The 57,671-nt window shown below is 37.8% G+C and carries 40 protein-coding genes, 2 other RNA genes and 1 pseudogene; 12 read left to right on the top strand and 31 right to left on the bottom strand.

The features are described from left to right. Positions 1–1,108 precede the first annotated feature (1,108 nt). From WCP78_RS05705 to ilvC, 3 genes are all read left to right on the top strand, one after another. Positions 1,109–2,230 (top strand): ATP-dependent DNA helicase, encoded by a 1,122-nt coding sequence (locus WCP78_RS05705; RefSeq protein WP_336279542.1) that lies wholly within the window; start codon positions 1,109–1,111, stop codon positions 2,228–2,230. An 87-nt stretch (positions 2,231–2,317) separates the two neighbouring features. Beyond that, positions 2,318–3,052 carry a pyridoxine 5'-phosphate synthase gene (locus WCP78_RS05700; protein WP_336279541.1) on the top strand — a complete coding sequence of 245 codons (735 nt, stop codon included), beginning with the start codon at positions 2,318–2,320 and terminating at the stop codon, positions 3,050–3,052. A 604-nt stretch (positions 3,053–3,656) separates the two neighbouring features. Next, positions 3,657–4,676 (top strand): ketol-acid reductoisomerase, encoded by a 1,020-nt coding sequence (gene ilvC / locus WCP78_RS05695; RefSeq protein ID WP_336279540.1) that lies wholly within the window; start codon positions 3,657–3,659, stop codon positions 4,674–4,676. An 82-nt stretch (positions 4,677–4,758) separates the two neighbouring features. On the opposite strand, the gene WCP78_RS05690 is transcribed toward ilvC, so the two are convergent. From WCP78_RS05690 to WCP78_RS05655, 8 genes are all read right to left on the bottom strand, one after another. Continuing rightward, positions 4,759–6,159, bottom strand: a complete 1,401-nt coding sequence (locus tag WCP78_RS05690) for an amino acid permease (RefSeq protein WP_336279539.1) — start codon at positions 6,157–6,159, stop codon at positions 4,759–4,761. Between the two features lie 1,377 nt (positions 6,160–7,536). Continuing rightward, positions 7,537–9,339 (bottom strand): acetolactate synthase 3 large subunit, encoded by a 1,803-nt coding sequence (locus WCP78_RS05685; RefSeq protein WP_336279538.1) that lies wholly within the window; start codon positions 9,337–9,339, stop codon positions 7,537–7,539. Positions 9,340–9,582: 243 nt separating this feature from the next. Further along, positions 9,583–10,470, bottom strand: coding sequence for a tRNA (adenosine(37)-N6)-dimethylallyltransferase MiaA (gene miaA / locus WCP78_RS05680; protein WP_336279537.1), 888 nt, complete (start codon positions 10,468–10,470; stop codon positions 9,583–9,585). A 609-nt stretch (positions 10,471–11,079) separates the two neighbouring features. Further along, positions 11,080–12,600 carry a Do family serine endopeptidase gene (locus WCP78_RS05675; protein ID WP_336279536.1) on the bottom strand — a complete coding sequence of 507 codons (1,521 nt, stop codon included), beginning with the start codon at positions 12,598–12,600 and terminating at the stop codon, positions 11,080–11,082. 138 nt (positions 12,601–12,738) lie between these two features. Continuing rightward, on the bottom strand, positions 12,739–13,674 hold the full coding sequence (gene hflC / locus WCP78_RS05670) for a protease modulator HflC (RefSeq protein WP_336279535.1): 936 nt from the start codon (positions 13,672–13,674) through the stop codon (positions 12,739–12,741). A gap of 2 nt (positions 13,675–13,676) precedes the next feature. Then, a complete protein-coding gene (hflK, locus tag WCP78_RS05665; protein WP_336279574.1) occupies positions 13,677–14,819 on the bottom strand; it encodes an FtsH protease activity modulator HflK in 1,143 nt (380 codons plus the stop codon). 101 nt (positions 14,820–14,920) lie between these two features. After that, positions 14,921–15,439, bottom strand: a complete 519-nt coding sequence (locus WCP78_RS05660) for a dihydrofolate reductase (protein ID WP_336279534.1) — start codon at positions 15,437–15,439, stop codon at positions 14,921–14,923. Next, complete coding sequence (locus tag WCP78_RS05655; RefSeq protein ID WP_336279533.1) at positions 15,436–16,230, bottom strand: thymidylate synthase; 795 nt, start codon at positions 16,228–16,230, stop codon at positions 15,436–15,438. Before WCP78_RS05655 ends, WCP78_RS05660 begins: the two co-directional genes overlap by 4 nt. A gap of 174 nt (positions 16,231–16,404) precedes the next feature. On the opposite strand from WCP78_RS05655, the pseudogene WCP78_RS05650 reads away from it, so the two are divergent. The 9 genes and pseudogenes from WCP78_RS05650 (at position 16,405) to WCP78_RS05610 (ending at position 26,197) form a co-directional block, all read left to right on the top strand. Next, positions 16,405–17,707: pseudogene (locus tag WCP78_RS05650) on the top strand (MFS transporter). 431 nt (positions 17,708–18,138) lie between these two features. Continuing rightward, positions 18,139–18,494: a transfer-messenger RNA gene (gene ssrA, locus WCP78_RS05645) on the top strand. A 165-nt stretch (positions 18,495–18,659) separates the two neighbouring features. Beyond that, on the top strand, positions 18,660–19,208 hold the full coding sequence (locus WCP78_RS05640; RefSeq protein ID WP_336279532.1) for an SspB family protein: 549 nt from the start codon (positions 18,660–18,662) through the stop codon (positions 19,206–19,208). A gap of 8 nt (positions 19,209–19,216) precedes the next feature. Beyond that, positions 19,217–19,399, top strand: coding sequence for a DUF4169 family protein (locus WCP78_RS05635; RefSeq protein ID WP_336279531.1), 183 nt, complete (start codon positions 19,217–19,219; stop codon positions 19,397–19,399). A gap of 12 nt (positions 19,400–19,411) precedes the next feature. Beyond that, positions 19,412–19,663: a ribbon-helix-helix domain-containing protein gene (locus WCP78_RS05630; protein WP_336279530.1), complete on the top strand. Its 252-nt coding sequence runs from the start codon at positions 19,412–19,414 to the stop codon at positions 19,661–19,663. Between the two features lie 126 nt (positions 19,664–19,789). Continuing rightward, the gene (locus WCP78_RS05625; RefSeq protein ID WP_336279529.1) at positions 19,790–22,120 is read left to right on the top strand and encodes an ATP-dependent helicase; all 2,331 of its coding nucleotides are present in this window, start codon (positions 19,790–19,792) and stop codon (positions 22,118–22,120) included. Between the two features lie 751 nt (positions 22,121–22,871). Next, the gene (locus WCP78_RS05620) at positions 22,872–23,453 is read left to right on the top strand and encodes an SCO family protein (protein ID WP_336279528.1); all 582 of its coding nucleotides are present in this window, start codon (positions 22,872–22,874) and stop codon (positions 23,451–23,453) included. Between the two features lie 30 nt (positions 23,454–23,483). After that, positions 23,484–24,353: a 50S ribosomal protein L11 methyltransferase gene (locus WCP78_RS05615; protein WP_336279527.1), complete on the top strand. Its 870-nt coding sequence runs from the start codon at positions 23,484–23,486 to the stop codon at positions 24,351–24,353. Positions 24,354–24,370: 17 nt separating this feature from the next. Next, positions 24,371–26,197 carry an aminopeptidase P family protein gene (locus WCP78_RS05610; RefSeq protein WP_336279526.1) on the top strand — a complete coding sequence of 609 codons (1,827 nt, stop codon included), beginning with the start codon at positions 24,371–24,373 and terminating at the stop codon, positions 26,195–26,197. Positions 26,198–26,449: 252 nt separating this feature from the next. Here WCP78_RS05610 and ligA read toward each other — a convergent pair whose 3' ends face one another. The 23 genes from ligA to ettA all read right to left on the bottom strand — a co-directional run bounded on the left by ligA (position 26,450) and on the right by ettA (position 57,558). Next, complete coding sequence (ligA, locus tag WCP78_RS05605; protein ID WP_336279525.1) at positions 26,450–28,609, bottom strand: NAD-dependent DNA ligase LigA; 2,160 nt, start codon at positions 28,607–28,609, stop codon at positions 26,450–26,452. Between the two features lie 102 nt (positions 28,610–28,711). Continuing rightward, the gene (gene recN / locus WCP78_RS05600; RefSeq protein ID WP_336279524.1) at positions 28,712–30,379 is read right to left on the bottom strand and encodes a DNA repair protein RecN; all 1,668 of its coding nucleotides are present in this window, start codon (positions 30,377–30,379) and stop codon (positions 28,712–28,714) included. 6 nt (positions 30,380–30,385) lie between these two features. Further along, positions 30,386–31,285 (bottom strand): outer membrane protein assembly factor BamD, encoded by a 900-nt coding sequence (locus tag WCP78_RS05595; protein WP_336279523.1) that lies wholly within the window; start codon positions 31,283–31,285, stop codon positions 30,386–30,388. A 169-nt stretch (positions 31,286–31,454) separates the two neighbouring features. Further along, the gene (gene lpxC / locus WCP78_RS05590; protein WP_336279522.1) at positions 31,455–32,327 is read right to left on the bottom strand and encodes a UDP-3-O-acyl-N-acetylglucosamine deacetylase; all 873 of its coding nucleotides are present in this window, start codon (positions 32,325–32,327) and stop codon (positions 31,455–31,457) included. A gap of 218 nt (positions 32,328–32,545) precedes the next feature. Further along, positions 32,546–34,291 carry a cell division protein FtsZ gene (ftsZ, locus tag WCP78_RS05585; protein ID WP_336279521.1) on the bottom strand — a complete coding sequence of 582 codons (1,746 nt, stop codon included), beginning with the start codon at positions 34,289–34,291 and terminating at the stop codon, positions 32,546–32,548. Between the two features lie 70 nt (positions 34,292–34,361). Next, positions 34,362–35,660 carry a cell division protein FtsA gene (ftsA, locus tag WCP78_RS05580; RefSeq protein ID WP_336279520.1) on the bottom strand — a complete coding sequence of 433 codons (1,299 nt, stop codon included), beginning with the start codon at positions 35,658–35,660 and terminating at the stop codon, positions 34,362–34,364. Next, entirely contained in the window at positions 35,660–36,568 is a 909-nt protein-coding gene (locus tag WCP78_RS05575) for a cell division protein FtsQ/DivIB (protein ID WP_336279573.1), read from the bottom strand. Before WCP78_RS05575 ends, ftsA begins: the two co-directional genes overlap by 1 nt. Beyond that, the gene (locus WCP78_RS05570) at positions 36,556–37,476 is read right to left on the bottom strand and encodes a D-alanine--D-alanine ligase (RefSeq protein ID WP_336279519.1); all 921 of its coding nucleotides are present in this window, start codon (positions 37,474–37,476) and stop codon (positions 36,556–36,558) included. Before WCP78_RS05570 ends, WCP78_RS05575 begins: the two co-directional genes overlap by 13 nt. 238 nt (positions 37,477–37,714) lie before the next feature. Then, on the bottom strand, positions 37,715–38,689 hold the full coding sequence (gene murB, locus WCP78_RS05565) for a UDP-N-acetylmuramate dehydrogenase (RefSeq protein WP_336279518.1): 975 nt from the start codon (positions 38,687–38,689) through the stop codon (positions 37,715–37,717). Next, positions 38,686–40,098 (bottom strand): UDP-N-acetylmuramate--L-alanine ligase, encoded by a 1,413-nt coding sequence (murC, locus tag WCP78_RS05560; protein ID WP_336279517.1) that lies wholly within the window; start codon positions 40,096–40,098, stop codon positions 38,686–38,688. The genes murB and murC overlap by 4 nt, the downstream gene beginning before the upstream one ends. Continuing rightward, a complete protein-coding gene (locus WCP78_RS05555) occupies positions 40,082–41,218 on the bottom strand; it encodes a UDP-N-acetylglucosamine--N-acetylmuramyl-(pentapeptide) pyrophosphoryl-undecaprenol N-acetylglucosamine transferase (RefSeq protein ID WP_336279516.1) in 1,137 nt (378 codons plus the stop codon). Before WCP78_RS05555 ends, murC begins: the two co-directional genes overlap by 17 nt. Next, positions 41,208–42,365, bottom strand: a complete 1,158-nt coding sequence (locus WCP78_RS05550) for an FtsW/RodA/SpoVE family cell cycle protein (protein WP_336279572.1) — start codon at positions 42,363–42,365, stop codon at positions 41,208–41,210. Before WCP78_RS05550 ends, WCP78_RS05555 begins: the two co-directional genes overlap by 11 nt. A 119-nt stretch (positions 42,366–42,484) precedes the next feature. Beyond that, positions 42,485–43,900 (bottom strand): UDP-N-acetylmuramoyl-L-alanine--D-glutamate ligase, encoded by a 1,416-nt coding sequence (gene murD / locus WCP78_RS05545; RefSeq protein ID WP_336279515.1) that lies wholly within the window; start codon positions 43,898–43,900, stop codon positions 42,485–42,487. 4 nt (positions 43,901–43,904) lie between these two features. Then, positions 43,905–44,975: a phospho-N-acetylmuramoyl-pentapeptide-transferase gene (gene mraY / locus WCP78_RS05540; protein WP_336279514.1), complete on the bottom strand. Its 1,071-nt coding sequence runs from the start codon at positions 44,973–44,975 to the stop codon at positions 43,905–43,907. 20 nt (positions 44,976–44,995) lie between these two features. Further along, positions 44,996–46,414, bottom strand: coding sequence for a UDP-N-acetylmuramoylalanyl-D-glutamyl-2,6-diaminopimelate--D-alanyl-D-alanine ligase (locus WCP78_RS05535; RefSeq protein ID WP_336279513.1), 1,419 nt, complete (start codon positions 46,412–46,414; stop codon positions 44,996–44,998). Beyond that, positions 46,411–47,862: a UDP-N-acetylmuramoyl-L-alanyl-D-glutamate--2,6-diaminopimelate ligase gene (locus WCP78_RS05530; RefSeq protein WP_336279512.1), complete on the bottom strand. Its 1,452-nt coding sequence runs from the start codon at positions 47,860–47,862 to the stop codon at positions 46,411–46,413. The genes WCP78_RS05535 and WCP78_RS05530 overlap by 4 nt, the downstream gene beginning before the upstream one ends. 28 nt (positions 47,863–47,890) lie before the next feature. After that, entirely contained in the window at positions 47,891–49,633 is a 1,743-nt protein-coding gene (locus WCP78_RS05525; protein WP_442895302.1) for a peptidoglycan D,D-transpeptidase FtsI family protein, read from the bottom strand. Further along, positions 49,633–50,037, bottom strand: a complete 405-nt coding sequence (gene ftsL / locus WCP78_RS05520; RefSeq protein ID WP_336279510.1) for a cell division protein FtsL — start codon at positions 50,035–50,037, stop codon at positions 49,633–49,635. The genes WCP78_RS05525 and ftsL overlap by 1 nt, the downstream gene beginning before the upstream one ends. After that, entirely contained in the window at positions 50,034–51,032 is a 999-nt protein-coding gene (rsmH, locus tag WCP78_RS05515; RefSeq protein ID WP_336279571.1) for a 16S rRNA (cytosine(1402)-N(4))-methyltransferase RsmH, read from the bottom strand. Before rsmH ends, ftsL begins: the two co-directional genes overlap by 4 nt. A 261-nt stretch (positions 51,033–51,293) precedes the next feature. Next, positions 51,294–51,684: RNase P RNA component class A (gene rnpB, locus WCP78_RS05510), an RNA gene on the bottom strand. 98 nt (positions 51,685–51,782) lie between these two features. Further along, positions 51,783–52,292, bottom strand: a complete 510-nt coding sequence (locus tag WCP78_RS05505) for a lytic transglycosylase domain-containing protein (protein ID WP_336279509.1) — start codon at positions 52,290–52,292, stop codon at positions 51,783–51,785. A gap of 849 nt (positions 52,293–53,141) precedes the next feature. Then, positions 53,142–53,549, bottom strand: a complete 408-nt coding sequence (locus tag WCP78_RS05500) for a hypothetical protein (protein ID WP_336279508.1) — start codon at positions 53,547–53,549, stop codon at positions 53,142–53,144. A gap of 2,359 nt (positions 53,550–55,908) precedes the next feature. Continuing rightward, on the bottom strand, positions 55,909–57,558 hold the full coding sequence (ettA, locus tag WCP78_RS05495; RefSeq protein WP_336279507.1) for an energy-dependent translational throttle protein EttA: 1,650 nt from the start codon (positions 57,556–57,558) through the stop codon (positions 55,909–55,911). Positions 57,559–57,671: the final 113 nt, after the last annotated feature.

The raw sequence follows: 57,671 nt of genomic DNA, 5'->3' as shown, positions 1-57,671 counted from the left end.
ACTTAAATTATCTAAAGCTAAAAGAAAATGAACAGATCTTCGATACACAAGTGAAAAATAAATGGTTCTTCGAGTTTTCTACTTGTTGCAAAACTTTATCTATACCGCATCAAAATATGTTTTTCTATTTATGAAAATTTAAAAACACTAAATTGATAATTAACCGCCTCTATTATGATACGATGTCAATAGCTTAAACCCACTTGCCTTTTACACTAATAGATAATTCCTAGAGAATGAGCATCACAGTAAAGTAGAAATGTAAAATTAATATCATTTTTATTGAGACATAATTATAAAAATGCAACTATGAAAACCTTTAAGCTCATGGATATCTAACTGATTTTATATGGTACGGATGTACAATAAAAAATATTAGCGTCAAGATAGCATTATGCATAACTGTCTAATTGTTAGAATAAAAACCCTCTTAACCTATGTTAATGATAGGCTTAAGCAAATCTTCGCGGTAACCACTCTCAATATATTTAACTTCAACTGCTGTTAAATTTTTATATACACAACAATATAATCTCATGAAAAACAATTTGTTTCCTATAATCACCACCATGCAAAGTAACATCGATATTTTTAAGCATATTTCCCTCCCAACTCTGTTATTTAACTTAGTCCATTTCCAAAGTTCATAAAGTAATGTGCTTTTCTAATATAAATTATAAAACTCCAAATACAGCATGCAGCCAATAAAACCGAACACCACAGGGAATATGTCCAATATATTTTCCTAATAATAATTGCTGCACTAAATGCAGCACTCACTAATTGCAAAGCTCCCATAACACCGATGCCTCCCCAACAGCTTGCGGATACAATGAAATAGCCAATGCACCCCATAACGGCAACAAAAAACCATTGCAAAAGTGAAGATAGAAATAGTATTAAACTCGTTATAAGTGGCCATGGACTTGCATACATTTGTAGAGCAAATACTATCTCCTATAACAAAAATAACATACCCACGCCGGACAGAACGCTCCACGAACTCTCATTTAATTTAAGAAATCTGCGTTCTACTAAAATTTTTTATCACAGAGATTTTATTTCCAAAGTTCTTGCTCTTTTTATACGAATCTTATTTTGATAAACTATGCAGTTTTCACCAGAACAGGATAATGCATTAAAGGCTGTTGCTGCGTGGTTGAAAGATGGGCGTTCCCCTATTTTTCGCCTATTTGGCTACGCAGGAACAGGGAAAACGACACTTGCCCGCTATTTTGCGGAAACAATTGATGGTCCTGTTCAGTTTGCTGCATTTACAGGTAAGGCAGCACAGGTTTTACGCTCTAAAGGTGCAAGCAATGCTTGCACTATCCATTCTTTAATTTATTGCCCACGTGGTGAAGAAGAAATTTCCGATGAGATTACGGGGAAAAAATCTATCGCACCAACATTTTCATTAAATCGTAGAAGTGCGGCTGCACAGGCTAAGCTTATCATTATAGATGAGTGTTCAATGGTGGATGAACAATTAGCGCGTGATTTAATGAGTTTTCGAACACCTATTCTCGTTCTTGGTGATCCAGGACAATTACCCCCTATATCAGGAGGTGGTTTTTTTTCCAATGGTGATCCAGATTTTCTTCTTTCAGAAATTCATCGGCAAGCGCGTGATAATCCTATTGTTCGTTTAGCTATGGATGTTCGTGAAGGACGTGATATTGCTTATGGCTATTATGGGGAATGCTGCGTTATTACACGTAAAGAAGTAGATCAAAAAATGGTCTTGGATGCTAATCAGATCCTGGTTGGGATTAATCGGACACGTCACCTTTATAACAAACGTTTACGTGAATTGAAGGGATTTACAGCAGATTATCCACAAGCGGGAGACAAGCTTGTGTGCTTGCGTAATGATCCTGCTAAGAGCTTATTAAATGGTTCTTTATGGAAAGTTATGACTTCACAGAAAGAAACTGTTAAACCTGGTATTAATCTTCTTGTTAAGCCAGAAGAGAGTGAGCGTGGGGTGACGAAGATTAAACTTTTAAAAGCAGTATTCGAGAATCTTGGGGTTGAAGTTTCGTGGCAATTAAAAAAAAGATATGATGATTTTGATTACGGATATGCATTAACTGTTCATAAAGCACAAGGGTCTCAATGGGATAATGTGGTTTTATTTGACGAAAGTTTTGCATTTCGTGATATGTATACGCGCTGGCTTTATACTGGTATTACGCGTGCGGCCGAGCGTTTGACGATTGTTAGATAAGAGAAAAATGACGCTATTTTCTATAATTATACTAGGGAATAGATCTCTTTTCTATCTTTTATAATTATATGTGAAATAGGAGTATGCATGGCAGTAAAACTTTCGGTAAACCTTAATGCTGTTGCAGTTTTACGCAATAGAAGAGATCTTCCATGGCCAGATATTAAAACTATTGGGCATATAGCGCTTACAGCTGGTGCAGCGGGTTTGACTGTTCATCCACGACCAGATCAAAGACATATTCGCTTTTCTGATTTACCAGATATATATTATTTAATTAACAGCTCTTTTCCTAGTGCAGAGTTTAATATTGAAGGTTATCCAAGTGATATATTTTTGAATTTAGCAGAAAAATACGCTGATCAAATTACTCTTGTTCCTGATGATCCGGCTCAATCAACTTCCGATCATGGTTGGAACTTTGCTCATGATGCTGAATTTTTGATCCCCATTGTTAAACGCTTAAAAGAAAAAAAAATTCGTGTATCTTTATTTGCGAACCCTATTGTAGATGATCTTGATATTGCGAAAGCGATTGGTGCCGATCGAGTAGAATTTTATACTGGATCTTATGGTAGCGCTGTTAAAGACAAGGCAAAACAGGATCAGGAATTAAATAAACTGACTTTAGCAGCCCAAAAAGCTAAAGAGCTGCAATTAGGTGTTAATGCAGGTCATGACTTAACAATTATTAACCTCCCTACTCTTGTTGCTCGTATTCCTTGGCTTGATGAGGTATCCATTGGTCATGGGCTTATTGCTGATGCATTAGAATATGGAATGCACGAGACTGTTCAGCGTTTTCTTCGATTATTGTCATAATCTTTTCTCGTTTAATTAATTGGAGATAATGTCTTATCAAGCTCATCAATTTTACCTTAAAAGAACCATTTTGCACATGCTTAGATAAATAACGTGTTATGCTCTAAAATATTAGTTGCAGACCCTATTCTATGGTGTTGTTTTTAGTGCAATTAAAAATATTTTTGTACAGATACTATCGATCGTAAAAAGTGCTTATTTGCTAAAATGTGAGAAATTTCTGTGCTCATTTTATAATTTTTCTTGCTATATGCTTGAACTTTATTCATGCTTAATTAAAAGCCATATGATCTGTATAACTTTAAGGAATACAGTGGCTTATTATGAAAAATGCAGTTAAAGGTTGAGGGATATTTTTTTCTTATACTGTACCCAAGGTACCGTTTTTATAGAACAACTTCTGAAATTTACTTCTTTATCTGGATATGTTTGGGAAGACAGTGGGAGTACGTGACTTTTTGTATGCTACTTAAATTTTAAAGACCATCCAATCCCCGTATTGTTATGAATAATTATTTGGTTATCAAAAAGTGGCGTATAAAAACGATAGGGGAAGATTTTATTTTTTTATTCAATCTTAAACATAAATATAAGGAAGTATTTTATGCGTATTTATCATGATTGTGATGCGAACGTTAATTTAATTAAAGAAAAAAAAGTAGCCATTATTGGTTATGGTTCACAAGGACGTGCACATGCTTTAAATTTGAGAGACTCTGGTGTTCAAAATGTGCGAATTGCTTTACGTTTAGAGTCAGAAACAACTAAAAAGGCTATCGCAGACAATTTTGAGGTTGTGAGTGTTGCTGAAGCTGCAAAGTGGGCGGATTTTATTATGATGGCAACTCCAGATGAATTGCAGGCTGATATTTATAAAGAGCATATCCATGATCATTTACGTGATGGAGCAGTAATTGCTTTTGCTCACGGTTTAAGTATTCACTTTGGTTTAATTGAAGCTAAGAAAACCGTTGATGTTGTGATGATTGCTCCTAAGGGTCCGGGACACACAGTTCGCAATGAATACCAACAAGGTGGTGGAATTCCCTGCTTAATTGCAGTTGCACAAGATATTTCAGGTCATGCTCATGAGATAGCCTTATCTTATGCTTGTGGTATTGGTGGTGGACGTGCTGGTATCATCGAAACAACTTTTAAAGAAGAATGTGAAACAGACCTCTTTGGTGAACAAGCTGTTCTTTGTGGTGGGCTTGTAGAACTTATTCGTGCGGGTTTTGAAACATTAACGGAAGAAGGTTACGCACCAGAAATGGCCTATTTCGAATGTTTACATGAAGTTAAACTAGTTGTTGATCTTATGTATGAAGGCGGTATTGCAAACATGAATTATTCGATCTCGAATACAGCTGAATGGGGCGAATATATGTCTGGTCCACGCGTGATTACCGACGAAACTAAAGCGGAAATGAAACGTATTTTAAAAGATATTCAGACAGGTAAATTTACATCAAATTGGATTCAAGAATACAAAGCTGGAGCCACCCATTTTAAAACTATGCGACGCTTAAATGATAACCACCCCATTGAAAAAGTTGGAAAAAAGCTTCGTACGATGATGCCTTGGATTAAGTCTAATGCTTTAGTTGATAAAGAGCGTAATTAGACTTTATTAGAGTATATTAAGCATATACTTAAAAAAGGGCAACTTTTGTTGCCCTTTTTTGGTACATTTTTGTACACAAATTTTACCCTTTATCTGTGGAAAGCTTCTTTTTTCCAAAGATCCAATACATGATTCCTAAAAAGACAAACCATAATGGCGTATACTTTAAAGCGACCAAAGTGTCATCTTTTAGGGATAACAAAAAGATAATGAAAGCAAAGAAGACCAAAATAGCCCAACACATGGCAACGCCTCCTGGCATTTTATAGATTGATCCAGCATGTTGTGTAGGGCGATTGCGACGATAAACAATATAACTAATCAAAACAATAGACCATACGAATATAAATAAGGTCGTTGCAATGGTAGTCACGACTGTAAATGCATCCATAACGCTTGGGGATAAAGACGAGACTATGTATGCCAATAAAATGCATAAGCAAGAAAAGAATAGTGCATTCGCAGGAACATGGTGGCTGGAAAGTTTTGCAAAAAAGCGAGGAGCTCCTTGTTTTGTTGCAAGTCCATATACCATACGGCTGGTAGAAAAAATACCGCTATTTGCAGAAGATGCAGCTGATGTGAGAACAACAAAATTCACTAAACCAGCAGCTATTGGAATACCAGCAAGAGCAAACATTGTAACAAAGGGGCTTTTATCTGGAATAACTTGATTCCAAGGGGTGAGCGACATAATTATAGTAAGAGAAAATATATAAAATATCACAATACGAATAGGTATTGAGTTAATCGCTTTAGGCAGAACTACTTTAGGATCTTGGACTTCAGCTGCACTCGTTCCAGCAAGTTCTATGCCAACAAAAGCAAAAATGGCAATTTGAAATCCAGCAAAAAATCCTGTAATTCCTTTAGGGAAAATATCCCCTCCATTCCAAAGATGGCTGAAAGAAGCAACAGTTCCATTCGGCGAAACATAACCAGTACCGATCATATAAAGCCCAACAACAATCAATGCCAAAATTGCTACGATTTTGATAAGGCCAAACCAAAATTCGAGTTCACCAAACAGCTTTACAGCTAAGAGATTGAAGACTAAAAAGAAAATAATACAACCGAAGACAATAATCCATGGATTGAATGAAGGCCACCAAAAATGTACATAACTAATGATAGCTATAATATCTGCTGTTCCAGTTACAATCCAGCATAACCAATAAGTCCATCCAGTAAAAAAACCAACTCCTGATCCTAGCAAATCAGCAGAGAAGTCAATAAATGATCGATATTGCATATTGGAAAGCAATAATTCTCCCATAGCACGCATCACAAAATAGAGAACACAACCAATAATGGAGTAGACCAATATAATCGAAGGACCCGCTATACTGATAGTTTTTCCTGATCCCATAAAAAGACCTGTTCCAATAGCTCCACCAACTGCGATAAGCTGTACATGTCGAGTACCTAATCCACGAAGTAATTTTTTACGATGAGTTTTATCTATATTTTGTTTATAATCCATTTTTGGGAAGTTCCCTTTATTATTTTAAAACTAAAATTACGCAAACAATGTAATCCTCTATATGGAAGCATGATAAAAGTGAGTCGTAAAGGAGAAAAACGTTTTTAATAATTTTCATAACTTGAAATAAGTGTATTTGAAAACTTTTAAAAGCAATGATAAAATAATCAAATTAATTAGCTAAAAGGGTTTTATTTACTCATGCAATTGCTTGTTACAATGGTGTTTATCGAGATCAGGGCAATCTGTTTAAACATAAAATCCATGAGAAAATCGAAGTTTTTCCTTTGATCTGAACAGAGATATTGGAGCAAAATAATAACAGATTAACTTCATGGTTACACAAGCTGAACAATAATATATGAGGCTAAATAAATAAAAAGCTGATCCAATTATAAAGTGCTGAGATTTAATATCAAAGTTCTATGTGTTATATAAATCTTATAACAAGAGTGCAATTTTGGTGCAAAGATTGTCAAAGAGCCTGATACAATTAAAGCATGAACTTTCAATTATACATTTGGGAATTATTTGTGCATCTAATGACTTTCCAGTTATAAAGAATCCACGCTATAAAATGCCTATTGATCAGATATAATCTCTTGTATTTGCTCCAGTTTAAAAGGCTCACTTCCAGATTTCTCTAAGGTCAAAAAGTAATATAAAGAATCTTATTATTCACTTATTTAATTTATTGGGAATACATCCATCTACTTTTTACAGAAAAATTTAAATCATTGGTGATCCATTGAAGTTTGAGAATAACTTTTTCAATACTTATTTGTGAAGCGATTTTTGTTGTTTGAGATTTAGCGAATAAAGATATCCATCTAATGGCTAATTAGTACGCATAAGAAAAAGACGAAATCTAGTAAAAAAAGATAATAATCAGAGGGTGAAATTTTTAAGGAAAATAAAGATAAACTTAACTCTGCCACTGGAAATGCCCTCAAGCAAAAGTGACAGCACCCACAATACCAGACAATATGTTTAGTCTATTCTTTACTAAGCTCTCCCCCCAAATAAGCTCTTTGTCCCTGTTGGTATAATACATATAAATCCATTAATCATGGAAAATGCAATAACCGTCACTACAATATGACCCAAATTAACCGAAAAATAAGGAGCAACACACATAGATACTGAAAAGAATGCAAAATACTGTAACAAATTGTTTATACTTTTTATCTGATGCATGTTGCTTCAATATTTGTGAATGTGAAAAATACTGAGCAGAAAAGACTCTTATATGGTACAATATTAAGGTCAACATTTGTTAACTATCAAGGTTGATTTATCTTCCCGCCAGAAAGTATAACCGGTTACCAAAAGTGGTAAATCTAGCCATAAATTGCACTGGAAATCAGACAAATTCCCTTATACAAGAATTTGTCCTTCAATGGGGATAACATCTGCAACTGTTTCATCATTAGCTTCATCAGGTAACAACATATCATTATGTGCACACCCAGACGGAATCATTGGCAAACAATTTTCTAAATTATTAACACGACAATCGAAAAGAACTGGCTTATCACAGTTAATCATTTGCTGAATTTTATCATCAAGTTCGTCTAATTTAGAACAACAGATACCTACCATTCCATAAGCTTCCGCTAATTTTACAAAATCAGGCATTGATTCCATATAAGAATGAGAAAGGCGATTGCCATGCAATAATTGCTGCCACTGACGAACCATACCCATGTACTGATTATTTAAAATAAAAACTTTTACAGGAGCATTGTACTGCACTGCTGTTGCAAGTTCTTGAATATTCATCTGAATTGAAGCATCACCGGAAATACATACAACAAGCGCATCAGGGTGCGCAATCTGTACACCAATAGCCGAAGGAAGACCATAGCCCATAGTTCCAAGACCACCAGAAGTCATCCAGTGATTTGGCTCATTCAAATGATAATATTGCGCCGCCCACATTTGATGCTGTCCAACATCAGTTGTGATATAAGTATCTACATCTTTTGTAAAAGCATAAAGCCTTTCAAGAGCATATTGTGGCATAATAACGTCTTTTTTTTCAGCATATGCTAATGAATTACGAGCTCTCCAAAGATTAATTTGCGACCACCACGCATGACGACTTTCGCTCTTAAATACTGATTGGTTCATATGAAAACGCTGCATCATGTCTCTTAAAACATGCGCGACATCCCCAATAATAGGAATTTCTGCTTTTACTATCTTATTGATGGAAGAAGGATCAATATCAATATGGATAATGCGTGCATGAGGTGCAAACGCATCAATACGCCCAGTCACACGATCATCAAACCGAGCACCAATAGCAAGCATAACATCACAATCATGCATAGCCATATTAGCTTCATAAGTTCCATGCATTCCAAGCATTCCAAGCCAATTTTTTTCAGAAGCTGGATAAGCACCAAGCCCTAATAATGTAGAAGTAATAGGAAAATCCCCTAATTTAACCAAATCACGTAAAAGCTGTACAGCTTCTAAACCTGATGAGATAACACCACCACCACAATAAATAACAGGGCGTTTTGCTTCTAGCAAAAGAGAAATGGCAGATTCGATAGCTTTTTCAGTATCCCCATTAAACTTGAAATAAGAACGTGTAAACGTCAGTGTTTTAGGTACTTTATAAACACCCGAAGTAAATTGAATATCTTTAGGTATATCCACCAAAACTGGCCCTGGACGTCCTGATTGGGCAATATAGAAAGCTTCATGAATGGTTGAGGAAAAATCATTTATATCTTTAACTAAGAAATTACGTTTAGTACAGGATTTTGTAATACCAACTGTATCAGCCTCTTGAAAAGCATTTGTTCCAATCACAGTTGTTGGCACTTGGCCAGAAAGACAAACAATAGGAATAGAATCCATTAATGCATCTTGCAGAGGTGTCACAGCATTAGTCGCGCCCGGACCAGAAGTCACAAGCATAACGCCCACCTTCCCTGTACTTCGTGCATATCCTTCAGCAGCATGGCCTGCCGCTTGTTCATGACGCACCAAAATATGCTGAAGTGAATCTTGTTGATAAATAGCATCAAAAATAGGAAGAACAGCTCCACCAGGATAACCAAAGATGTGTTTAACTCCTTGATCAATAAGAGCTTGAACTACCATTTCAGCTCCTGACATTATTGTCTCGTCCGCGCTTCCTTTTTTTCTTGAATGATCTACCATTTCTTTCACTCAACTACTTTATAGCACAATAAAAAAACTCCCGAAGGAGCTATTACATACGAAAGCATATATTGTATAATTATACTTTCCCCCATTTCCTACGTACAACAAATAAACCATAAGAAAAACATTCTTTATGGCGTAGGATTTTTAATTTCATCAATACAATTCGTCAATCAAAAATCACTTCTTTAAGAACTTTCCATTCAAAATACTTTTTTTTCTTGATATATTCTAAAATTTCTACAATTCTTCATATGAAGAAATATGCATCCATTTATCATCAAATTGGTTACGAAACCACGTCATTTGCCTTTTTGCATATCTCCTCGTTTGTATCTTTACTGCTTCAATAGCATCCTCATAACTTTTATACCCATCTAAATAAGCCACCAACTCATTCATACCAATAGCTTTCATAGCAGGTAATGAGGGAGAAAGCATGAGCTTTTTCATAGCAATAACCTCTTTTAAAACTCCTTTTTCAATCATATCGTCAAACCGCTCATTAATGCGCTGATAAAGCAGTTGACGTGGGGGAATAAGAAGAATTTTTTCTAAACAATTTTGTGCTATCAACGGCGTTGTTTTTGCCTTCTGCCACCAACTCAACTTTTTTCCGGTCGCTTCATAAACCTCCAAAGCGCGGATGATGCGATGACCATCTTTTGAAGAAATCTTTTCACAAAGAAGAGTGTCTACTTGCAATAATTGGCGATAAAGACTTTCCGCTCCCTCTTCATGAAGTCGAAGTCGCCATTTTTCCCGCACAATATCTGGAATATGAGGAATTTCTGCAATTCCCTCCAGAAGAGCACGAAAATAAAGCCCTGTTCCACCAACAAAAATCAGTGATTTAGATGTACATGTATTTAAAAGTTTCTCAACGTCACGTAACCACTGTCCTACTGAATAATGAAGAGCAGGGTTTACATAACCATAAAGATAGTGCGGGACAATTTCAGTATCCTCTTTAGCCGGTCGTGCTGTTAAAATATTCACAACATCATAAATCTGCATAGAATCAGCGTTGATAATAACAGCATTTTTTTCTTGTGCCATTTTGAATGCCAGCGCTGACTTACCACTTGCAGTAGGACCTGCTATCAATGTAATCGTTCTTTGCGTCATAAATAAAAGTATCTCATACTCACCAATCAGTAACTTATTGCAATGCTCATATGCCTCATATAATGAACATACAATCCAGCATTTTACCTATGGCACCACAAATATTAAATTTTTAAAATGAGAATATAAACGATGTTCTTTGTGTCTTTTTAGAAAATGAAAAGCGCTCCACATAGCCTTTTCTGGCCTCTAGGATAAAAAGACTAAGGAAATAAAAATTTTTCAAAGACGCCACCATAATCTTTTTTGAGATTATTATCGCACATAAATATCTTCCACAAAAATCACTACATCAGCCAGTACTAAAAGCAAAATATCATCCCTTCTCGTCGTAGCAAAAATAAGATTAGATCAATCAGATAATCCCGTTTTTATATAAAGGCGAAAAGATCTTTTAATTGTAAGATAACGCTATATTATCTTAAGCACAAAAATAGCTTTTTAATTTACGTAACTTCTGCATTATTCTCTTCTTCCCAAAGCATGTGAATTTTATAAAATCTTATTCTTATAAATCTTCCTTTAGTGAAAATAAAATAAATACAGCCCTATTCCTAACTGCTCATCCTATATAAGCGTTAATGCACTACTTCTAAAATTAAAGTGATATCAATCCATTTGGATTGTGACAAATCGCAATTCTCCATTCGGACGAGCAACAACAAATGAAGCATTTTTCCGTCCAGATTCACGTAATTTATGAAGCCGTTTTTTTGCTTCTTCAATTGTTGTAACTACACTCTGATTAATATCAACAATTACTTCACCAATACGAATACGTCTTTTATCTGCTACACTATTTTGTATAACAGATGTTACAACTAAGCCTCTAAGATTATCAGCAATTGAATAATGCTGACGCAAATCAGCCGTAAGCTCCGACAATGTCATCCCCATAAACTGCATCGTTGTGCTTTTTGATACAGAATCGCTTTTTCCATCATCGGATTCCTCCTTAGTGTTTTCGTTCACATCTGTCTCAACCAAACGGCCAAGCTTAACTTTTACTGTTTTTTCTCCCCCATTACGAAAAACTGTGACGTCTACAACCTTTCCTGCCTGGCTCTCTGCTACTAAACGCGGTAAATCACGCGCTCTCTTAATCTTATTATTCCCAAAACTAAGAACAATATCACCAACCTGCAACTGGCTATTATCTACCTCTGCATGTTCCATTTTGCCGGCAATTAATGCTCCTGTAGCACTTTCTAGTTTCAAACTTTTTGCGATATCCTCTGTCACAGGTTGAATACGAATAGCCAACCAGCCACGTCTTATTTCTCCAAAATCACGCAACTGATTAATAACAGAAAGTGCCATATCAGATGGTATAGCAAAACCAATACCAATTGACCCTCCAGAAGGGGAAATGATTGCTGTATTCACCCCAATCACCTGACCATTTCTATCAAATAATGGACCTCCAGAATTCCCCCGATTAATTGCTGCATCTGTTTGAATAAAATTATCATAAGGACCAGCATTAAGATCACGATTACGGGCAGAAATAATACCAACAGTTACACTTCCACCAAAACCATAAGGGTTACCTATAGCCATAACCCAGTCACCAATACGCACCTTCTCTGAATCACCAAAACGCACAGCTGTTAATTTTTTTCTTTTTGCTTCCACCTGTAGAAGTGCCAAATCAGTTTTGCTATCTTTCCCCAGTAATTTTGCTTTTAGCTTTGTACCATCAGTGAAATTAACTTCAATATCATCAGCCTCAACTATAACATGATAATTGGTAACAATAAGCCCTCTTTCTGCATCAATAACAAAACCAGATCCTAAAGAGCGTACCTTTTGAAGTTGGCTGCCTTTTTGACCATCTTTAGGTGAAAAAAAATCACTAAAATACTCTTGAAGTAATGAATCTTTTGGAATAACGGGCACAGAAGTATTCTCATCCTGTTCAGTCCCTTCAACTGTCTGTACCGTCGAAATATTCACAACTGTCTTCAAAAGTTCAGCTGCCAAATCAGGAACAGAGAGCTGCGATTTTGGGGAAGAAACAACATCAGACCAACCCACTGACCCTGATAAAAACAAAACCGTACAAACAATAATTTTTGTGGCAAAGTGCTTTAAAAACATATTTTTACCCACAATATACTTCCAACCCATACAGCAAAAATATTACTAAATTCATTTGTGCAAAATCACTATAGTTTCTGCAAGACTACACAATCTTAATTATATAAAGAAAGAAACTACAGATCAAATCTTTCATGAAAAACTCAACAACCATAATTTACCGTCTCGTTATTCTCCTCCAGACTTGGAACCAGCACTATCGAGACCCATCTTCATTGATGGTGAGAATATCCTATTTTCTTGCGGCGGATTACGAAAATAGAAAAAGAAAGCTTCATCTGGCGAAACCACCATTGGAGTACGTTCCAAGCTCTTATACTGTTCCATTGCTAACCAAAAATCGTAAAAAGACGGATTAATTTCTCGCGCATTCAATAAAAGACGGATACTTTCAGCCTGTCCTTCACCACGGGTAATTTCAGCATCACGCTTTGCAGCTGCTACAATTTCTTCATATTCACGATTAGCTTCTGCCACAATACGATCCCGCTCCTGCTGACCACGAGCACGAATATGTTCTGCCGCAGCCTCGCGTTCTGCAGCCATTTGTCGATATACATCCTCTGAAACAGCATCTGTCAAATCGGTTTTACGAATGCGCACATCAACAATGGTAATACCCAATGACCCTGCATCGACAGAAAATTGCCGCTGTACTTCAGCCATCATCGCACCTCGTTCATCTGATAAAGCTGCTTTGAACTCCCTTTTCCCATAAACGGCACGCAAAGCATCAATAAAACGTGGTGCAAGATTTTCACGAGCAGCGATTTGTGGCCGTCCCGATGCAATGCGTTGTAAAAACAACTTAGAGTCTGCAATACGGTAAATAAAGAACGCATCCACTTCATAATAAGCACCACCACGAACCTGCACAGATTGTGTAGGCACATCATAACGTAACAACCTATTATCAAGAACAACCATCTTATCCAAAAAAGGGATCTTAAAGTAAATACCAGGATCAGGTTCTACCTTAACGATTTGTCCAAAACGCTTGATGACCACCTGCTGACGAGGATAGACAATAAAAATGGACATCCATAAAGCGATTAAAACAAGTACTATCGCGCCAAACACATACAAAAAACGAGATTGTTGCATAATTAACGTCCTCCAGAAATGCTAAAACCAGATAGCGAAGGATGTGCTGACTTTATCTTCGCGCCCTCTGATGAATTGCCATTCAACAATTCACTCAAGGGTAAATATGGCACCACTGAAGAATGTACTTGATCAAAAACTAATTTATTTTGTGAAGAAAGAACACGACCCATCATCTCCATATAAAGACGATAGCGAACAGCTTCTGGTGAAATTGCAGCCTCATGAGCAATAGTGCGGAATCGCTCAGCACGTCCTCTTGCCTCTTCAACCATGCGCGCTTTTTCACCTTTTGCAACTTCCCGTGTGCGTGAAGCTTCACCATTGGCTAAACCAATTTTAGTGAAACGCACGCGATTCCCCTCTTCAATCATTCGCCCACGCTCCTGCTCCGCCTGCTGAACAGAATTAAATGCAGCAGCAACCTTAGTAGGAGGAGCAGCTTCACTTATAGACACACGATTTATCTCAACACCAAGCTGATATTTATCTACAGTTAATTGAATAATCTTTTTGACATCATCAGCAACTTCTTCTTTTTTGTCACGCAAAACATCATCAACTGGCCGAGACCCAATAACTTCACGCATTGCACTCTCAGCAACTTGACGGACAGTGCCTTCTTGATCATTCACATTAAATAAAAATTGACGAGGATTTGAAATCCTATAATAAACAGAAAAATTAACATTAACAATATTTTGATCACTCGAAAGCATCAAGCCTTCACTTTGTTGCGCCTGACCAGGCTGACCACCAATCGTAATTGTTTTTTCCGTTAAAGGCACTTTCATATAGGTTTCAATTGGCCAAAAATGAAAATGCAAGCCATCACCGATAATCGCCTCTTTAGGAACACCAAAACGTAATTCCACTGCCTGTTCATTTTGCTGAACAATATAAGCTGATTGGTATAAAACAAAAAATACAGCAAGAATGAGCAGGAGAATCAAAATCCCACCTTCACCAAATTGTTTAAGCTGATCCTGGCCTTTACGTAAAATATTATCAAGATTGGGATTATTATCACCACCACTATTACCACCAGAACCAAAGAGATTCTTAGCTGGTGTTTTTTTATCACCACCAAGCTTATTTTTATCGCCACTCCATGGCCCACTGCCATTCTGATTTGTCCAGGGCATCATTACCTCTTTAACTTAGCACATAAACGAAACACCAACTACTCACTTAATCTTATAGAGTGCCTTTTATTTGATTACAATACGACTCATAGGCTATTTAATTACAAATAATCTCTTCGCTCATAAATTATAAAACGTGTAGCATGACTGTCTTTATCTCCCTGTGGAACATACTGTGTTTGCGTTATAGCCCACTTTTTCTTATCAAAAACAGGAAAAAAACTATCACCTTCAATGAAATCCAAAACTTCTGTTAAGAATATTTTATCAGCAATACTCAATCCTTGTTTAAAAATTTCACCACCACCAATAATAAAAGTTGCATCTGCACCATTTTGAGAAGCAACCCTTTTTGCAATAGAATAGGCTTGAGATAAAGAATGAGCAATAATTACACCTTCAGCCGCAAATGCACGATTTCTGGAAATTACAATATTTACACGTTCAGGTAAAGGACGCCCAATAGAATCAAAAGTTTTTCGCCCCATAATGATGGGTCTACCCCAAGTCAAACTCTTAAATCTCTTCAAATCTGTCGATAAGTGCCAAGGCATCGCTCCCTCGCGACCAATAACACCATTTTTTGCAACAGCTGCAATTAAATAAACTGGAAAAGTCATATCGCTACTGGCGCCTTGATATTAGGATGAGCATTATAATTCAACAATTCAAAATCCTCAAATTTAAAAGAAAAAAGACATTTTACCGCTGGATTTATAAGCATCACCGGTAAATCATTTGGTGTACGAGATAATTGGTATCTAGCCTGTTCAAAATGATTTAAATAAAGGTGAGCATCACCCAAAGTGTGAATAAAATCACCTGCTTTAAGTCCACTGATTTGCGCAACCATCATCGTTAACAATGCATATGAAGCAATATTGAACGGAACTCCTAAAAAAATATCTGCTGAACGCTGATAGAGCTGGCAAGATAATTTACCATCAGCAACATAAAATTGAAAAAGACAATGACAAGGTGGTAACGCCATTTCCTCTATAAATGCGGGATTCCACGCAGATACAACTAAACGACGAGACTCTGGTGTTTCCTTAATCATTGTCAAAAGATTCGCAATTTGATCAATATAATACCCATGAGGAGCTGGCCAAGAACGCCACTGATAGCCATATATAGGGCCAAGATCACCCTTTTCGTCCGCCCATTCATCCCAGATTGATACACCATGTTTCTGCAACCATGCAACATTGGTATCACCTCTAAGAAACCACAAAAGTTCATAAATAATCGAGCGCAAATGCAATCTCTTTGTTGTCAACAAAGGAAATCCATCTTGTAAATTAAACCGCATCTGATACCCAAAAACCGACCTCGTTCCCACACCAGTTCGATCTTTACGATCAATGCCTTGATTTAGCACATAAGATAAGAGATTGAGGTAAGTTTCCATATCAAAAAAAGTTTCCATATCAAAAAAAGTTTACATAATAAATATCAGAAGAGGTTATGCTAATTATAAAAACTGTAAAACCCGTAAAAATATAAATAGATTACATAGAAAATTTTGACGCAAAAATAAAATACTGTAACATCCCTAAGGTAATTATTTCTGTGAGGGATAAAAATTACGGCCAATAAAGAAACTCTAACACCATATGGATACAAGAAAATGCACTTTCTCTATCATAGAGAGTGCATCAGGAAATTTGGTGGAATGGTACGACTTTTATGTTTATTCCTTCGCATCTATTTATTTTTCATCACAATTTTTTCCATCAGATGGAGATCATGTTACCCAACTTTTAAAATCTTCTTTTGTCTTTTTTATTGGGTTCCCTATACGTTCGGTCGGCGATTGGGTTGATTGCTGATCGTTGTGGATGAAAACTATCAATGCTCATTTCTGTTTTCATGATGTACGGTGGCTCATTCTTAATTGCCATTCTTCCTACTTATGAGACCATTGGTGCAGCCGCAGGAGTTTTGCTAATTTTAATCCGTATGGTGCAAGGCCTTTCAGTTGGTGGTGAATATGGAACAACAGCAACTTATATGAGTGAAATTGCTCTTAAAAACCGTCGTGTTTTTTTAGCCCCTTTCAATATGCGACAATCATTGGTAGACAGCTTCTTGCGAGCTTGGTTATGTTCCTTCTAGCATCTATCTCACAGAAGATCAATTATAAGCATGGGATTAGCGTATTCCTTTTGCAATTGGAAGGATAGCAGCGATTATTTCAATTTATTCTACGCCGCTCTCTTCACGAAACAACCACCAAAGAAAGTCGTGCTGAACAAAAAACTAAAACTCTTGAAAACTTCTAAGCAATCACATAAAAACTTTTTTGCTGGTTATAGGCTTCACAGCTGGAGGATCACTTACATTTTACACATACACCACTTATATGCAGAAATATCTTATCACAACAACTGGATTTGATAAATATACTGCCACAACAATCATGACTGTCGCACTTTTTATTTTCATGCTACTTCAACCTGTATGTGGTATTTTAGCCGATAAAATTGGGGTAAAAAATGCAGCTTTTATTTGGAGTGTATTAGCTACTATTTTGACCATCCCCTAGAATGAAATTTTTTGGGAGCACTGACAGCACATAGGTAGCTCTATTCACTATTATTGAACTACTCTGTAGTATGAGTTTTTATACATCCATTTCTGGTATCATAAAATCAGCAATGTTTCCTTCTTCAGTACGAACACTAGGAATTAAAATATCTCATGCTATTGGCAATGCATTGCTTGGTGGTTCTGCTGAATACGTTGCTCTTGAGTTAAAAAATATTGGATATGAATCCATCTTTTATTTTTACACAACAGGTATCATGATCATGGCATTCATTGCACTTCTCTTTATACCAGATGTTAAAAAAGAAGGATATCTTCAAGGAGATAGTATTCATTAATTTTATATAAAATTTAAAAAAGCTCAATAAATTTGGAATTACTTAAATTTGCCAAGTACGTTTAATTTTTTGATAACAAGCAAATAAAAGATCACACGGCTCTTTTTCTAACTTTTAAAATATCATATCTACAATTTTCAAAATATTATTTAGTTAGCGCTTTTTTCATCAAAATTTAATACATCTGAATCCATTTTTAAACGCACTTTAATTTTTTAAAGCATGATGAATTATTAACTGTAAATCCTACTTTGTATCACTAACTAAATGATATTCCAGACGTTTTATTGCTGCTTCATAAAACTCTCATCATATATTTCATAATCTGCCAAATCTTTATTATTTTCATATCTCCTCTTCAAAATTAAAAGAAATTTTTAAATTTATTATATAGCTTAATCAGAAACTGGATGATCAAAAATTAACATTCCCCCCTTTTCTAAAGCCTATTCTTCATCTATATTTAAAGAGCTGGTTTCCAGCTATGGTAATAAACGAACAATGAAATAAACTCATTGGACCCGGGGGCGGTACCCGGCGCCTCCACCAAAATATAACAGACAAAAATTATATTTTGGTGGGGGCGAAATAGGATCGACAAGAGCGTAAAGATTGCTTTTTTACTCGGCATAGTACCACCGTTATCGGACTAAATTAGTAGTTGCAAATGACAACTATGCGGAAGCACGTCTCGCCGCTTAATGCAGCGCGAATGTTTCAAACTAAGCCTTAAATCGTCGCAGATTTAAGCGGGGTTCGGAGGCACCTGGCAACAGAAGCCTTCACTTTTAAAGTATTATTAATTGATCTTTCAGATATTATTTGTCATAAATTTTATGTTTTTATCGATATTAGGTGCGTCATAACAAAATATTGCTAGCTTTAAAAACATTTCATTGTACGATTATCACTCATGTTCAGAGATTTTGTTAAATAAAAGGAATAAACTTCAATGGTTCAAGATCAAATCCGTTACGATGTTCTCGTTCAGGATGCCCTGCGTGGAGTGATACGTAAAGTGTTATTGGAAGTTGCCAAAGCAGGTCTTCCAGGAAAACATCATTTTTTTATTACTTTTTTAACAAATGCACCAGGAGTAAAAATTTCTACTCGACTCAAAAACCGCTATCCCGAACAGATGACGATTGTGCTACAACATCAATTTAGAAATTTGAGCGTATTGGAAACAGCTTTCGAAGTAACGCTCTCTTTCCAAGAAATTAGTGAAAAATTGGTAATCCCATTTACTTCTATCCAAGTTTTTTATGATCCTGTTGCAGCATTTGAAGCAGCATTTGATTTACCTTCCAATCTCTCTTCTGGAGAAGATGAAAACTCAGAAAGTTCTGCGTGTACCCCTATCATTCCATCAAACAAACCGAAAAAAGAAAATGTATTAACAAAAGAATACAATTCTAAAACAGATAAAGAACCATCGAACAGTGATACCAAACAAAGCGCTGATGTTGTTTCTTTAGATTCTTTTCGGAAAAATAAATAAATTTACCCATGGCTGAACTGATTAACCTTCGTCACTTTCGAAAACAAAAAAAGCGCGTGAAACAAGCTGTTCATGCAGAAGAAAATCGCTATCGTTTTGGAAGAACAAAAGCTGAAAAACTCTTTGAGAAAAGAGAAGCCATAAAAATAAAAAAGTTTCTTGATCAAAATAATTTAGATGGCGATGAATAAGAGTAGACGAAAATGCATACAAATAACTTGATCGATTGGTCTAAAGTAATTCCGAAAAAAATATCTGTTCGAATTGATGGGCACCCAACAAGCATATCTTTGGAACAACCATTTATAGAAATCCTTAAAGATATAGCGCGCAAAAAAGGGCAATCTTTAGCTTTTATTATCACTGATATAGACAGCCAAAGACCACCGCAGTTGACTCTTTCGGCTTCATTACGCATTTATGCACTCCACAGCATTCTTAATCAACGTCTTTAATATCACGCTTTTATCTTTTCTTTTTTAATTTTTATCTTCTTACTCAACTTAAGGCCGTATGGCTTTCATAAGATTTTTTTTTTTAGATCTAGCGTTCAAATTAAAAAAGTACTAAAAAAGGATGCAATGAATAATTTTTCCGATCACATACCATTTTTTGAAGATGAAACTCCTTCCCATAAGAATACCTCTGAGCTAACCACTAATACCACAATAACAAAAACACTGTGTGATGCAGACTATTTAGAAAAGCTCAATCCTGCACAACGACAAGCCGTCATGCATACAGAAGGACCTCTTTTGGTTCTGGCTGGGGCAGGAACGGGAAAAACACGTGTCCTAACCACGCGCATTGCTCATATTTTGCGTTCTGGGCTTGCATCACCTAAACAAATATTAGCAGTAACTTTCACGAACAAAGCAGCTCGCGAAATGAAAATGCGTATTGGTGAACTTATTGGTGAAACGGTCGAAGGTATGCCTTGGCTTGGAACATTTCATTCGACTGGAGCAAAAATTTTACGCCGTCACGCAGAACTTATTGGTTTAAAAAGCAATTTTACAATTCTTGATAGCGATGATGTTATTCGTCTTTTAAAACAACTTATTCAAGCTGAAGGATTAGATGATAAGCGTTGGCCAGCTCGTAATTTCGCCACAATGATTGATTCTTGGAAAAATCAAGGACTTTCACCAGAGCATCTTTCAGAAAGTCATGCCCATTCTTTTGGAAATGGTATGGGACGCCAACTTTATCGCAGCTACCAAAATCGATTAAAAAACCTTAATGCTTGTGATTTCGGCGATCTTTTGCTTCATTCCATCTCGATTTTCCAACATCATACGGATATTCTTCGCGACTATCACTCCAAATTCCGTTATATCCTTGTGGATGAATATCAAGATACAAATACAGCCCAATATCTTTGGCTTCGCCTTTTAGCGCAACAGCCTAAAGGACAGAATGTCAACCTTTGTTATGTCGGCGATGATGATCAGTCCATCTATGGATGGCGTGGTGCTAAAGTTGACAATATATTGCGCTTTGAAAAAGATTTCCCTTCTGCAAAAATTATTCGTTTGGAACACAATTATCGTTCAACATCACATATTCTTAAAACAGCTTCTCATCTAATTTCTCATAATCAAGGAAGGTTTGGAAAAGTACTTTTCTCTGATCAAATTAATAATGATGGTGATGAAGAAAAAGTAAAAATTCATGCAGCATGGGATTCAGGAGAAGAAGCACGTGCAATCGGAGAAGAAATTGAACGAGCGCAACGGGCTGGCCATTCATTAAATCATATGGCTATATTGGTGCGAGCATCACTCCAAATGCGGGAATTTGAAGATCGTTTTGTCACACTTGGTCTTAATTACCGCGTTATTGGTGGCCCACGCTTTTATGAACGAATGGAAATCCGTGATGCTATGGCTTATTTGCGGGTTGTTGTCCAACCTGCAGATGATTTAGCTTTTGAACGTATTATCAATACACCTAAACGAGGCTTAGGAGACGCAACTCTACGCACCCTTTATGAAAGTGCCCGTACACGTGCTATTCCCCTCTTTACTGCCGCTACGGAAATAATTGAAACAGATGAATTAAAACCCAAAGCCCGCAGTTCTTTACGAAGCATTATTGAAAATTTTCACCGCTGGCAAAATATGCTGCGATACACGCCTCATAAAGAGCTTGCCGAAACCATTCTTGATGAATCAGGTTATACCGCTATGTGGTTAGAAGATCGTTCACCAGAAGCATCAACACGATTAGAAAATCTCAAAGAAATGATCCGCTCTATAGAGCAGTTTGAGAGCCTGCATAGCTTTTTAGAACATGTTGCACTGGTTATGGATTCTGAAAATAATGAAGATATGGATGCAATCAACATTATGACTCTTCATTCAGCCAAAGGACTTGAATTTGAGACAGTTTTTCTCCCTGGGTGGGAAGAAGGACTCTTTCCTCATCAGCGATCATTAGATGAAGGCGGGCGCTCAGGATTAGAAGAAGAACGGCGATTAGCTTATGTAGGGCTAACAAGAGCAAAAAAACATTTGCATATATGGTTTGTCTCTAATCGAAGGATTCATGGACTTTGGCAATCTTCAATTCCCTCTCGTTTTCTTGATGAATTACCAGAAGAACATATAGAAGTAGTTGAAATGGAAACATCTTATGGCGGGTATGGAAAGTCGCGCTTTAAACAGTCAAACCCCTTTAGTACCGATTATTCAACACCAGGATGGAAGCGTGCACAAAAAAATATTGAAGAAAAAATTACCACCGAATCAATATCTAATGCACCATCAAACTTTTTAATTAATGATAGAGTTTTTCACATAAAATTTGGTTATGGTCGCATTTTAGCAACAGATGGCCATAAGTTAACTATCGCGTTTGAAAAAGCTGGAGAAAAGCGCGTACTCGACAATTTTGTAAGTAAAGCTTAGCATATATGTATTATGTATAATGAATTCATCTCTTCATTTTATTTTCAATGTTGCCTCTATTTTTTAAAAATAGCAATCAGCAAATACAAACCTACACGTTCAAATAACAGGTGCAAATTTCATCAAATGACTAATCCCCCCTTGAGTTATATTTAAAAATATCTGAATTATAAAATTTGCAATTGCTTTGTAAAAATATTAGCGACCATCATATAATAAAGTGTAATCTTTTATGAAAACAGCATTAACATTAATGGCAGCCTCATATTCAACTATCTCCTTCAACATAAATAATAACTGTTTTATACGACGACTTTCGCATAGAATGAAAATATTTGTTAAAATGGTATATTATTACGGATTAAAATCCACTCTGGTGGAATATTTTATGCCCTCATCATATAGACATGATGCAATAAAAACAAACGCACAACCACCTGCTTTTAATAGTTTAACTGTTCTATTCAAAATAAAAAATCTCAACAGTTATACCGTGCAAAACTGTCATCTCATTTATTTTTACATAGCATTCCAATTTATAGCCATAAAATCATGCTGTTGTAATTAATATAATGGTTTATTCTCAAAAAATAGAAAATCCGAAGAGGAATTTATTTACCTTCTACCAATTGTTTTTCCATAAATAATATGAGAAAGTGTATCAAACAAACGGACAAAATCAATTATTAAAGAATTGCAAAACTAACCCGCCAACGCCGTAATTTTTTGACATTTATAAGAGGGTCAGACTATGAAAAGTGTAATACGCATTTTAGGAATAACAGTTGTATTTCTTGCTGGAGTTTTTATTTACGATGCGTATAAAAATAAACCTTTGGGTGATGATTTTATACTGATTGATTCTAATGGAAAAACTGTCACCGAAGCTGATATTCGAGAAAAACCCTCTATTGTTTTCTTTGGCTTTACGATGTGTCCTGAGGTTTGCCCAACTACATTGGCCAACCTTGATCGATGGCTTACAGAACTTGGCTCAAAGGCTGATAAATTGGGAGTATGGTTTGTTACTATTGATCCTGAGCGCGATACACCAGAAGTACTTCATGATTATCTTAGCAACTTTAATAATAAAATTGTTGGTATCAGTGGAAATCCTGAAAAAGTTCATAAAATGGTAGAATCTTTCAACATCGTTGCCGAAAAAGTATCAGGAATAGATGGAAATTACACTTATAACCACACAGCAGCAGTTTTTTTACTAAAAAAAGGTGGAAAACTAGCTGGCACTATCCCCTATAACACTAAAGAGGGTGATAGTGAATTAAGAGACGAAATTGCTATTGAACGGCTCAAAAAGTTGGCTTCAAAATAAATTTCAAAGCCACTTAAAAGAAAGAATATAATGTCTCAGCAAATTCGTTTGTATTGTACTGCTTGTAAAAGCGAAGCAGAGCAGTTTTATGCTCTCATGGAAACAGCATTTGACGAAGAAGGATATCCTCTTGCTCTTGTGGAAATAGATGAAAAGAATGCCATGTATGAGCTTTCGCTTTACGTAGACAGATCAAATAAAAAAAATGCTTTACAGCGCTTTGCCCATATTCTGTCAGTAGATCCAGATAAAATTAATATAGAATTTTTACCCAATATTGATTGGGTAAAAAAAAGTTTAGAAGAATTAAAACCTGTACATGCAGGCCCTTTTTTTCTTTATGGCAGCCATCACCGAAACGACATTCCACCTAATGTTTTACCTATTGAAATTGAAGCTAATCAAGCCTTTGGGACAGGTCATCACGGAACAACAGCTGGTTGTTTAGAAATGATTGCTAAAGTGATGAAAAATGAAAATCCACAAAATGCTCTTGATCTTGGTACCGGTAGCGGTGTACTCGCTATTGGCATCGCAATGCTCAAACCTATTACTGTACTTGCATCTGATATTGATCCAGTTGCTATTCAAGTTGCACAACACAATATCCAACTCAATGGCGTAAAAAAATACATCACAGCTGTGACAGCTTCAGGCCTTAGCCATGATCAAATTACATCACGTGCACCCTTTGATCTCATTGTTGCTAATATTCTTGCGAATCCTCTCGTTGAACTTGCGCCAGAAATAGTACAAGTACTCCAAAAAAGTGGATCACTTATATTATCTGGAATTATTGAAGAACAACGCAATCATGTTTTGGAAACTTATGTCAAACAGGGGCTAGAACATGTTGAAACATACAATCATAATGGATGGGTCACTATACATCTAAAATAAAATAAAAGGAACACTTTATGTATCAATCTTTTGAGGCAAAGACAAATCCATCTTATGCAGCAGAACGCGTCTTTTCTCTTCGTAAAGAACTCGATCGCCTTGGATTAGATGGTTTTCTTGTTCCACGTGCAGATGAGCATCAAGGAGAATATGTTCCCCCACATGCGCAACGTCTTAGCTGGTTAACTGGTTTTACTGGATCAGCCGGTATCGCACTCATTTTAAAAAATAAAGCCATCATATTTACAGATGGACGCTATAAACTCCAAGTTCGTCAACAAACCGACCCTAATATTTTTAATTATGAAGATTTAATAACGCATCCCCCATCAAAATGGCTTGAACAAAATACACAAAAACTCTCCATCGGCTTTGATCCATGGCTCCACACAATTAATGACATAAATCTCTTGAAACAAGTTTTAGAATTTACAACAGACGGAAAACTTATTGCAGTTCAATCCAATCCTATTGACCTCATCTGGCATACGCAACCGCCATTACCACAGTCGGCTTTATCTCTTCATCCTCTCAAATATGCAGGATGCGAGACGGATAAAAAGTTAGCGTTAATTTGTAAAAACATACAACAAGCCAATGCAGATGCTTTTATTTTTACAGATCCCTCCTCTATTGCGTGGATATTCAATATACGTGGCAATGATGTTTCCAATACGCCTCTTCCTCTTTGCTTCGCTCTTATTCCAACAAAAGAAACACCATCCTTATTTATAGATAACAAAAAACTCGGTATAGAACAAAAACAATATCTGGAAAATTACGCAAAACTGTATCAACCAGAACAAATGATTTCAAAAATCAAAGATTATGTTCAAAAAGGAATGACTTTTGCTCTAGATCCACGGTTAACGTGTGAAAAATTACGCACTGTAATTGAAGAAGAAGGCAGATCTTTCGTTTCGCTGACTGATCCAGCAGCTCTTCCACGTGCCATTAAAAATACTGCAGAACTAAACGGTGCACGCAATGCACATCTACGCGATGGTGTAGCATTAACCCGCTTTTTTTCTTGGCTAGATAAACAAACACCAGGCACAGTGAATGAAATTTCTTCTGCTCAAAAATTAGAAGAATTCCGCATCACAACAGCAAAAGAAATGGGAGAAAAACTTGAAGACCTGTCCTTTGATACAATATCAGGAGCAGGTGCAAATGGTGCAATTATTCATTATCGCGTAACAACCGAAACAAGTAAACAATTAAATGCTGGTGAACTTTATCTTGTTGATTCAGGTGGACAGTATCGTGATGGCACGACAGATGTTACACGCACAGTGGCAATTGGAAATATTGGAAAAGAGGAAAAACGGTGTTTTACTCTTGTCCTTAAAGGTATGATTTCTCTTACAACTGCACGATTCCCAAAAGGTACACGCGGGCAAGATATTGATGTCCTAGCACGCATTGCATTATGGAAGGCTGGTTTTGATTATGCCCATGGCACTGGTCATGGAGTAGGATCTTATCTCTCTGTTCACGAAGGACCACAAAACATTTCGTGTCGCGGAAAACAAGAATTAATTCCTGGAATGATTGTCTCTAATGAACCTGGGTATTATCGTGAAAATGCTTTTGGTATTCGTATTGAAAATTTGATGGTTGTGAAACCTGCACAAAAAATTGATGATGGTGATATAGAGATGTTATCGTTCGAAACACTGACAAATTGCCCCATTGATAGGAAGTTAATCCTACCAGAGCTTCTAACACAAGAAGAAAAACAATGGCTCAATGACTACCACGCTCATGTTTATCAAGTCAACGCGCCTTACTTAAATGAAGAAGAAAAAAAATGGGCACGAGAAGTAACGATGCCCATCTAAATAAATCAACACGCTTCATTTTTTGCAAAATACAATTCTTCTCTTTTTAAGAGAAAGATGGATGTTTGCTACCCAAAAATACAAAAAACATTGCTTATAGAAATAAGCGCCATATACAATATTAGAAAACAGAGCTCTCTACAAAAATGATAAAGGTTATAAAAATAGCTTATTAACAAGGTTGCATTACATAATAACACATAGACAAAGATTTACTACTCGCCCTATTTATCCTTCTTGAAAAAGAAAGCTTTAGATATAATGTTCCTCGATTAACTTAAACCAAGTTTCTTCATCCATAATCTCTATACCTAGCTCTTGAGCCTTGTCCAATTTCGATCCTGCTCCAAGCCCAGCGACAAGAATATCGGTTTTTTTAGAAATAGAACTGGATGTCTTAGCACCTAATCGTTCCGCCAGTGCTTTGGCCTCATCACGTGACATACGCTCTAGAGTTCCTGTAAAAACAATTATCTTTCCCGACACTGGCGAGTAAGATGTCATCAGAGCTTCCTCATTAAGAGGTACTACTTCTCTAAGCAAAGCAGATAAAATCTCACGATTATGCATTTCTTGATAAAAATTAACAATTGCCTTACCTACATGCAACCCAATCCCTTCAATACCGGTAAGTTCTTTCCACGCCTCATTACCCCCTTCACCCGTCTCATCGCATGGGATAGTGGCTGCCATCGCTACAGTCTCAAAAGCCGTATAATTTTGGTAAGCACGCGCAAGACGTCGTGCATTAACTTCTCCAACATGACGAATTCCTAATGCAAATAAAAAACGGCTTAAAGAAACTTTTCGGCGAGCATTAATAGCATCATACAGCTTACGAACTGAAACATCACCAAAACCTTCCATATTCTCTAAACGTGTCAGAGACTTTTCTTGGCGTTGTTGTAAAGTGAAGATATCCACTGGTGTATGAATACAAAGCGCCTTATCTTTAACATTAAAGAAAAACTCCACCTGCTTTTTGCCAAGCCCTTCAATATCAAAAGCATTGCGCGAAACAAAATGGCGAATACGCTCTATCGCCTGTGCTGGACAAATAAGCCCACCTGTGCACCGGCGTACAGCTTCTCCTTCTTCACGAACAGCATGACTCCCACAAGCTGGACATAGATGAGGGAAAACAAATGCAGAGGAATTTTGAGGGCGCTTTTCAGAAATAATATCTACAATTTGAGGAATTACATCACCAGCACGTTGCACAATCACCCTATCTCCAACCCGAATATCGCGCCCTTCACGAATTAATTCACCTTTATGACCAATCCCTCTAATATAGTCTTCATTATGTAAACTTGCATTTGTAATCACTACACCACCAATAGTGATAGGAGCCAAACGTGCAACAGGCGTTAATGCTCCAGTTCGACCGACTTGAATATCAATACTTTCCAAAACTGTTATAGCTTTTTCTGCTGGAAATTTATGCGCAATCGCCCAACGTGGCGAACGAGATACAAATCCTAAACGCATTTGCAGTATCAAATTATTAACCTTATAGACAACCCCATCAATATCATAGTTTAAAGAATGACGGCATTCTTCAATATCATGATAATACGCAATAATTTCTTCTAATGTCTCAAAAACTTTTGTTAATGGATTGATAATAAAACCATATTCCTCTAATTTTTTTATCATATCCATTTGATTTTCTGCAAACATTTCGCTTACTTCACCATAAGCATAAGCAAAAAATCGAAGCTTTCTGCTAGCAGTTATCCGTGAATCAAGTTGACGTAAAGAACCAGCTGCCGCATTTCTAGGATTCGCAAAAACTAGCCTCCCCCTCTCCTGTTGGCTTACATTTAGTGCTTGGAAATCTTCCTTACCCATATAAACTTCACCACGAACCTCGATAATATCAGGAAATTTACCTTGTAAAGCTTGTGGAATATCAGAAATTGTTCGCGCATTCGCAGTTACATTTTCACCGACATATCCATCACCCCGCGTTGCTGCACGCACAAGCCTTCCCTTTTCATAACGTAAAGATAAAGATAAACCATCAATTTTTGGTTCAGCTGTTATTTCTAATATCTGTGTTTCTTGCAATCGCAAGAAACGGCGTATACGCTCAATAAATTCACTGACATCTTTAGAATTAAACGCATTATCAAGTGAAAGCATCGCCTGTTTATGAACAGCTTTTTCAAATTTTTCAGAAACCGGTGCTCCAATTTTACGTGAAGGAGAATCAGAACGAATGAGTTCAGGAAATAAAGCTTCAATTTCTGCATTACGGCGACGCAAAGCATCATATTCGGCATCAGAAATTTCAGGATGGTCATTAGTATTATAAAGTACATCATGACGTGCGATCTCTTTCGCCAACCACTCTAATTCATCTTTTGCTGCAAGAGCAGTTAAATTTTTAATTACGTCCTTATTCATAAAATCTATTCCACATCATAGGTTATATCCATAAGAATTCCTAACTCTTTATTGTGAATAGAATCCAAATAAACGCGTGCTTACCTGTGTTATTATCGCTTATTATGTCTGTGCGAGAAGCTTTTGAGCAGCCGCACGCGCTTCTTCAGTGATCCGTTCCCCAGCCAACATACGTGCAATTTCTTCTGCACGCTCATGCTCTTCCATTTTATGGATAGCCGTAAGAAAACGTCCTTCATCACCACACGCAGCCTTTGAAATAAGAAAATGACTATGCGCCTTGGATGCAACCTGCGGCGCATGCGTAATAGCAAAAACTTGAACAGTTTTTGATAAACGCTGCAACCGTTGTCCAATAGCAGCTGCAACAGCTCCACCAACTCCCGTATCAATTTCATCAAAAATTAGCGTGGGAGCTGAGCCACGATCAGATAAGACAACTTTTAATGCCAATAAAAAACGAGAGAGCTCACCACCAGAAGCGACACTGAGCATTGATCCAGCTCGTGTTCCAGGATTTGTCCGAACCCAATATTCAACACGATCTATACCCTCTGCACTACGTCTCTCAGCATCACTTTGCATTTCTACGATAAATTCTGCTTTTTCTAATTTCAATGCAGGTAACTCAACCATAACACTTTTAGATAAGCGATTTGCTGCTTCTCGACGTTTTATTGACAACGCTTGTGCCAATGTATCATAGTTTTTTTGTGCTTCTCTTGCCTCATCCTCAAAGCGCGTTAATGTGATCTGAGCCTCTTCAAAATCAGCAAGTTCAGCATCCATTTTGTCACGCAACTTGGTTAATTCATCTGCAGAAACATGGTATTTACGAGCAATTCCCCGAAGAGCAAAAAGACGCTCTTCTATTTGCTCCAATTCATCAGTATCAAAATCCAATGCTTGCATAGCAGCTTCAATACCTTCTTGTGCTGTTGCAAGCGCATGCAATGCATCATCAATAGATTTCACCACAGGTGCAATAAGTTCTTGCGCCTCAGAGATTTTGCGTTCTAAACGTCTCACCAAATTGGAAAGAACAGGGATCGGTGATTTCGAACCACCTAAAAGATCATCGGCCTCTTTAATATCCGTTGCTATTTTTTCTAATTTAAGCATATCTGCACGACGAAGAGACAAAGCCTCTTCTTCACCAATTTGAAAATTAAGCTTATCAAGCTCCTCCACACACGCACGTAAATAATCAACCTCACGCACAGCATCTGCAACTTTGATACGCTGTTTCTGCAAACGATCTTCAAATTCACGCCACCTCAAATAAGATTGACGCAAATTTTCTGTTTCACCTTCAAGCCCACCAAAAGCATCTAATAACTGACGATGCACAGCAACATCCACAAGCGCACGATCATCATGCTGCCCATGAATTTCAACCAGCAGACGACCAACACTCCGCATCAATGCAACACTAGCCACCTGATCATTAATAAAGACACGACTGCGACCATCGCTTGATTGTACACGCCGTAAAATAATATCGCCTTCATCATCAAGACCATTTTCACAGATAACTTGACGTGCAGGATGTGAAACAGGCACATCAAAAACAGCTGTCACCTGCCCTTGGGTCGTGCCATGACGTACAAGTGAAGCATCCCCACGTCCACCAAGAGCAAGAGACAAAGCATCAAGTAAAATAGATTTTCCCGCGCCAGTTTCTCCAGTTAAAACCGATAAACCCGCCGTAAAATGAATATCGAGCGTTTCGATCAAAACAATATTATGAATCGAAAGCTGTACCAGCATATAGAATCAACGTGCCCTATTTTTATCACCACTCAAAGCCTGTGAAATCCAAGAAGATTTATGCTCCTGTGGCAATACACTCTTCTTCCGCAGTAAAGTATAAGAAAATTTATACCATTCGCTTTTGGGATAATTACGCCCTAAAATAGCAGCTGCCGTCTGAGCCTCAGTAACTAAGCCAAGAGCAAGGTTAACCTCCGTTAAACGGAAGAGTGCTTCTGCAATTTGGTTTGTATCTGAATATTCTTCAACAACTTTACGGAACCTTTTACTTGCAGCCAGATAGCGCCGACCTTCTTCATAGTAACGACCAATCTGCATTTCCTGACCAGCTAACTGCTCACGACCAAAACGTATTTTGGCTTTAGCATCCTCGACGTACTTAGAGTTCGGGTAGCGCTCCACAAGAAGCTGCATAGCAGCAATAGCGCGCTTAGTTTCTCGTTGATCACGTGTAACATCAAGGATTTGATTGAAAGAAGAAAGACCAATAATGTAATAAGCGTAAGCTAAATCGTCTGATCCAGGATAAAGAGTAATATAACGTTGAGCCATACTAATTGCATCATCATACTTGGCAAGTCGATAATTTGTAAAAGCTCCCATTACCAGAGATTTACGACCCCATTTAGTGTAAGCGTACTGTGTCTCAACCGCAAGAAACTTTTTCGCTGCCTCCTCAAGTCGCCCGCTATTAAGATTAGCAAGTGCCTGATTATACAAAGTATCTGGTGGATCAATTGTCAAAACATAAGCAGATGAAGGAAGGGTATTTTTATCTTTGAATAAACAACCTGCTAACAAAAAGGTGCTCCCCAAAAGAACCCCATGCAACACTTTGCGTACAATATCAAAATTAAATTTCCCATATGCCATATTGTCAATAGGTATGTGAGATTTTGTCATAATTTTTTTGGCCTCCAGAAAATATCACCTTCTAGCAAGAATTACTTGTAAAAAAAAACCTTATACCACATCGCTCTTTAACCCACTAACCAATTTATAGGGTTAGGTCAATCATCCCCTTAAAAATCAAACGGATTACTGTAAAATCTTCTTAATTTTTCCACTATCTCTATAAATGACTCTTTTCATAACATGATTTATCTGCCAAAAAATCTTTAACCAATTGCAAATTAACCTTATGCCCACTACAATATGAACGAAATAATCCAATAAAAGGAGCTCCAAGCAAAGCGGTATCACCAATTGCATCAAGCATTTTATGCCTAACATATTCATTATCCCAATAGGAACCATCTGGATTAATAACTTCATCATTAAGACCGATAATGAGAGCATTGTCTAAAGAAGCGCCTAACCCTTTTCCAGAAGCTCTTAATTTTTCAACATCTTTGATAAAACCAAAAGTACGTGCGCGTGACAAATCATCTCTAAATCCCTGTGCAGTAAGGTTAAAACCTAATTGCTGTTTACCGATAGCAGAAGAAGGAAAAGAAATTGTTACATCAAAATGACGCCCATTAAATGGCAAAAACTCCGCAATGCTATTTCCAACTTCAATTCGCAACGGTTTTTTTATAACAAAATAAAAGCGCAACGCATCTTGCTGTACAATACCAACTTCTTCAAAACCTTGGCAATACTGCCATGAAGAACCATCCAAAATAGGGATCTCATTACTCGACACTTCAATAACAAGATTATCTAAATCATAGGCCGCGATCGCAGCCATCAAATGCTCAATTGTTTCAATTCTAGCATCTCCATATCCAAGCGCCGTTGATAATTCAGTTGCTCCTACCTGTGATGCATGTGCTGGAAATATTTGTTCTGCTCCATCCATTCCACGGCGCTTAAAAATGATACCACACCCAACGTCTGCCGGACAAATTTTTACGACAGACAAACACCCACTATGAATACCATAACCCCTAAATGTTATTGCCTTTTTAAGAGTGGATTGATATTTTTTCATTAACTTCATAATCTCACTTCATTGATTTTGTTATACTTTAGTATACTGAAAATATTTATCGTCACAATCAATAAGAAACCCGCCTATACCTATAATAAGCGGGTTTTATAAAAAGCATAGAAGTTTTTTTTTACAAAAGTACAATACATTCCTTTAGATAGTGCTTTTACCGAACCACGAAAGAAGGACAGAATGTTCCTTCTTCCTAATTTTTATCAAATTTCCAATTACTGTACTTGGCGCCGTAAAAAAGCTGGTATTTCTAATTGATCTTCTTCGTTTATTGTACGCTGATCTTGCGGTACATGCGGATGCAACTCGCCAGAACGACGTGGAACATAACCAGAAGAATCCTGAGCATTTTTATTATAAATATGGGCTGCTTGCTGTTGAGAAGATCTCACAGCAGGTTCCAACCGAGCTTCTGGTTCAGCTTCTTCACGAGATGTTAAACTTTGTTTTAAACGCTGCCAAAGATTACGAGGGCCTTGATCATCAGAAAAGGACTTATCATTGTGACCATGGGCAACAGGAGGAAAGTCCTGTAACTGAGGCATACGCACTGGTATTGAACGAGGTTGCACCTGTTGCACTTGTTGCTTTTCACCCTGCTTCATACCCCCTCTCATTTCATCAAGAGCATGTGCCGTTCCCCCCATACCCACTGCTGCAGGCATAGGTTGCGGAGAAGCGCGATTAACCTGCGGACGCGGTGTATTTAACACCTGCCCATGAGCAGCACCTACTCCATAAGAAGAAGCATTTGCATTTCGTGCAGAAATTGCTTCTGCAGGCTGAGCAAAAATCTGACTTTTTGGATGAAATTTTTCTTCTGCAGGCTTACCAACCTCAACTTCAAGCGCTTCCATCACCCCTACCATTGATTCAGAACGCGGTGGCTGTGGTTGAGGGTGAAAAGAACTTTGTGGCATATTAGGATCAGTCTTACGAATTGAAGCTGCAGATTTTTGTAGTTTAGGATGAGGAGGCTGAACCACATCATTCACCTCACGATCTATACCCGTTGCAACGACTGATACACGAATAACGCCCTCTAATGATTCATCATCAATGGCACCAAAAATAACGTTCGCATCAGCATCTACTTCTTCACGAATACGATTAGCAGCTTCATCTACTTCAAATAACGTCATATCACGACCACCAGTAATGGAAATCAAAAGACCGCGAGCACCACGCATAGAAGTATCATCCAACAATGGATTGGCAATAGCAGCTTCAGCAGCAGCTAAAGCACGCCCTTCACCAGACGCTTCACCAGTTCCCATCATCGCACGTCCCATTTCGTGCATAACAGAACGAACATCAGCAAAATCAAGGTTAATTAGCCCCTCTTTAATCATCAAATCCGTAATAGAGGCAACACCAGAATAAAGCACCTGATCAGCCATAGCAAAAGCATCAGCAAACGTTGTTTTTTCATCAGCAATACGAAAAAGATTTTGATTAGGAATAACAATTAATGTATCGACGGACTTTTGTAATTCTTCAATACCAATCTCTGCCGTTTTCATACGACGAGCACCTTCAAACTGAAACGGTTTTGTCACAACACCAACAGTTAAAATACCCTTTTCACGTGCTGCGCGAGCAACAACAGGTGCTGCCCCTGTTCCGGTTCCTCCTCCCATACCTGCCGTAATAAAAACCATATGAGAATCTGCAAGATGGTCAATAATTTCATCAATACATTCGTCTGCAGCAGCTTGTCCAACTTCTGGTAAAGCTCCTGCACCTAAACCTTCCGTAACTGCTGCACCAAGCTGGATTACACGTTCAGCTTTTGACATTGCCAGAGCCTGTGCATCCGTATTAGCAACAACAAAATCAACTCCCTGAAGACCAGCATTAATCATATTATTCACGGCATTCCCGCCACCACCTCCAACACCAAAAACGGTAATGCGTGGCTTCAATTCCGCGATATCTGGCCGATGCAGATTAATCGTCATTTTCTTTTCCTTTTCATAAGACATCGCAAGCCAAAGCGATGAAATTAATTTTACCCAAATAAACTTTTACTTAAAAACTCTCACGCAACCACTGACCAACACGCTGAAAACACCCGCGCGTGCCCATCGATAAATGATTTACTGCAGCTCGCACTGTTTTTTCTTCAAAACCCACTAATTGCGGATAAATTAACAGCCCAACAGCAGATGAAAATGCCGCCCCTTTTGCAAGAGAAGGAAGCCTAGAAATACCTAAAGGCCGCCCTATACGAACATTTCTCCCCAATATAGTACGCGCTACTTCTGGCAACCCTATTAACTGGCTTGCTCCCCCTGTTAGAATAACACGCTTCCCAATAATGTGACCAAAACCAGAACGGTTTATACAATCACGCACCATCTCCAATATTTCTTCAACACGTGCACGAATAATGCGACCAAGAACAGCACGCGGATATTGCGTTTCACGCTGTTCGCTCCCAATCTCCGCCACATTAATCATATACCGATCATCAACACTCGCCAAAAGCGCTGAACCGTATACAACTTTTAAACGCTCTGCCTCCTCAATAGAGGTAGAGAAGCCACGTGCAACATCAAGAGTTACATGATGCCCACCAATAGCAAGTGAACCAGCATGAACAAATTTTCCCTCAGAAAACACTGAAAATGTCGTTGTTCCACCACCAAAATCAATACATGCTGCTCCTAAACGCGCCTCATCATTAATCAAAACAGCAAGACCACTTGCTAAGGGAGTTGCAACCATTGCTTCAACACTTAAATGTGCACGATTAATACAAGCCTCTAAGTTACGCAAAGACGCTGTTTCTGCTGTTATAACATGGACATCCACACTAAATAATTCTCCCATCATTCCAATGGGGTCAGAAATCCCTTTATCTCCATCCAGTACATAAGATATTGGAACTGAATGCACAACACGACGCTCAGCATCAAAAGATTTGCGCGAAACATCTGCTAATGCCATGCGCGTATCACGCATGGTTACTTCACGACCATTTAAACGCACCATACCATTAACAAGAGCACTTTGTAAGCGGCCTGCAGAAAAACTCACAATCACTGAATCTACCACCAAACCTGCCATTTTTTCTGCCGCATCAACAGCCAATCGTATTGATTGCTCTGCCGCAAACATATCCATTACAACACCAGATTTTATACCGCGCGAGCGTTGCACCCCAAAACCTAAGATTTCCATAGAATGCGTACGACCATGCAAATGCTGCGTACTCTTCAAAGGACGCAAACAAGCAATGAGACAAACGATCTTACTTGACCCCACATCAAGAATCGTCAGAAAACGCGTTTTGCGCCCCCCTACATGATGTGATCCCAACAGCATTATATGCCTCCTGCCTTTTGCATCTTTAAAAGACGTTCTTCTTCTGCCACAGCAGCGCTCCGACGTTCCAACGCTTCATCTGACAAAGAAACTGTAATTCGATCAAAAAGACGTAAATCAACACTCAAGATATCGCGGGAAAAAAGATCTTGTACAGCACCAGTCTTAATCAGAGAAGCAATCCTTTTAAGTGCACCGCTTTCAGGCAGCATAACGCGCACACCATTATTCAAAACGAGATCCCAACGCCGATCCCCCACACGTACATAAGCGTGAACACGATCATATAATTGTGGATACGCAGAAAGCGCTTGAATAAATGTTCTTGCAGCATTTTGTGCTCCTTGACCAACCACAAGCGGTAACCCCTGAACTAACTCTTTTGTAAAGGGTACAATTACACATCCTACGTTATCAATAATATCTACCATACCATCATGCTGCCAAACTGCATATGGTTCACGCTCCACAACGGAAACACGCACTCGATTGGGATAAATTTTCTGAACATGAGCCGATTTAATCCAAGTTTGTTGCTCTAAAATAGAACGCGCTCTATCAACATCAAAAATAAATATTGATGGTGAAACATCAAGCCCCAGAAGCCTTAAAATTTCTTGTTTTGCTACGCGCTTATTACCATTCACATCAACATTGGTGATTACAAAACCAATATCTGATAGGGTAGCTTTCACAACCATTTCCATATGACCATTCACTGAAATTCCGTAAAGCAACGTAACAAGGAAAAAAAACACAACCGCACAAGAACCAAAATAGCGAGGCACATGAACAGCAGTAAATACAAATTCAAACATAAACCGGACAAAACGGCGATAAAGACGCGGAAAAACCGATCTTGACAGCACCGTCTGAACATTTATTTTATTAACATTCAACGCATACACGACGCGTCCTCCACCATCCACTGAACGATATCACTATAAGTACGACCACTCGCCTTTGCGATATCAGGAAGAAGAGAAGTTGATGTCATACCGGGCTGCGTATTAATTTCAAGCCAAACCAACTCTTCTGCTTCCTCATCAAAACGAAAATCAGAGCGGCTAACACCTCTACAACCTATTGCCTGATGTGCCGCCAAAGACATTTCTTGCACCTTTTGGTAAATATTTGATGAAAGTTGAGCAGGACAAATATGAACAGAACCACCAGACTTATATTTTGATTCATAATCATAGAACCGGAAATGTTGTTCTGGCAGGATTTCACAAACATCCAAAACTTCATTTCCCAAAACAGCACAAGTAAGTTCACGTCCAGGAATATATTTCTCAACAATGACCTCATCTGAATAATTCCATTCATCAGCCACAATATTACGCGGCGGTGAAAGCTCATGCCTTTGCACAATCACAACACCAAAACTTGACCCTTCACACACAGGCTTAATCACATAAGGAGGATCCATGGGGTGCGACTGCCCCACAGAAAAGCGGCTCATCACACAAGACTGAGCAACAGAAACACCAACGCTAGCAACAACAATTTTTGCGCGCCCCTTATCCATTGCCAATGCTGATGCCATTACTCCAGAATGAGTATAGGGAATTTTTAAATATTCCAGGACACCCTGAATGCGACCATCCTCACCAAATGGCCCATGCAACGCATTAAAAGCGATATCAGGCTGCAGCTTCTCAAGAACAGAAGCAATACGACTATCAACATCCACGCGGCTCACACGATACCCATGAGCTTCAAGAACATCAGCACAAGCAATACCTGAAGACAAACTTACAGACCGTTCAGAGGAAAAACCTCCCATCAGCACAGCTATATGTCCATCCTTCATCACAACTTATCCTCCTTCGTATACTATATATAGATCACACAGAAATCACCAACACCATATACAGGAAAGACCAAGATTTATCTTTGCGAATCAACAATCTAGCATTTTCTTTAATGAATCAGACTCAAACGCATGACGCAAGAGCTTCTCTGTTAATTTATTGATTTTTAATGAATTTTTTTATTATCTCTTTGAAATGACTCAATTTTTTATTTGTGTAATTTATTTATGCTAAAAATTAATTAAACTGATCAAAAAAAGAGACTATGCGGTCTTGTTTAAATTGTCCTATACGCTGTATTTCCCACTGTAATAGATGACCTGAATGAGAAAAAACACGAGCACGCACTGTTTCACCTAAAGCTTCAAGATCATAACCTGTTGCTTGACCTGTATTAATCATAAAATTACAGTGCATTTCACTCATTTGGGCACCACCAATCTGCAAACCACGGCATCCCGCTTCATCAATAACGCGCCATGCTGAGGTACCTTCAGGATTTCGGAAAGTTGATCCACCAGTTTTTTCGCGGATAGGCTGCACTGTTTCTCTATGAAGAGCAACTTCATCCATAGCCGCACGAATATCCTCTCTCTTTCCTTGTTGCCCCTCCAACAAAGCCGCAATAAAAATGAAATCTTCGGGAATATTACAATGGCGATAAGAATAACGCATATCTGCCAAACTTAAGATATGACGCTGACCTTTACGATCAAGTGCATAAACCTCAACAACACACGCAGCCGTCTCAATACCATTAGCCCCTGCATTCATTTTGAGTGCACCTCCAAGGCCACCAGGAATACCATGATAAAAATGAAAACCGGCGATCTCAGCCTCCAAAGCAGCGGCTGCTAAATGCTTATCTGCCGTGGCAGCACCAACCAAAAAGCGTGTTGAAGAAACCTGCTGAACTTGTCCAAAACCCTTTGCTGAAAGACGAATAACAACTCCAGGAATACCTCCATCGCGTACCAGAAGGTTAGAACCAATCCCCACAATTGTTATAGGAACAGTTTCTGGCAAAGCTTGAAGAAACAGAGCTAAATCTGCTTCATCAGCAGGCTGATAAAAAAGCTCAGCCAACCCACCAGTGCGAAACCACGTCACCTTCCGCATCTCAACATTCGGTGTAAGCTTTCCCTTTATACCATTCAACGCTGGTTGCAATCGCGCCAACAGCGCCTCACCATTAATCAACTGAAAACTCATCTATTATTATCAAGTGCCGCCAACTGTTTAGGCAATGCACAAGCCCACTGTGTAATATTACCAGCGCCTAGAAAAACAACATAATCATCAGGCTTGGCAAATGTAGATATAATCGAAACAACACCCTCTAAATCATTAATCAAACGCACATCACGATGACCTGCCATTTGAATATGCTCTACCAATTCTTGAGCATTAAAACCAGCAATCGGCTCTTCACCTGCCGCATAAACCGGCGCAATCATCACCATATCTGCATCATTAAAGCAAGCAGCAAAATCATCAAATAAATCACGCAAACGTGAATAACGATGAGGCTGTGCAACCGCAATAACTTTCCCTTTCGCACTTTCACGAGCTGCACGTAAAACAGCTTTTATCTCAACAGGATGATGCCCATAATCGTCAAATATTTCAACACCACGCCAACATCCCGTCAATGTAAAACGCCGCTTTACTCCGCTAAATTCTGCTAAGCCCTTTTTTATAGATTCATTTGAAATACCAAGCTCATGTGCAATAGTAATTGCCGCAGTAGCATTAGAAACATTATGCTGCCCAGACATAGGCAAAACTAAGTTTTTCAATTCAGTTTCTTTACCTGTTTTCCGCGAACGAATAATAACATCAAAATGTGTTTTTTGGCCATCCATAAACAAATTTAAAAAACGAACATTAGCTCGTGGATTTGCACCATAAGTAATGACCCAGCGATCATCAATACGACTCGCCAATGTCTCAACTTCTGGATGATCAATACACAAAACAGCAAAACCATAAAAAGGAACATTCTCTACAAATTGCCGAAAAGCATCACGAACAGCGCCAAAACTCCCATAATGATCCAAATGTTCAGAATTGATATTTGTGACAACAGCAATATCAGCAGGCAACTTTAAAAACGTACCATCACTTTCATCGGCTTCAACCACCATCCAATCGCCATCACCCATACGAGCATTGGTACCGTAAGCATTAATAATACCCCCATTAATAACCATCGGATCAAAACGACCAGCATCAAGAAGTGCTGCTATAATTGAAGTAGTCGTTGTTTTTCCGTGTGTACCACCGACAGCAATTGCCCGCCGAAAACGCATCAATTCCGCAAGCATTTCTGCACGTTTCACAATCGGTAAACGTCTCTCCTTCGCAGCAATATATTCAGGATTTATTTTTTTAATAGCAGTAGAAATAACAACAACTTCTGCATCTCCTAAATTTTCAGCACGATGACCAATATGGACATGAATTCCTTTACTTCGTAAACGTTCAACATTGGCATTTTCAACCTGATCAGACCCTTGAACTTTATAACCAAGATTATGAAAAACCTCAGCAATTCCACTCATGCCAATTCCACCAATTCCAACAAAATAAATAAGACCGATATCAAGCGGCATTTTCATCAAAAAGCTCCTCTTTAATATCTGAAAGCGGCTGCTTTGCAATCAACGCTTCAACCATATGAGCAAGACGACTTGTTGCATAAGGTTGCCCAACTTTTTTTGCAGACAGCGCTTGTTTTTCCAATAAGTGTGGTGCACAACAAACTTCCGTTAAGAGACAAGCAAGTTTTTGTTCATTTAAATCCCTTTCTGATATAATTTGAGCACCTCCCACTGCAGAAAGAAGTGCCGCATTCGCTGCCTGATCGTGATCTAAAGCATGAGGATATGGAACGAGCAAAGCAGGCCGACCGATCACAGCTATTTCACAAACAGATGATGCACCAGCGCGTGATAAAATAAAATGAGATGACGCCATACGTTCAGCTATATCATCAAAAAAAGCTGCAACTTCTGCTTGTACACCCATATCGCGATAAGTTTTGATCAACTCTTCAGCTCCACCTCGAACCTGCTGAGTAATCCGTAAGCGTTTACGTATTTCATTATCCAGCAAAGCGACTGCTTCAGGTACAATTTGTGAAAAAAAAGAAGCACCTTGACTACCACCAAAAACCAAAAAATGAAATGGCTGTGCACCACGAGAAGAACAATAAGGAACCTTTGCTGCTTTAAGAACAGCCTCACGCACAGGATTCCCAGTCAAAAGCGTTTTATACGCATAAACATCTTTTGGTGGCAACAAACCACCTGCTATCGCATGAACCATAAAGGCCAACGCACGGTTGGCACGACCCATAACAGCATTTTGCTCATGAATAAATGTTACGCGCCTCGTTAAAGAGGCAATCAAAAGCGGAGGAATAGTGGGATAACCACCAAAACCACCAACAAGAGCAGGACGCAATCTGTAGAAAAGCACCCAGGATTGTCCCATTCCTTTCAACAGATACCAAAATGTTTTTATGAGTGCAAAGGGATGACGCCGTGTGAAAGTTGCCGATGAAATAATATGAATATGCTCTTCATCAAAATAACGAACAAAACACCTAGCTCTTTTATCCGTTGCTAAATGAACATCATATCCACGCTGCCTTAATTCAACAGCAAGTGCTTCTGCGGGAAAAAGATGTCCACCTGTACCACCAGCTACCAAAACAATAACTTTTTTATCTGTCATAAGCGGCATCCGAAGAAACAGGTGAAGAAAAAGCTGAAAGGCGCGCTTCTGGCCACCGGCGTGTCAAACTGAGCAAAATACCCATAGAAACAGCGATCGCCATCATAGATGAGCCACCATAAGAAATGAATGGCAATGTCATACCTTTGGGAGGCATTAAATGCAGATTAACACCCATATTAATTCCTGATTGAAAGCCAATCACCATCGCTATACTAGTAATAGCAAGACGGGTAAATGCATCACGTGTATTCATTGCTATATAAAGTGAGCGTGTAATAATGAAGCCAAAAATCATCAGAATCAATAAGCAGAGAACTATACCATACTCTTCAGCAGCAACAGAAAATACAAAATCCGTATGGCTGTCAGGAATAATACGCTTCACTGTCCCCTCGCCAGGCCCTTGACCAAACCAACCGCCATTCAAAATAGCTTCACGCCCCACATCTACTTGAAAAGTATCACCTTTTCCCGTCAAAAAACCATCAATACGTTCTCGCACATGGTGAATAAAAATATAGGCTAAGACACCACCAGCCATAAATACGATGATAAATAAAAAAATAATGACAAGAGACACACCTGCAACAAAAAATAAACCACCCCATACTGCACTAATCAAAACAGTTTGACCAATATCAGGCTGTAAAACAAGCAGCACGCAACAAAAAGCATAAAGTACAAAAGCTAACATGTAATTGAAAATACGCTTAATCCGTATTTGCTCTGAAAAAAACCAAGCTGATATAACGACAAAAGCTGGCTTCATAAACTCAGAAGCTTGTATAGAAACACCAAACACATGAATCCACCGCCGAGCTCCCTTTAATTCTGACCCCCAAAATAAAGTTGCAACCATAAGAATAAGCATCATAGCTAACAAAATAATACATAAACGACGAATGTTACGAGGTGAAAAAAAAGAAATGGTAATCAGAATAAAAAATGCAAGAACGCTAAAAATGATATGCCAACGAACAAAATAAAAATGATCGGCAATCCCAATTTTCTTCGCAATGTTAGGGCTCGCTGCAAAAGATAACATGATCCCAATTCCCATCAACATCAAACAAGCAGCAAAAATAGAACGATCAATTGTCCACCACCAGTTGGCAATTGGATCTCGATTAGCACGAGTAACCATCATATTCACTTTATCCTTTTCACACTTGTACTCAAAGTGATATGGTCTACCTATTCTTAGCAGACGACACTCTTATAACTGAGTTACATGAAAAAAGATTCTGGAATATTAACACAAAATCATTTTCTTACAATTTGTGCTTCTTTCCACTGTAAAACAAAAGAAATAAATGCGTCTCCACGTTCTTCATAATTTTTAAACTGATCATAACTTGCACAAGCTGGTGAAAAAAGGATCACCGCCTCTTTTGCCTCACAACGAACTGCATCAGAAGCTGCTTCATGCACTGCATTTTTCAAAGTTAAACTCATCGAAAAAGGAAAAGAGGATCCAATAACACCAGAAAATTCTTCTGCCGAAGTTCCAATCAAATAAGCTTTACGAATTTTATAAAAAAATCTTTTAAGAGCATTAATTCCACCTTCTTTTGCCTGTCCTCCAACAATCCAAAAAATATCATTAAACGTAGACAGCGCAGGAGCCGATGCATCTGCATTGGTAGCTTTGCTATCATTAATAAACAAAACTGATCCAATTTTACAAACTTGCTGCATACGATGAGGCAACCCCTTATAACTCGCTAAATACTTTTCTATGTATGAATCAGTAATTTTTAAAGCCTGCAATGTTGCTAATACCATAAGAGTATTTTGCGCATTATGGCTACCGCGCAATGCAGTCATATTTGCAAGATCTACAAGCATATGTCGCCGTCCGTGATAAACAGAAAAAAGCTTAGTTTCATTTGCATAAAAGCCATTTTCAAGAAAACGCTCCTTGGAAATTGCCTCAATTTTGTGACCTTCATTTATCAATTCTTGATACAAAGCCTGACAAACTGCGTCATCAACTGAAATAAAAGCATGCAAAGCTCTAGAAATTAAACGTCTTTTGGCCTGCACGTAATGAGCAAAACTACCATGACGATCAATATGATCAGGCGTTAAATTTAATAAAAGACCAATAGTTGGCTGAATAGATGGCGTAAGATCAATCTGAAACGATGAACATTCAATCACATAAATACGCTCTTTAACAAATGGCTTAAGCGTTAATATTGCCGTTCCAATATTTCCACCCATCTGCACACTATATCCCATCTGTTCCAACAGATGGGCAAGCAAAGCTGTCGTTGTTGATTTTCCATTCGTGCCCGTAATAGCAATGAACGGAACATCCCGATCACAAAAACCATGAGTCTTTAGAAAATGGTTACGTGCACGAACAAATAATTCAATATCACCAATAATTTCAACACCCGCTTGACGTGCTTTATCAACCACCCAATGAGGATTCGGGTAAGTTAAAGGAACCCCAGGTGTTAAAATTAATGCACCAAACTCTGACCAATTTTCATACTGAAGATCTTTTGTTGGAATACCTTCTCTACAAGCCGCTTCCAAGCCCACAGGATTATCATCCCACGCAACAACCTCTGCACCACCACTAATCAATGCTTGTGCAGCCGCTAATCCTGACCGCCCTAATCCAAAAAGAGCAACTTTCTGACCTTTATAGCACTCAACAGAAATCAAAATCTCACCGCAATTTAAGTGTTGAAAGACCAATCAAAGCAAGCACAATCGAAATAATCCAAAAGCGTATCACGACTTGGCTTTCAGTCCAGCCTTTTTTTTCAAAATGATGGTGGATTGGCGCCATAAGGAACACACGCTTTTTTGTTAACTTGAAATAACCAACCTGAATAACAACCGAGAACGCTTCTAGAACAAAAAGCCCACCAATAAGAATCAAAACAATTTCATGTTTGGTTGCTACAGCAACAACACCCAATAACCCTCCAAGTGCTAACGAACCGGTATCTCCCATGAAAATAGCTGCTGGAGGTGCATTAAACCATAAAAAACCAAGACCAGCACCAAAAACAGCTCCTAATAAAACAGCCAATTCCCCTGTCCCAGATACATAATGTATTTGTAAATAATCAGCAAAATGTACATTACCAGAAAGGTAAGCAATCAAAGCAAAAGATAGGGCAGCAACCATAACAGGAACAATAGCAAGCCCATCAAGACCATCAGTTAAATTAACTGCATTACCAGTCGCTACAATAACAACAGCAGAAAAGGGAAGAAAAAACCAACTTAAATTGATAACAAAGTCCTTAATAAAAGGAAGTGCTAATCCGGGCGAGCCGACTTGCAAAATAAAAAAAGAAGAGATTGCTGCAATTATAAATTCCAAGCTTAACCGTGCTTTACCAGAAAACCCTTTTTCCGTTTGTTTTGTTACCTTAAGATAATCATCATAAAAGCCAATTGCCCCAAACGAAAGCATAACGAATAATGATATCCAAAAATAAATATTCGATAAATTACACCATAAAAGCGCTGATACCACAATCCCAGTCAAAATCATGAGTCCACCCATAGTAGGTGTTCCAGCTTTTTTAAAATGTGTTTGAGGACCATCAGCCCGAATGGGCTGTCCTTTTCCTTGCCTTAATTTAAGAGCAGCAATAATGCTAGGACCAAACAAAAATACAATTAACCCCGATGTCAGCATTGCTGCCACAGTACGAAAAGTAATGTAACGGAAAACATTAACACCTGGAAGCCAATCACTTAGCGAAGAAAAAAATAACATCATAAGAGAGGAACCTACCAAAATTATAAAGAAGCTTTATAATGATCCAAAAGTGCAATCACAATATCTGATGAAAAAACACTATGGGATGATTTAATCATAATCAGATCTCCATCTGAAATTTCCGAAAAAATAAGCGGCAAAATCTTTTCAATATTATCAGCGTAATGAACCTTAACGTAAGCAGAAAGATCGGCTGTTAAAAACTTCATTGCCTCGCCAAATAAAAAAACCGGATCAGCACCAGAAGTACGTATTGGTTCAATTAACTCACGATGGAATTTTTCACTGTAATCTCCTAACTCGAGCATATCACCCAACACAGCAATTCTCCGCCCCTTTCTTCCCACTGGCCCCCTAGAAAGAAGATCAAGAGCAGCTTGCATAGAAGCAGGATTAGCATTGTAACTTTCATCAATTAAATGAAAGACACCACCATTTTGTAAAGATAACCGATGGAGCATACCACGACCTTTTGGAAGAGAAAAACAGCTTAAAGCAGGTGCAATCCGCGCTAAATTAGCGCCAATAGCATCACAAGCAGCAAGAGCTCCTAAACTATTTTGCGCGATATGTTGACCTGGAGCACCTATTTTAACTATCATATCAAAACCAGCAATACATGCCTTCATATGAGAAGAATCTGTTAAAAAACGAAGTTCTTTTGCCTGATAATTAGCATGCTTATTTTTCCCAAAGCTCAAAATCTTTGTCACACCACATTTTTTTGCTTTGTCGACTAAATAAGAAAAAAAATTATCATCTGCATTTAAAACGGCAATACCTCCCTCATCCAGCCCCTCAAAAATCTCAGCTTTTGCATCTGCAATTTCCTCAAGACTTTTAAAAAATCCCATATGCCCAGCAGCAATACGAGTAATTAAAGCCACATGCGGACGAACCAACTTGACTAAGGGACGAATTTCATCTTTATGATTCATACCAATTTCAAAAATACCATAATCACTATCTGCAGGCATTCGAGCTAAAGTTAACGGAACCCCCCAATGATTATTAAAAGAAGCTAAATTAGCGTGAACTTTTCCAACAGTTTCAAGCACCTGCCTTAAAATCTCTTTTGTTGTTGTTTTTCCAACAGAACCTGTTACGGTTATAATTTTTGCCTTTGAACGCTTACGTGCTGCTTGTGCAAGCTTTTGTAGTGCCTGCAATACATCAGTAACAACAATAAATGGGAGCGCTAATTTTTTCATTTCAGACAAACGATCTTGCGCAATTACAATGGCTCCAGCACCTTGAAAATGAGCTTGCGCAACAAAATCATGGCCATCAAAACGATCACCTTTTATACAAAAAAAGATATCGCCTTTTACGAGCGTTCGACTATCAATAGAAATGCCAGAAAAAGTTTCTGGCAAATCCCCAATCACAAAACCATCCATTGAATTCAAGAGTGTTTGTTTATCCCATAAAGCGGTCATTGACTTCTTTCCTTTAAAGCAGAAAGCGCATGCAGGCGGTCTGAAAAAGGATAGATTTTCTCTCCTATAATCTGACCATCTTCATGACCTTTTCCGGCTATAATCAATGTATCTCCAGCTTTAAGAAGACCGACTGCATAAGAAATTGCTTCACTCCGATCCGCTATTTCTATTGCTTCTGGCACTGCTTGTAAAATATCTTCTCGAATTTTTTTTGGCGTTTCAGTGCGAGGATTATCATCAGTTACAATAACGATATCGGCTCTCTTAGCTGCAATTTTTCCCATCAAAGGTCTTTTCCCTTGATCACGATCACCACCACAGCCAAAAACAAGAATTAAACGCCCCTGCGTAAAAGGACGAACAGAAAGTAATACTTGTTCTAAAGCTTCTGGCTTATGCGCATAATCTACATAAACAGGAGCATTATCTTCTGTCTTTCCAATCAGTTCTAACCGACCAGGGGCTCCCTGCAAAACTTCAAGAGAGCGAAACACTTTATCAGAAGGAACGCCTGTCGCAATTGCTAACCCTGCAGCCATCAACGCATTGGTTACTTGAAAATCTCCAGCCAAAGGTAAATCAAATATATAAATATTGTCTCCCATACGGCATTCAACACGCTGTTTCGAGCGGTGATGCTCAACACGATTAACTGTGATAAATGTCCCTTTACGTCCAATTGTTAATACATGGCGACATGTTTGTCTGACATAATCAATAACTCTTTGTGAATAAACATCATCCGCAAAAATCAAAGCAGGAGAATCTTTGGGCAAAAGCGTATCAAACAGCTTCATTTTAGCACGCAAATAATCCTCCACGCACGTATGATAATCCATATGATCACGGCCTAAATTAGTAAAAGCAGCAGCAGCCAAATTAACCCCATCAAGTCGACTTTGATCAAGTCCATGCGAAGAAGCTTCAAGAGCTGCGTGTGTCACACCATCTTTAGTAATTTCACACAACAAACGCTGTAAAATAACTGGATCTGGTGTTGTAAGATACCCATAATCAATCCGTTTAGGAGAAATAAGACCCACTGTTCCTATACTGGCTGCACAAAACCCAACAAATTTCCAAATTTGCTGAAGAAAAGATACAACCGATGTTTTACCACTTGTACCTGTCACAGCCACTACAGTTTCAGGTTGAGAACCGTAAAAACGTGCTGCTGCTATCGCTAAACTATGACGAACATTAGAAACGCGTAAGACTGGAACAGATAAAGTCTCAAAAACGAAATTATCATCTGTAACAATTGCTCGTGCACCACGTTTTATAGCATCGCTTATATATTGTCTGCCGTCACCTCTATGTCCTGGAACAGCCACAAAAACATAGCCCGGCAACACTTGCCGAGAATCTGCACTTATTCCTGTAATTTCAATAAGTCCCAAATAATCCTCTTTAATACATTCCGTAAACAATGCTCCAAGCAACATGACCACACACCTATCTTCATATTAAATGTCACCATTTTTTTAATAACTCCGCACCACTATGCGTTCTTAAAGTTGGCTTGTACTCTTTTTTAAAGTCTGGTTTAATCCCTAAAAAACTGGCTGAACGGCGAATAATATTAGCAAGCACTGGCCCCGCATTCATTGCTGCCGTTGCTGACTTCTTTCCATCTTCAGGTTGTGGCTCATCAATAATTGTTAAGACAACATAGGAAGGATTATCAATCGGAAAAGCAGCAAGAAAACTATTAAAATTTTTTGTTTTAGAATATTTTCCATTTTTAACTTTTTCAGCTGTTCCTGTTTTTCCACCAACGCGGTAACCTTCTACTTTTGCGTTACGCCCAGAACCAATATCGCTATTTAACTTATAAAGATACCGCATATCTTGACTCGTTTTAGCACTCAAAACTGATTTTGCATATTTCAAAGCTTGAGTTCTTGTTCGTTTTAAAAATGTAGGAGCAATTAACTGACCACCATTCATCAAAGCAGCAGCACCGACTGCTGTTTGTAAGGGTGTTGTTGCCATACCATGTCCAAAAGAAATTGTCATAGAATGAATATCATGCCAATGACGTGGCGCAATAGGATGAGCAACTTCAGGCAATTCCGTCGTCATACGATCGAGTAAACCCAACCGTTTCAAAAAATCACGATGTCCATCAACTCCTATCTCTAATGCTTCTTTAGCAGAGCCAATATTAGAAGAATAAATAAAAACCTCCCACAATTTTAGAGGACGATTTTTCCCATGAAAATCATGAATAAAATAATTTTGACTTGCTTGAAGGGGATGTGAAGCATCAATCAGACTATTTAAATGAAAAATATCTGAATCAAGTGCCATCGCGGTCGTAAAACTTTTAATAATAGAACCCATTTCAAAAGTTCCAGCTGTCATCCGATTTAAACGATCACTTTTCAGAGCATCAACAGGATTTCCAGGGTTAAAATCAGGAATAGATGCCATAGCCAAAACTTCACCAGTGTGAATATTTAAAATAACTGCTCCTGCAGCAATCGCTTTATAACGTTTCATTGCTTTAGTCAGCTCATCATGCATGATTGTCTGAATACGAATATCAAGCGAAAGCTGAATTGGCTTTAATGACGATTCAGTTGCCAGACCAGCAACACGCAAAACACTTAAGCCAGCATCATCAATATATTTTTCCATGCCAGCTATGCCTTGATTATCAACATTAACCATGCCAAGAATATGCGAGGTTACAGATCCACTCGGATAAAAGCGACGCACTTCAGTACGAAAACCAATACCTGGGATACCAAGCGCCATGATTTTTGTCCTTTGCATTGGTGTTAATCCACGCTGGATCCAAGAAAAACCAGACTTTCTTTTTAGACGCTTATAAGTTTCCTGCCAATTTAAATTGGGCAACACTGTTGAAAGTAATTCAATAGTTTCATCCACATCAATAATGCGTCGTGGTTCAGCAAAAAGCGAATAAGTCTTAATATCCGTTGCTAATAAACGACCATTGCGATCAATAATATCGGGTCGAACAGCTAATGGAAAAACTGCTGGCCCTTTTGCTTCTTCAATCTGACCACCTTCAAGCCCATAAGAAATAAGGCACGCCCCCATAATACCATACAAAATGAGAAAACATAACAAAGAAAAAAGCAAACGTAGACGACTAGAATGCAAGCGATGAATAGGAAATTTATCAACACTCAACTGATTGTTTAAATGCTTTTTTTTCCATAAAGATAGAAATGGTAGCCTTATCACTGCGCGCCCTTTTGAATAAAATTATTCATGCATGAAACACAATTCTTTGCTAAAAAATCTTTATCCTCCTTAATGGTATTTTGTTTAATCACTTCTTCAATTGAATCATGTACACGCGTAGGAATATCTTCAAACTCAACAACTTGACGAGGCTGAATTGTTTCTAAGCCAAGTTCTTTTTGATAACGTTTAGCAAGTCTTTGCATACGTGATGGTTCTATCATGATAGCCCATTCAGCACGAAACATGCGAACCATATTTTTTTCTGCAAAAATTTCATGTTCAAGATGACGAACTTCACTAATTCGCTTTTGAACATCATATTTTACTTTATAAGTGAATCCTGCCATGCAAATCATAACCATCACTAAAATCATATCCAATGTGCGAAAAACTGTCATTTTTTTCTGCTCTCAAAATTGACAATTCCTGCTAAGCTAAATAATTCCATATCTGTAGGAAGACTATCTGTCTCAGTGCGTATACCCACACGTAACCTTGCAGAACGTGCACGAGGATTTTTGTGTACCTCCTCTTCATTTGCAGTTATCCCACCTTTAAATATAGGAAAAAATGTTGTTGGAGACGGCTTGATTTCAGGAAGATGACGTGATCCTCCACACTTTCCTGAACGAACAGAAAAAAATCTTTTGACCATGCGATCTTCAAGAGAATGAAAACTAACTACACCTAAACGCCCCCCTGCTTTCAAAACACGTTCAGCAGCAAATAAGCCGCGCGCAAGTTCACCAATTTCATCATTAACATATATTCGAAGAGCTTGAAACACACGCGTTGCAGGATGAATGCGATCTCCCGGTTTACGACCAACTAAAGATTCGATAGCATCGGCGAGATCAACTGTACGCAAAAAAGGTTGAACACAGCGACGTTTTGCAATCATTCGTGCAATGCGGTTTGCATAACGCTCTTCTCCTAATATCTTAAATATCTGAGCTAAATCATATACTTTTAAATTATTCACAACATCGCTGGCCGTAAAACCAACTTGAGCCATTCTCATATCCAGTGGACCATCTTTTTGGAAAGAAAACCCTCTTTCCGCTTCATCAAGCTGCATTGAAGATACACCAATATCTAAAATAACCGCATCCACCTTTTCTTTAACTACACGATCTAATTGTGAAAATTCCATTTGCACTAAACGAAGTCGTGGAAAAAATTCATCAACAAGCGGTTGTCCCTCACAAATAGCATAAGGATCACGATCAAGAGCAATAACATCCGCGCCCGCATTTAATAAAGCACGTGTATACCCACCAGCACCAAAGGTACCATCAATTACTTTCGATCCTGCCAATGGTGCAAGCCCAGCTAAAACTGGCTGTAGCAACACTGGGATATGGCGTTCAGCTCTGTTACCGTCTTTTATCAAAATAACCCGTCTTGATGTATGCTTTCCAAAACCAATGGCCGTTAAAGGCAATTGATATCGTAATAACCAAAACTTTAATTCCCATATCTATCACAATAAAGGAAGATGAAATTAAAATTAATCGAACATATGCTAACGCATTATACTTAAAAAAACGTTATGATAAAAAACATACCCCCATCTAAGTGGGCAGTTGCAAACATAAGCTTTTATCTAACCTGTGCTAGTTGAATTGATTACGTACACAATATCGTACCTATAAATATCAGTCGGCCTGTAAGCCGGGTTCTGTATGGTAAAGCTTACACTCTACATGGCAACCATTCATCTGGGACGGATGTTACCATCCGCCTCGTGCAACCTACCCAAATGACTCACCTGGAAACTGGCTGCAAGTTCTACCTTGCACGTCATTTCTATTCGGTCTTGCTCCCGGTGGGGTTTACCTTGCCACACTCATTACTGAATGCGCGGTGGGCTCTTACTCCACCCTTTCACCCTTACCTATAAAAATAGGCGGTTTGCTTTCTGTGGCACTTTCCCTAGGGTCGCCCCCGCCGGGTGTTACCCGGCACCGTTTTTCCATGGAGCCCGGACTTTCCTCACTTGCCGCCTTTAGGCATTGAACAAGCGCGGCTGCCCAGCCGACTGACATATCGCTTATAAAACATTTTTCATTAAGTGAAAATAGCTCCTTCAGAATATTGTGCAAATCCCAGAAAGAAAATTTGCAAATACCTAAGTAAATGATCATTTTAATGAAGAAAGATAAGTTTTAACTTTTAAACAATATTTTGCCGAAACAGAATTCATTTTTTTTGCAGCATGACCTGCATTATATTTCAGAACTGTGCCACACGTACTGCCACCACTTAATTTATATGCTCGCGCCAAGTAGCGCATACCATACTCAAGATTAGTCGCAGGATCATAAAGATCTTGAACAGAACCGTTAAAGCCCAAGCCTCGAGCAGTAGAAGGTTTAATTTGCATCAACCCTATTTCACCAGCAGCTCCCTTTATATGTGCTCTATAATTACTCTCAATACGTACAACAGCATGCACCAAATTAACGGGAATATTATATTTATTCGCAAATTGTTTAATAAGAGATTCATAAGGACGAACAGGCATCTTAGATGTAGTAATCGCTGAACGTTCATCTGAATTTGCGACATTTAACACTGTATGCGCTAAACTTATGTCAAATACAAAAGACACAATAAAAGCAGCATTTAAAAAGATTTTCAAAAATTGCATTTTCTTTCTCTTTAATTAAAGCATTCTCAAATCATAATTAAACAGTATCGTGAATGCATTATACGTAGAAAGAAAGCTAAAGAATGTTTCTAAAATGAAAATACTAAGACTATTTAAAGATAACTTTTTATATAAAAAGAAAATCAATCAATTTATGCATTGTATATTTCTATATCTCATTAAAGATAAAAAAAGAAAGAAACTATAATAAAAAACTAAACATAATAAAATTAAAATAATGCACTATATCACTTACTGACACATCAACTATACTATAAATTTCCAGAAATAAAATTCTCCTAAAAAGTTTTTGTCATTTTTCATGTATAAATTAAATACCCATATATGTTAGGTATAATAATTGCAAAAAAGATCTCATATAAGCTAAAATGCTTGCAAAAAATGCTCTCTCTGCCAAAAATCCTTAGCAGAAGCAGACTATAACTAACATCTTGAAGAAAATAATCCCCCTCCTGCCGCACAAAATTTATGCTATGCAACCTTTTACTAAAATAACCCTCTAAAAAACAGCATAATAATAAAATCGGCTAACGGCAAATATCGTTTAAACTTTATAAAAAACTAACACAAACAGCCATGATACCTGTTGGTAAAAATCTGTGAAGCTCTTTAATCCACACAGCAAGCTACACAACTCCTTGCGAACATCGCTCGCATACACTTTATATTCAAAAACAAACAAATATATTTTAGCAAAGAGCGGCATTATAATGGACTTCACTCAAAATGTCCATTAAAATAAAATAAAAATCTTTTCGCGGTGCTTTTTTGTGCAAAAATACGACAAAATACCCCTCTCACTTGCAAATATCGTCTCTCTTATCATGACTAAAAATAATCGTCGCCAATAGAAGAATTAAAAATCGCTTTTGACACAGCCATTGCAACAGCTTCACCATATTCGCGTGCAGCTACCTCACTGTGACCATTTGCAAAAGCAGAGGCAATCGCATCTCGACGAATTAACTCTATCAGTTGCTTCTTTTGCTGAACACTCATCTTAGAGGCATTTTTCAGAAATTCTGGAAAAGACACCGCTAATCTTTCCAAAATTAAATGCTCTATTGAAGTTACATCATCTTTTAAATCTTTTAAGGTTTCGGCTTGAGGAGAAGACAACACTCCGCTACGAACAAACCAACCAATACCCCCGCTTCGAAAAATAAAAAAAACGGCTACAGAAAACGAAAACACAAACAAGATCACAGCACCACGGCGCCAACAAAATCTCATCATCTCTCACTCAAATACCGCAGCAAGGCAAAAGTAGCTTGCTCAAACCAGATTCGAAAAACCCTTAACAAAGAACCGCTCTTCTAGAAAGAAAAAACACCCTGTTCCCAATCACTCCCGTGGCTCTCCCAATAATTATAGTCATAAGACGTCAAACGCTCGCTCTCACTTTTTAGCTATTCTACCCAAAACACTTACCAAATCACGAAAAAGACAAAGGCCCGGCTGAGGATTTCCCCTCAGTCAGGCCAGACAATCTAAGGGATCCACGCGGGGGGAGGGGAGGAGGTTCCCTGATCGTCTTTTCGCATCCACTAATAGCCGATGCAATAATCCTGCTATGGAATAAAATATTTCAAACAACAAGAAATTCTTATTACCCTTCGTATAAAAAATACAAAAAAATTATAAATTCCTTAAAAAATGGAAAAATTAAGGCATAAAACCATTATAAATGATCCAATTTGAAGCAAAATTATGTTAAAAGCATTTCGCAATCGTCTTAATTTTTATACAATTTTGTACGAAAAATCCATCATTATCAAAATTTAAAAATACAAGCGCCTTTTATAACTTGCATTTCTGTGAAAAATAAAACCGTTGAACACATTAATTTCAAATGAACACAAAAGATTAATCTAAAATGTATCTAAATTTTAAATTATTTATACAAAATACTCTGAAAATTTTTATGCAAAACGGCATTAACTCTAAGTTTGAATTGTTAAGATTCACAAAAAATTTTCAAAGCATTAATTTCACATCACTCGCCTATTATCTCAGTTTAAGGTGGTCATAAACTGTTTTGTAAACAAGCGATGAATTCAGACCAATGCACGATCACAACAAAACAATCAGTGCTAACATTTTCTTTCTCATCCCCATTGCTAAACTATTCTGAAGAATAAGAATAGAAATTTTAGTATCTCAAAATTATCGTACTATATTTCACATTCATAAATAGCTGTTTTAATCACCGTTTTTGTAAGATACCATCTCTTATCCATAAAACGCTATTATCGTGCTTTTAAATTAAAAAATCAAAACGAGTAAGGCTCTTATAAAAATATAATTATGCAAACTCGACTATTAATCCTTTATATTATCTATCTGTAAATGCGGATCACAAACAAGCTAAGATTTATAACCATTATTCCTACATTATCTTCACTTGTCATAGGAGTAAAATAAATCGTTTATTTTAAATCTACTCTACACTTTTCAAGCCTAGTTCTATTTATTAATTTTAACAGCCAAAGCACAAATAAGCATAATAAAGTGTAAATGCTAAATTAATAGCGAATAAAAAACCCATACTGTTTTCTAGAATAAAAACACTTATGCACCCATTAAATAACCTGCGAATTCTTAAACCAAAAGTCAAAATTAGTATCCCTAACAGATAACTGTAAAAAGTATCATTTGTACATAAATAAGCGCGGTTCCAACTGTGCATACTAATAAAGCTTAATATAGAAATATAGAACCTGTGTATTAATATTTAAAATTGTTTCAAATGCTTTTTGCTAACCATATTTAGCAAAGAACTTCCATAACAAAATCTTGTAATACAATAATAATTATAACCATTCTATTGCACAAAATTTTGTAAGATATCCCTACTCTCCTGCCCTTTTAAATGTTATTTTTAACATCTATCAAACGCACTAAATTATATTTTTAATATTCAATTATTTTCTGAAAAACTAGGGTAGCAGCTACCACAAGATAATATCAATGATCATGAAAAAACAAAAATAAATTCATTCTCTTTCTAATAATGTTTAATGAACTACACTTCATATAATAAACACAAATATCGTGATTACTTATTTAACAACTGTCAGTATAAATAAGATCCCATACCGTTAAATTTTTGTTATGTAGAAAATATGCAAGTAAACCGCCTATCTTTATCGCTACTGGCAGTAACACAAACATCGTATCTAAACTAACTTATTTTTTCATAAAAATATTCCTGAACTAAGAATATATAAGCACTATTATAAATGAATAACAGTGAAGAGATATACTGCTGTTTTATTATAATATAAAAAATAGATAATTTCTCAAAAATTAACAACTCCACCATACTATAATAATCAGAGTCACCCCTATGTTCTATATAAACCCTATCCTCCCCCCAATTTTGCAAGCAGTCACTAACCTTTATACGATCATAAACATATTAAGTGCGAGTTGATTGCTTTCTTATGAAGGGCATTTTAAAGCCATTATATTTTTTATAGCCAATATAATGAATAAAAACCTTAAGCGTGACATACGATTTTCCTCTTGAAAATACAGTCTACATATATCGCTGCCACCATTTCTTAATTAACCTCAAATAAGATAAAAAATGTTAACGTGTGAGAGGCTTATAATTTACACGCTTAAGATTAAGAGCATCTGCACCAAGACGACGGATTTTATCAGCCTCATATTCGGAAAAATTACCTTCAAACCATTCTACATGGCCATTACCTTCAAAAGCCAAAATATGAGTCGCCAATCGATCAAGGAACATACGATCATGCGATATAATAACTGCACAACCGGCAAAGTTTTCTAAGGCATCTTCCAATGCACCCAAAGTTTCGGTATCCAGATCATTCGTCGGCTCATCAAGAAGAAGAACATTGCCTCTCTCTTTTAAAAGTTTAGCCAAATGTACGCGATTGCGTTGTCCACCTGACAAGTTTGCCACTTTTTGCTGCTGATCTGCACCTTTAAAATTAAATGCCCCGCAATAAGCACGGCTGTTCATTTCATATTTACCTAACTTAATGATATCATTTCCGCCAGAAATTTCCTCCCAAACAGTTTTATCTCCCACTAATGAATCACGACTTTGATCAACATAGCTTATCTGAACTGTTTCTCCGATGTGTATCTTACCTGAATCTGGCTGTTCTTGTCCGGTTAACATTTTAAACAAGGTAGATTTTCCCATTCCATTAGCACCAATGACTCCAACAATTCCACCAGCAGGAAGTTTAAAAGAGAGGGAATCAATCAACACACGCTTACCATATGCTTTAGATAGGTTATCAACTTCAATAACAACCTGTCCCAATCTTTCGCAAATAGGAATAATGATTTGTGCTTCTCCAGGCCGGCGTTCATGTGCAGCTCTAACCAATTCATCATAGGCTTTAACCCGAGCCTTTGATTTTGCTTGCCGCCCTTTTGGACTGGAAGCTAACCATTCTTGCTCGCGCGATAATGCACGCTGGCGTGCAGCTTCTTCACGGCTTTCCTGAGCTATACGTTTAGCTTTAGCTTTTAAATAAGAAGAATAATTTCCTTCATAAGGAATACCTTTACCCCGATCTAATTCCAAAATCCAACCCGTGACGTTATCAAGAAAATAGCGATCATGTGTTACTAAAAGCACTGCACCGGGATATTCACGCAAATGCCTTTCAAGCCAAGCTGTCGTTTCCGCATCCAAATGGTTTGTTGGCTCATCCAAAAGTAATAAATCTGGTTTAGACAAAAGTAACTTACAAAGCGCAACCCGCCGCTTCTCACCTCCTGAAAGTTTTGTTACATCCTCATTTGCTGGTGGACAATCAAGAGCAGCCATAGCCATTTCTACTTGATTGTCTAAATCCCAAAGATTTTGACTATCAATGATATCTTGCAATCGCGCACTCTCATCAGCTGTTTCTTCGCTATAATTCATCATCAATTCATTATAACGATCCACAATTGACTGCTTATCCGCAACACCTTCCATCACATTGCCACGCACGTCTTTGCTTGTATCAAGAATAGGCTCTTGCGGAAGATAGCCACAACACGCACCTTCAGAAAGCCACGCTTCTCCCGTATATTCTTTATCGAGTCCAGCCATAATACGTAAAATGGTTGATTTACCTGCACCATTTGGTCCTAAAATACCGATCTTTGCATCTGGATAAAAGGATAGATGAATATTCTCCAAAATTTTTTTATTGCCATGAGTTTTATTGAGCCCAGCCATGTGATAAATAAATTGACGTACCATAAAGTTCTCTTAATTTATGCAGTATTAAAGATAGAATTTTCAAAAATTACTTGCGCTTTTCTTACAATTCGCGATAAGCAACGTTCGCGGCGCATCAAAGACCGTTAGTTCTA

Source organism: Bartonella occidentalis (assembly GCF_037070875.1).
Classification (GTDB): Bacteria; Pseudomonadota; Alphaproteobacteria; order Rhizobiales; family Rhizobiaceae; genus Bartonella.
Note: the sequence above shows the minus strand (reverse complement) of the source record. Positions and strands in the feature narration are given on the sequence as shown.

Bases quoted from the DNA above. Each gene is read 5' to 3' on its own strand.
- WCP78_RS05570 (WP_336279519.1), bottom strand. From the start codon at position 37,476: ATGAAGGATGGACATATAGCTGTGCTGATGGGAGGTTTTTCCTCTGAA.
- WCP78_RS05595 (WP_336279523.1), bottom strand. From the start codon at position 31,285: ATGACAAAATCTCACATACCTATTGACAATATGGCATATGGGAAATTT.
- WCP78_RS05635 (WP_336279531.1), top strand. From the start codon at position 19,217: ATGGCTGAACTGATTAACCTTCGTCACTTTCGAAAACAAAAAAAGCGC.
- lpxC (WP_336279522.1), bottom strand. From the start codon at position 32,327: ATGAAGTTAATGAAAAAATATCAATCCACTCTTAAAAAGGCAATAACA.
- ftsZ (WP_336279521.1), bottom strand. From the start codon at position 34,291: ATGACGATTAATCTGCATCGGCCAGATATCGCGGAATTGAAGCCACGC.
- ftsL (WP_336279510.1), bottom strand. From the start codon at position 50,037: ATGACAGTTTTTCGCACATTGGATATGATTTTAGTGATGGTTATGATT.
- WCP78_RS05500 (WP_336279508.1), bottom strand. From the start codon at position 53,549: ATGATGAGATTTTGTTGGCGCCGTGGTGCTGTGATCTTGTTTGTGTTT.
- ftsA (WP_336279520.1), bottom strand. From the start codon at position 35,660: ATGCTGTTGGGATCACATCATGTAGGGGGGCGCAAAACGCGTTTTCTG.
- WCP78_RS05675 (WP_336279536.1), bottom strand. From the start codon at position 12,600: ATGGGTTGGAAGTATATTGTGGGTAAAAATATGTTTTTAAAGCACTTT.
- ligA (WP_336279525.1), bottom strand. From the start codon at position 28,609: ATGAATAAGGACGTAATTAAAAATTTAACTGCTCTTGCAGCAAAAGAT.
- hflK (WP_336279574.1), bottom strand. From the start codon at position 14,819: ATGCCCTGGACAAATCAGAATGGCAGTGGGCCATGGAGTGGCGATAAA.
- miaA (WP_336279537.1), bottom strand. From the start codon at position 10,470: ATGACGCAAAGAACGATTACATTGATAGCAGGTCCTACTGCAAGTGGT.
- WCP78_RS05625 (WP_336279529.1), top strand. From the start codon at position 19,790: ATGAATAATTTTTCCGATCACATACCATTTTTTGAAGATGAAACTCCT.
- WCP78_RS05690 (WP_336279539.1), bottom strand. From the start codon at position 6,159: ATGGATTATAAACAAAATATAGATAAAACTCATCGTAAAAAATTACTT.
- WCP78_RS05620 (WP_336279528.1), top strand. From the start codon at position 22,872: ATGAAAAGTGTAATACGCATTTTAGGAATAACAGTTGTATTTCTTGCT.
- murC (WP_336279517.1), bottom strand. From the start codon at position 40,098: ATGAAAATGCCGCTTGATATCGGTCTTATTTATTTTGTTGGAATTGGT.
- WCP78_RS05555 (WP_336279516.1), bottom strand. From the start codon at position 41,218: ATGACAGATAAAAAAGTTATTGTTTTGGTAGCTGGTGGTACAGGTGGA.
- WCP78_RS05685 (WP_336279538.1), bottom strand. From the start codon at position 9,339: ATGGTAGATCATTCAAGAAAAAAAGGAAGCGCGGACGAGACAATAATG.
- WCP78_RS05505 (WP_336279509.1), bottom strand. From the start codon at position 52,292: ATGCAATTTTTGAAAATCTTTTTAAATGCTGCTTTTATTGTGTCTTTT.
- WCP78_RS05640 (WP_336279532.1), top strand. From the start codon at position 18,660: ATGGTTCAAGATCAAATCCGTTACGATGTTCTCGTTCAGGATGCCCTG.
- WCP78_RS05550 (WP_336279572.1), bottom strand. From the start codon at position 42,365: ATGGTTACTCGTGCTAATCGAGATCCAATTGCCAACTGGTGGTGGACA.
- WCP78_RS05705 (WP_336279542.1), top strand. From the start codon at position 1,109: ATGCAGTTTTCACCAGAACAGGATAATGCATTAAAGGCTGTTGCTGCG.
- mraY (WP_336279514.1), bottom strand. From the start codon at position 44,975: ATGATGTTATTTTTTTCTTCGCTAAGTGATTGGCTTCCAGGTGTTAAT.
- WCP78_RS05535 (WP_336279513.1), bottom strand. From the start codon at position 46,414: ATGACCGCTTTATGGGATAAACAAACACTCTTGAATTCAATGGATGGT.
- hflC (WP_336279535.1), bottom strand. From the start codon at position 13,674: ATGCAACAATCTCGTTTTTTGTATGTGTTTGGCGCGATAGTACTTGTT.
- WCP78_RS05615 (WP_336279527.1), top strand. From the start codon at position 23,484: ATGTCTCAGCAAATTCGTTTGTATTGTACTGCTTGTAAAAGCGAAGCA.
- murB (WP_336279518.1), bottom strand. From the start codon at position 38,689: ATGAGTTTTCAGTTGATTAATGGTGAGGCGCTGTTGGCGCGATTGCAA.
- WCP78_RS05610 (WP_336279526.1), top strand. From the start codon at position 24,371: ATGTATCAATCTTTTGAGGCAAAGACAAATCCATCTTATGCAGCAGAA.
- WCP78_RS05700 (WP_336279541.1), top strand. From the start codon at position 2,318: ATGGCAGTAAAACTTTCGGTAAACCTTAATGCTGTTGCAGTTTTACGC.
- WCP78_RS05530 (WP_336279512.1), bottom strand. From the start codon at position 47,862: ATGTTGCTTGGAGCATTGTTTACGGAATGTATTAAAGAGGATTATTTG.
- WCP78_RS05660 (WP_336279534.1), bottom strand. From the start codon at position 15,439: ATGACTTTTCCAGTTTATTTAATTGCAGCTGTTGCAAAAAATGGTGTT.
- ilvC (WP_336279540.1), top strand. From the start codon at position 3,657: ATGCGTATTTATCATGATTGTGATGCGAACGTTAATTTAATTAAAGAA.
- recN (WP_336279524.1), bottom strand. From the start codon at position 30,379: ATGCTGGTACAGCTTTCGATTCATAATATTGTTTTGATCGAAACGCTC.
- ettA (WP_336279507.1), bottom strand. From the start codon at position 57,558: ATGGTACGTCAATTTATTTATCACATGGCTGGGCTCAATAAAACTCAT.
- WCP78_RS05655 (WP_336279533.1), bottom strand. From the start codon at position 16,230: ATGGAAACTTACCTCAATCTCTTATCTTATGTGCTAAATCAAGGCATT.
- WCP78_RS05630 (WP_336279530.1), top strand. From the start codon at position 19,412: ATGCATACAAATAACTTGATCGATTGGTCTAAAGTAATTCCGAAAAAA.